The organism is Bradyrhizobium sp. 1, assembly GCF_023073315.1.
Classification (GTDB): Bacteria; Pseudomonadota; Alphaproteobacteria; order Rhizobiales; family Xanthobacteraceae; genus Bradyrhizobium.
This window is the reverse complement of record NZ_JADPJH010000028.1, coordinates 360040-402132: the sequence shown is the minus strand read 5'-3', so window position 1 is coordinate 402132 and position 42093 is coordinate 360040. Positions and strand designations below refer to the sequence as shown.

The 42093-nt window shown below is 64.9% G+C and carries 35 protein-coding genes (1 of these 35 only partly in view); 13 read left to right on the top strand and 22 right to left on the bottom strand.

What is annotated here, in order from left to right; genetic code table 11:
• Positions 1–348: 348 nt before the first annotated feature.
• Complete coding sequence (locus IVB29_RS24330) at positions 349–510, bottom strand: hypothetical protein (RefSeq protein WP_247505930.1); 162 nt, start codon at positions 508–510, stop codon at positions 349–351.
• A 124-nt stretch (positions 511–634) separates the two neighbouring features.
• Here IVB29_RS24330 and bamA point away from each other — a divergent pair, with 124 nt between their 5' ends.
• Positions 635–3148, top strand: a complete 2514-nt coding sequence (gene bamA, locus IVB29_RS24325) for an outer membrane protein assembly factor BamA (RefSeq protein ID WP_247505929.1) — start codon at positions 635–637, stop codon at positions 3146–3148.
• A gap of 171 nt (positions 3149–3319) precedes the next feature.
• Positions 3320–4252 carry an AraC family transcriptional regulator gene (locus IVB29_RS24320; RefSeq protein WP_247505928.1) on the top strand — a complete coding sequence of 311 codons (933 nt, stop codon included), beginning with the start codon at positions 3320–3322 and terminating at the stop codon, positions 4250–4252.
• Between the two features lie 15 nt (positions 4253–4267).
• Here the strand turns inward: IVB29_RS24320 and IVB29_RS24315 are convergent, their stop codons facing one another.
• The 8 genes from IVB29_RS24315 to IVB29_RS24280 all read right to left on the bottom strand — a co-directional run bounded on the left by IVB29_RS24315 (position 4268) and on the right by IVB29_RS24280 (position 12048).
• Positions 4268–5194, bottom strand: a complete 927-nt coding sequence (locus IVB29_RS24315) for a catalase family peroxidase (RefSeq protein WP_247505927.1) — start codon at positions 5192–5194, stop codon at positions 4268–4270.
• Positions 5195–5337: 143 nt separating this feature from the next.
• Positions 5338–6090 carry a phosphoribosyltransferase gene (locus IVB29_RS24310; RefSeq protein ID WP_247505926.1) on the bottom strand — a complete coding sequence of 251 codons (753 nt, stop codon included), beginning with the start codon at positions 6088–6090 and terminating at the stop codon, positions 5338–5340.
• The gene (locus IVB29_RS24305; RefSeq protein WP_247505925.1) at positions 6062–7294 is read right to left on the bottom strand and encodes a Zn-dependent hydrolase; all 1233 of its coding nucleotides are present in this window, start codon (positions 7292–7294) and stop codon (positions 6062–6064) included. The genes IVB29_RS24310 and IVB29_RS24305 overlap by 29 nt, the downstream gene beginning before the upstream one ends.
• Positions 7287–8072, bottom strand: a complete 786-nt coding sequence (locus IVB29_RS24300) for an ABC transporter ATP-binding protein (protein ID WP_247505924.1) — start codon at positions 8070–8072, stop codon at positions 7287–7289. Before IVB29_RS24300 ends, IVB29_RS24305 begins: the two co-directional genes overlap by 8 nt.
• Positions 8069–8842 carry an ABC transporter permease gene (locus tag IVB29_RS24295; RefSeq protein ID WP_247505944.1) on the bottom strand — a complete coding sequence of 258 codons (774 nt, stop codon included), beginning with the start codon at positions 8840–8842 and terminating at the stop codon, positions 8069–8071. The genes IVB29_RS24300 and IVB29_RS24295 overlap by 4 nt, the downstream gene beginning before the upstream one ends.
• Before the next feature lie 71 nt (positions 8843–8913).
• Positions 8914–9858 carry an ABC transporter substrate-binding protein gene (locus IVB29_RS24290; protein WP_247505923.1) on the bottom strand — a complete coding sequence of 315 codons (945 nt, stop codon included), beginning with the start codon at positions 9856–9858 and terminating at the stop codon, positions 8914–8916.
• 106 nt (positions 9859–9964) lie between these two features.
• Entirely contained in the window at positions 9965–10693 is a 729-nt protein-coding gene (gene hutC / locus IVB29_RS24285) for a histidine utilization repressor (RefSeq protein WP_247505922.1), read from the bottom strand.
• Positions 10690–12048 (bottom strand): formimidoylglutamate deiminase, encoded by a 1359-nt coding sequence (locus IVB29_RS24280; protein ID WP_247505921.1) that lies wholly within the window; start codon positions 12046–12048, stop codon positions 10690–10692. Before IVB29_RS24280 ends, hutC begins: the two co-directional genes overlap by 4 nt.
• A gap of 85 nt (positions 12049–12133) precedes the next feature.
• Here IVB29_RS24280 and hutI point away from each other — a divergent pair, with 85 nt between their 5' ends.
• The 3 genes from hutI to hutU are packed head-to-tail and all read left to right on the top strand — an operon-like array spanning position 12134 to position 16587.
• Positions 12134–13348: an imidazolonepropionase gene (gene hutI / locus IVB29_RS24275; RefSeq protein ID WP_247505920.1), complete on the top strand. Its 1215-nt coding sequence runs from the start codon at positions 12134–12136 to the stop codon at positions 13346–13348.
• On the top strand, positions 13345–14904 hold the full coding sequence (hutH, locus tag IVB29_RS24270; RefSeq protein WP_247505919.1) for a histidine ammonia-lyase: 1560 nt from the start codon (positions 13345–13347) through the stop codon (positions 14902–14904). The genes hutI and hutH overlap by 4 nt, the downstream gene beginning before the upstream one ends.
• A 12-nt stretch (positions 14905–14916) precedes the next feature.
• On the top strand, positions 14917–16587 hold the full coding sequence (gene hutU / locus IVB29_RS24265) for a urocanate hydratase (protein ID WP_247505918.1): 1671 nt from the start codon (positions 14917–14919) through the stop codon (positions 16585–16587).
• Here the strand turns inward: hutU and IVB29_RS24260 are convergent, their stop codons facing one another.
• A complete protein-coding gene (locus IVB29_RS24260; protein WP_247505917.1) occupies positions 16588–17208 on the bottom strand; it encodes a TetR/AcrR family transcriptional regulator in 621 nt (206 codons plus the stop codon).
• Between the two features lie 257 nt (positions 17209–17465).
• Here IVB29_RS24260 and IVB29_RS24255 point away from each other — a divergent pair, with 257 nt between their 5' ends.
• The 8 genes from IVB29_RS24255 to IVB29_RS24220 are packed head-to-tail and all read left to right on the top strand — an operon-like array spanning position 17466 to position 25828.
• Complete coding sequence (locus tag IVB29_RS24255) at positions 17466–18326, top strand: xanthine dehydrogenase family protein subunit M (RefSeq protein WP_247505943.1); 861 nt, start codon at positions 17466–17468, stop codon at positions 18324–18326.
• Entirely contained in the window at positions 18323–18847 is a 525-nt protein-coding gene (locus IVB29_RS24250) for a (2Fe-2S)-binding protein (RefSeq protein ID WP_247505916.1), read from the top strand. The genes IVB29_RS24255 and IVB29_RS24250 overlap by 4 nt, the downstream gene beginning before the upstream one ends.
• The gene (locus IVB29_RS24245) at positions 18844–21219 is read left to right on the top strand and encodes a xanthine dehydrogenase family protein molybdopterin-binding subunit (RefSeq protein ID WP_247505915.1); all 2376 of its coding nucleotides are present in this window, start codon (positions 18844–18846) and stop codon (positions 21217–21219) included. The genes IVB29_RS24250 and IVB29_RS24245 overlap by 4 nt, the downstream gene beginning before the upstream one ends.
• A gap of 23 nt (positions 21220–21242) precedes the next feature.
• Entirely contained in the window at positions 21243–22484 is a 1242-nt protein-coding gene (locus IVB29_RS24240; protein WP_247505914.1) for an ABC transporter substrate-binding protein, read from the top strand.
• 9 nt (positions 22485–22493) lie between these two features.
• Complete coding sequence (locus tag IVB29_RS24235) at positions 22494–23369, top strand: branched-chain amino acid ABC transporter permease (RefSeq protein WP_247505913.1); 876 nt, start codon at positions 22494–22496, stop codon at positions 23367–23369.
• The gene (locus tag IVB29_RS24230; protein WP_247505912.1) at positions 23366–24364 is read left to right on the top strand and encodes a branched-chain amino acid ABC transporter permease; all 999 of its coding nucleotides are present in this window, start codon (positions 23366–23368) and stop codon (positions 24362–24364) included. Before IVB29_RS24235 ends, IVB29_RS24230 begins: the two co-directional genes overlap by 4 nt.
• Complete coding sequence (locus IVB29_RS24225) at positions 24361–25116, top strand: ABC transporter ATP-binding protein (protein ID WP_247505911.1); 756 nt, start codon at positions 24361–24363, stop codon at positions 25114–25116. Before IVB29_RS24230 ends, IVB29_RS24225 begins: the two co-directional genes overlap by 4 nt.
• On the top strand, positions 25109–25828 hold the full coding sequence (locus tag IVB29_RS24220) for an ABC transporter ATP-binding protein (RefSeq protein ID WP_247505910.1): 720 nt from the start codon (positions 25109–25111) through the stop codon (positions 25826–25828). The genes IVB29_RS24225 and IVB29_RS24220 overlap by 8 nt, the downstream gene beginning before the upstream one ends.
• Before the next feature lie 33 nt (positions 25829–25861).
• Here IVB29_RS24220 and IVB29_RS24215 read toward each other — a convergent pair whose 3' ends face one another.
• The 12 genes in view from IVB29_RS24215 to IVB29_RS24160 are tightly spaced (at most 21 nt apart) and all read right to left on the bottom strand, a layout consistent with a single transcriptional unit that may run on beyond the window.
• A complete protein-coding gene (locus tag IVB29_RS24215) occupies positions 25862–26383 on the bottom strand; it encodes a hypothetical protein (protein WP_247505909.1) in 522 nt (173 codons plus the stop codon).
• A 17-nt stretch (positions 26384–26400) separates the two neighbouring features.
• Positions 26401–29583, bottom strand: coding sequence for a DUF6519 domain-containing protein (locus tag IVB29_RS24210; protein WP_247505908.1), 3183 nt, complete (start codon positions 29581–29583; stop codon positions 26401–26403).
• Positions 29584–29604: 21 nt separating this feature from the next.
• The gene (locus IVB29_RS24205; RefSeq protein ID WP_247505907.1) at positions 29605–31737 is read right to left on the bottom strand and encodes a YmfQ family protein; all 2133 of its coding nucleotides are present in this window, start codon (positions 31735–31737) and stop codon (positions 29605–29607) included.
• Complete coding sequence (locus IVB29_RS24200) at positions 31734–34349, bottom strand: putative baseplate assembly protein (protein WP_247505906.1); 2616 nt, start codon at positions 34347–34349, stop codon at positions 31734–31736. The genes IVB29_RS24205 and IVB29_RS24200 overlap by 4 nt, the downstream gene beginning before the upstream one ends.
• On the bottom strand, positions 34346–36892 hold the full coding sequence (locus IVB29_RS24195; RefSeq protein ID WP_247505905.1) for a putative baseplate assembly protein: 2547 nt from the start codon (positions 36890–36892) through the stop codon (positions 34346–34348). The genes IVB29_RS24200 and IVB29_RS24195 overlap by 4 nt, the downstream gene beginning before the upstream one ends.
• A complete protein-coding gene (locus IVB29_RS24190; protein ID WP_247505904.1) occupies positions 36889–37260 on the bottom strand; it encodes a GPW/gp25 family protein in 372 nt (123 codons plus the stop codon). The genes IVB29_RS24195 and IVB29_RS24190 overlap by 4 nt, the downstream gene beginning before the upstream one ends.
• A gap of 12 nt (positions 37261–37272) precedes the next feature.
• Positions 37273–37587 carry a hypothetical protein gene (locus tag IVB29_RS24185; RefSeq protein ID WP_247505903.1) on the bottom strand — a complete coding sequence of 105 codons (315 nt, stop codon included), beginning with the start codon at positions 37585–37587 and terminating at the stop codon, positions 37273–37275.
• 9 nt (positions 37588–37596) lie between these two features.
• On the bottom strand, positions 37597–38109 hold the full coding sequence (locus IVB29_RS24180; RefSeq protein ID WP_247505902.1) for a phage baseplate assembly protein V: 513 nt from the start codon (positions 38107–38109) through the stop codon (positions 37597–37599).
• The gene (locus IVB29_RS24175; RefSeq protein WP_247505901.1) at positions 38106–39236 is read right to left on the bottom strand and encodes a hypothetical protein; all 1131 of its coding nucleotides are present in this window, start codon (positions 39234–39236) and stop codon (positions 38106–38108) included. Before IVB29_RS24175 ends, IVB29_RS24180 begins: the two co-directional genes overlap by 4 nt.
• Before the next feature lie 14 nt (positions 39237–39250).
• Positions 39251–39601, bottom strand: coding sequence for a Base plate wedge protein 53 (locus tag IVB29_RS24170; protein ID WP_247505900.1), 351 nt, complete (start codon positions 39599–39601; stop codon positions 39251–39253).
• A gap of 11 nt (positions 39602–39612) precedes the next feature.
• Complete coding sequence (locus IVB29_RS24165) at positions 39613–40278, bottom strand: hypothetical protein (RefSeq protein WP_247505899.1); 666 nt, start codon at positions 40276–40278, stop codon at positions 39613–39615.
• A 1-nt stretch (position 40279) separates the two neighbouring features.
• Positions 40280–42093, bottom strand: the 3' portion of a protein-coding gene (locus IVB29_RS24160; RefSeq protein ID WP_247505898.1) for a DUF4157 domain-containing protein. The gene runs 544 nt beyond the window's last position; the window shows 1814 of its 2358 coding nt (coding positions 545–2358); its start codon lies off the right edge, out of view — the gene reads right to left on this strand; its stop codon occupies positions 40280–40282.

Sequence of the window (42093 nt, the reverse complement as noted above, 5' to 3'; positions counted from 1 at the left end):
CGGACCGCGGGTGCGAGGTCAGCACCCGGCCTTCCCTGCGCCCTCTTGGATTTGAGGGTGGAGTGACCAGGCAAAGCTCGGGCCAATTGCGCCGCGAGAATGCGAAGGTGCGTCCGCGAAGCCGTAGGATGGGTGGAGCCCTTGCGAAACCCATCGCGTTTCCGCGTAGGCAAAGCATGATGGGTTTCGCTTCGCTCTACCCATCCTACGGGCTACGAGCTGCCGTCTCATACTCCGTCATTGCGAGCGCTCGCAATGACGAGGAGGAGAGTGTGTGCCGCACACTCCGCTCTCGTGCCCCGGACGTAGCGCAGCGTCCTTTTCGAACGGTGCGCGATCGCCAATTGTCTACCGACGAAATGTTGCTGAATGCGACGAATTGTTGCCGATCATCTCGTGCGTCGAGACGATGTTCAGAACGGTCGTGACCAGCGCGTTCATCGGCGAACGCTCCATGCGGGCTCCTGATGCCGTCGCCTCTCGTGCGATCACCAGGGTGATCACGACCATGCCCCGCGATGCGATCGGCCGTCTAAATGAGATTCAACGCGCAGAAACATGCGGTAACTTCAAAGCCACACCGCGGCCACAGCTCTCTCGTTTGAGAACAAGCTGGGTACTTTCGAGGTGTGGAATGTCGTTGTTGCGGGCCTGGCTGGTTGTGGCGGTGCTGAGTGGCGTGTCGATTGCGAGCTCGTTTCCCTTTGCGCTATCGCCGCAGTCGGCGTCCGCCCAAGCAGTGGAGACGATCGTCGTCGAGGGTAATCGCCGCGTCGAGGCCGAGACGGTCCGCTCTTATTTCAAGCCCGGTCCCGGGGGACGTCTCGACCAGCCCGCGATCGACGATGGCCTCAAGGCCTTGATCGAGACCGGTCTGTTCCAGGACGTGAAGATCAACCGGGCCGGCGGCCGCATCGTGGTCTCGGTGGTCGAAAACGCCGTGATCGGCCGCATCGCATTGGAAGGCAACAAGAAGATCAAGGACGAGCAGCTCACGGCGGAAATCCAGTCCAAGGCGCGGGGGACCTTTTCGCGGGCGCTGGTGCAGTCCGACACGCTGCGCATTGCCGAGATCTACCGGCGCTCGGGCCGCTACGACGTGCGAGTCACGCCCGAAATCATCGAGCAGCCGAGCAACCGCGTCGATCTCGTCTTCACGGTCGAGGAGGGGACCAAGACCGCGGTCAAGTCGGTCGAGTTCATCGGCAACAGTGCCTATTCGGCTGCGCGCCTGCGCGACGTGATCAAGACCCATGAGAGCAATTTGCTCAGCTTCCTCGCCAGCAACGACATCTACGATCCCGACCGTGTCGAGGCCGATCGCGACCTGATCCGCCGCTTCTATCTCAAGAACGGGTTCGCGGACGTCCAGGTCGTCGCCGCGCTCACTGAATACGATCCGGACAAGAAGGGCTTCAACGTCACCTTCAAGATCGAGGAGGGCCAGCAATATCGCGTCGGCTCGGTCGACTTCCGCTCCGGCATTGCCAATTTCGATGCGAGCTCGATGCGCTCCTATTCGCGTGTCGGGGTCGGTTCGCTCTACAACGTTGAAGCGGTCGAGAAGTCGACAGAGGAGATGCAGATCGAGGCCTCGCGCCGCGGCTACGCCTTCGCCGTGGTCCGTCCCGGTGGCGACCGCAACTTCGAGGCGCACACTGTCTCCGTCGTGTTCAACATCGACGAGGGCCCGCGCACCTATATCGAGCGCATCACTTTGCGCGGCAACACCCGTACCCGCGATTACGTAATCCGGCGCGAGTTCGACCTCTCGGAAGGCGATGCCTACAACCGCGCGCTGGTCGACCGTGCCGAGCGGCGGCTGAAGAATCTCGATTACTTCAAGAGCGTCAAGATCGTCACGGAGCCGGGCTCCTCCAGCGACCGCGTCATCCTGATCGTCGATATGGAAGAGAAGTCGACCGGCGATTTCTCGATTTCGGGCGGCTACTCCACGTCGGACGGCGCACTGGCGGAAGTCTCGGTCTCCGAGCGCAATTTGCTCGGCAAGGGGCTCTACGCCAAGGCTTCCGTCAGCTACGGCCAGTATTCGCGCGGCATATCGCTGTCGTTCGTCGAGCCCTACCTGCTCGACTACCGGCTGGCCCTCGGCTTCGACACCTATTGGCGCCAGCAATTGTCGAACAGCTATACGAGCTATGGCGTGACGACGCTGGGCTTCTCTCCCCGCCTCGGCTTTGCGCTGCGTGAGGATCTCTCGCTCCAGCTGCGCTACTCGCTCTACCAGCAGAACATCACGCTCGCCAGCGCCTACAATAACTGCAACAACAACGCGTCCAACACGTCGCTCGCCTTCAACCCGACGCCGGCCTACATCAAGAACGTCCTCGGCGGCGTGGATCCGACCAACGCCACGGATTCGGGCGTCTATGGCTATGGCTGCTACGGCGACGGCGAATCGAGCCTGCCGGTCCGCAAGGAACTGGCGAACGGTGCGAGCTGGACCTCGGCGATCGGCTACACGCTGAACTACAACACGCTCGACAACAACAAGAACCCCACCGGCGGTTTGCTGGTCGACTTCAAGCAGGATTTCGCCGGCGTCGGCGGCAGCGTCACCTATTTGAAGACGGCGCTGGACACCAAATACTACACGCCGCTGGTGTCCGACATCGTCAACGTGATCCACCTCCAGGGCGGCATCCTCAACAAGATCGGCAACAACGATCTACGCATGCTCGATCATTTCCAGATGGGGCCGAACCTCGTGCGTGGCTTCGCCTCCAACGGCATCGGCCCGCGTGACATCACCTATTACAATTACGGTTCTAACGGCGATGCGCTCGGCGGCACGAAATATTGGGGCGCCTCGATGGAGCTGCAGATGCCGTTCTGGTTCCTGCCGAAGGAAGTCGGCCTCAAGGGCGCGGTCTATGCCGATGCCGGCTCGCTCTGGGGTTACCAGGGGCCGACGTCGTGGACGGCGACGGGCGAGGTCAACACCAAGGCTTGTCCGACCTGCGGGCTGCAATATGACGACGGCAACACGGTACGTTCCTCCGTCGGTGTCGGCCTGATCTGGGCCTCGCCGTTCGGACCGCTGCGCTTCGATTACGCGATACCGATCACGAAGGGCAAATATGACATCGTGCAGGAATTCCGGTTCGGAGGCGGCACCTCGTTCTAGCAAGCGGCGTAGCCACGGGACGTGGCGGCATTCGTCGTGCATTTGTGAAAATCTGTGATGAGCTTGCAGTGCACGAGCGTGGACAGCCATTGGCGAATGTCCGATAATAATGCTTGCGAATTGCAGGGCAGTGTAACCTGCACTTGAGCTTCCACAGAAGGACTAATCGCGATGACACAGGCAGGCGCCTATGGGCAGAGGCTTGGCCAGTTCCTGCGTTTGAAGGATGCGCCGCCCGCCCTGGTCGCGCGCTCGCTGCGGAGCGCCGAGCTTGCGGTCACCGAGACCCGGAATGACCATCCCGTCCCCGGCCTCTCCGGCTCGCTGGCCGCAGAGGATGCGTTTCTGGTCAGTCTGAAGCTGCACGATTACCCGGATTGCGAGGTCTGGGAGCGTGGCAAATCCATCATGAAGGCGGACGTCCGCGCCGGCACCACCTATCTCTATGATCTCAAGCGCGATCCGCGCTACGTGATCGACAAGCCGTTCCACTCGCTGTTCTTCTATATTCCGCGCTCGGCGCTCGACGGTATCGCCGAACAAAGCAGTGCACCGCGGATCGACGAGCTCGACTGTCAGGTCGGCGTCGGCCATGACGATGGAATCATCCGCCACATCGGCGCCTCGCTCCAGGAAGGGCTGCGCAAGCCGGATGAGGCCAACCAGCTCTTCATTGACCATATGATGCTCGGCTTGACCGCCCATGTCGCGCAGACCTATGGCGGGCTCCAGCGCACGTCCGCGCCCGCGCGCGGCGGTCTCGCGCCCTGGCAGGCGAAGCGCGCCTGCGAGAGGCTCGAGTCGGACCTCGGCGGCAAGCTCTCGCTGCAGAAGGTCGCAGCCGAGCTCGATCTCTCGGTCAGTCATTTCTCGCGGGCGTTCCGGATCTCCATCGGCCTGCCGCCGCACCAGTGGCTGCTGCATCAGCGTGTAAAGGCCGCCAAGCAGTTGATGAGCGTCCGCGACCTGCCGCTGACGGAGATCGCGATGTCGGCCGGCTTCGCCAACCAGAGTCATTTTACGCGGGTGTTCTCATCGATCGCCGGCGTCAGCCCGGCGGTGTGGCGCCGCGGGGCGCTCGGGGCTTCCAGCTGCGAGGCTTGATGGCGGGCGCGAGCGTCAGCGGCGCCCGGCGAGAGAGATGGTGTAGGCGGCGCGCCGGGCCGCAAAAATCTCATCCGGCGGGTGACCGATGCCATCGGCGAGATTGGCCGGATTGAAGATTGAGGCGTCGCAGGCCTGATCGGGCTCGAAGCCGGTGATCACGATGGTGCCGAGGCGCACCTCCTCGCGGCTGTCTTCATCCGGCCAGCGCATCGTCACGTCCATGGTGGGATCGCCGGGGCGGCCGAGCAGCGCCATCACGTTGAAGCGAACAGTGCCCGCAGCGATCCGCTTGCCCAGATCGTCGCGCAGGAAGCCGGCGGGCTTCGTTCTCGCGTCGTCCTCGCTCAGCGTGATCTCGCCGCCGGCCGGGACGATCTTGAACTTGATGAAGCGGGTCTCGCCCTGCTCGTTCGTTGCCGGAAAGGCATGCACGCCCCAATAGGTCGTGCCGGCAAAGCTTCCGGGCAGCGCACGCGCGGCGACGTAGTTCGCCTGATTGAGCGTCTCAGGGTTGGCCGCCGAGAAGGCCTTGACCTTCGCCATATCAGGCTTGCCATCCGGCCCCGGGATGCGGGCCTCGAGGAAGGCCAGCATCTGGTCGAGCGTTCGCGCAAAATGCACGGGCGCGCTCTCCACGAGGATGTCGGAGCGATGATCGTCGTCGCCGAGCTTGAAGCTGAAGCCGCGCAGCACCAGATTGTTGGTGTCGGCGACGTTGGGATTGCCGCCGCCGACCGAGAAGCGAGCCAGCACGCGCGATGGCCTGGTGAAGCTCTGTGACCGCGTGATATCCCCCGCGCGGTCCGACGGGGTGTAGGTGCCCCGAACGCACCAGCCCTTGGCAAAGCTCGCGCGGACCTTTGGCGGATTGCCGGCAACGGCCTTCAGCGTATCGACGATGGAGGCGGGCGTTGCGGCACCGTTCGGGCGCTCGGACATGGCAGGAACTGATCTCTCGCGTGTGCGAGCCGAATTCTAGCCGCGCTCTGGATCCATAGTCTTGCCCAAAGCGAGCAGGTATTGCCCAATCCTGCTCAAGATGTGCGCCTCGCACTGGCCGGTGCTCGCAATCGCCTCACCCATCAGGGAATGTCGGGCTGCGTCTCCGTCAGCGGTATCCAACCGCCCTCGCCACGCTCGAAGAGCGGGCAGCCGTAGACCGCGCGAACCGGAAGCGGCGCCGTCGCAGCCTGCCAGCGATTGGTCTGCTTCATCGCGACGACCATGCCGGCAATGTCGGCGCCAATCGTCTGCAACAGGCGGACCGCGGCGAGCGCGGTCGCGCCGGTCGAGATCGCATCATCGACCAGTACCACCCGGCGGCCTTCGATCAGGGGCAGCAAATTCGGATCCAGCCGGAGCTTCTTGCCGGCCTCAGGGCTCGTGATTGAACTGACGGGCTCCGACAGCGCGTCGTCGTACCAGAATTTGCGTGAATAGCCGAGCGGGACATAGCGCGGCTGCCCGAGCCGTTCGGCAACCTCTGATGCGAAGGCAAGACCAAGGGTCGGCAGTCCCACGATGATCTCGGCATCGAATGCGCGCGCCTGCGTCGCCATATGGTTCGCGAGCGCCGCGACCACGAGGTGTGAGGCCTGGTTGGCAATTAGAGATGCGACGGCACGGTCTCCGCCGGGCAATTGGCGCAGCGGCAGGACGAGGATGCGGCCGCAGGGCAGGGTGGCGGGATAGCCGAAGCGATAGGGCGGCGTTGCCGAGAAGCGTGCAGGGACCTCCGGCATCAGCTCCTGCCAATAGCCGGTGGTCGCTTCGGTATAAGTCTCGCTCACGCTCATGATGCCGGCATCAGCCGCCGAGGATTCGCCGGCAGGCATCGACGAAGACCTGCGCGCCGGTGACGATATCGGCGTCGGCGGTGTTCTCGGTCCAGTGATGGCTGATGCCGCCGATCGACGGCACGAACAGCATGCCCGCGGGCATGATGGTTGCGAGCGTCTGCGCGTCATGGCCGGCGCCGCTGGGTATGCGGATGGATCGTCCGCCGGCGACGGCCTTGCTCGCGGATTCGATCGCGTCCTGGAAGCCGGCGTTCATCATGGCGGGCGCGCCGGTGCGGAGCTTCTCCACGGAGGCGGTGCAGGGGCCCTTCGCGGTGACCTCGTCCGCCATCGTGCGCAGCAGTTCCTCGAGCCGCGCGATGACGGCCGGGTTGTCGTCGCGGATCTGGAACAGCATTTCGGCGCCACCCGGAATGATGCTCGGCGCGCCCGGATCGAGCGTGATGCGGCCGGTGGTCCAGACGGTGCGTGGCCCGCATGCGGCCGGGAAACGCTCGTCAATGGCGACGCAGAATTTGGCCAGCGCCAACCCCGCATCCTTGCGTGCAACCATGCGCGTGGTGCCGGCGTGATTCTGTTCGCCGACGAAATTGATCTGGTATTGCCAGATGCCGACGATCGAGGTCACGACGCCGATCGCGAGCTTGCCGCTTTCGAGCGTGTCGCCCTGCTCGATATGCGCCTCGAGATATCCGATATGGCGACCCGGCTCGGCGGCGACGCGCGGGCGCTTGGAGAGCCCCATGTCAGCGAGCGCATCGCGCATGGTGCGGCCGCTGGTGCGGTCGCTGGCAGCGTCGATGTCGGCTTCCGTCACCTGACCGACATAGGAGCGCGAGCCGAGGAAATGTCCAAAATGTCCTTCCTCGTCGCACCAGGCGGCGACTTCGACGGCGCCCTTGAGCGAGGGATCGGCATTGAGCACGCGCGCGGCTTCGAGCGCATAGACGACGCCGAGCGGGCCATCGAGCCAGCCGGCGTAGTTCTGGCTCTCCAGATGCGAGCCGGCCAGCAGCTTCGGTCCTGCCTTCGTGCTCGTCCCCAACACATTGCCGATGCCGTCGATCGCGGCCGCAAGGCCGGCTTCGGGCAGCTTCTGCATCAGCCAGTCCAGCGATTGCCTGTGCGGCTCGGAGAAGGTCGGCTTGTGCACGCCGGTCTTGTAGGCGCCGATGGCGCGGAGCGCATTGAGGTCGGCGAGAACCCGCTCACCGTTTGCGCGCGGAAAAGTGTCAGGCATGTTCGGCAACCTTCAGCGCCTCGGTGCGGATCTCCTCGACCAGCCGTTCCTTCAGCTGGACGAATTCGGGCGTCGTCTTGATCTTGTAGGAGCGCGGATGCGGCAGGTCTATGGCAATCTCGGCCTTGATGCGGCCGGGGCGCGCGCTCATGACGATGACGCGGCTGCCGAGGAAGATTGCCTCCTCGATGTCGTGGGTCACGAACAGAACGGTCTTCTGGTCGCGCTCCCAGATGCCGAGCAGCATCTCCTGCATCAGGGCGCGGGTTTGGTTGTCCAGCGCGCCGAAGGGTTCGTCGAGCAGCAGGATCTTTGGATCGTTGGCGAGCGCGCGTGCGATCGCGGTGCGCTGCTGCATGCCGCCGGAGAGTTGCTTCGGCCAGTGGTTCGCGAAGCCGGACAAGCCGACCTGGCGGATGAATGCGTCCGCGATCTTGTGGCGCTCCGCCTCTGACACGCCGCGCTCGCGCAGGCCGAAGGCGATGTTCTCGCGCACGGTCAGCCAAGGGAACAACGTGTAGGACTGGAACACCATGCCGCGATCGGCGCCCGGGCCGGTGACCTCGCGCCCGTCGAGCGTGACGCGGCCGGTGGTCGGACGGTCGAGGCCGGCGACGATCCGAAGCAGCGTGGACTTGCCGCAGCCGGACGGGCCGAGAATGGTGACGAAGTCATTGTTGCCGATGGTGAGATCGGTCGGCTCCAGCGCCCTGGTCGGCGCATTGCCGTGGCGTGCGGGAAAGGTGCGCGAGACCTGCTCGATCTTCAGCGTGGTCATGCGAGCCTCCACGGAAACAGCCAAGCGTTGAACGCCTTGAACATGAAGTCCGAGAGGAGGCCGATCAATCCGATCACGATGATGCCGAAGATGATCTGGCCGGTGTTGAGCAGCGCCTGGCTGTCGGTGATCATGTGGCCGATGCCGGAGGACGAGCCGATCAGCTCGGCGACGATGACGTAGGTCCAGGCCCAGCCCAGCACCAGCCGCAGGATTTCGGCAATCTCCGGCGCGGAGGAGGGCAGCAGCACGCGGTGGATGACGCCGCGGTCGCTGGCGCCCAACGTATAAGCCGCCTCGACCAGATCACGTCGCGTCGTGCCGACGGTCACGGCGATCATCAGGATGATCTGGAACACCGAGCCGATGAAGATGACGAGCAGCTTCTGCAATTCGCCGATGCCGGCCCACAGGATCAACAGCGGGATGAAGGCGGAGGCGGGCAGATAGCGCGCAAAGGAGACGAAGGGTTCGAGAAACGCCTCGACCGGCTTGTAGGCGCCCATCATCACGCCGAGCGGCACAGCGATGAGTGCGGCCAGCGCAAATCCGCCGACGACGCGCCAGATCGTCATTCCGATATCGTATGCAAACCCCTGCTTCGCCAGCAGGTCATAACCTTCCAGCACCATGGTCAGCGGGTTGGCGAGGAACACTTTCGACACATGGCCGCCGAAGGTCGCCCACGACCAGAGGGCAACGAACACCACGAAGAACGCAAGGCCATAGGCCACGCGTTGCCTCGATGTCACGGGATCCAGGGGGCGCATCAAACTGTCTATCCGATTGGTCGATCAGGCGCCGGTCCCGCCTCGCGGCGAGACCGGCAGCTCGTTGAAGCCTACTTGATGAAGCTCGAATCGTAGAGGTCCTCGACCTTCGGCGCGGCCTTGATGATGCCGATCTCGAGCAGGAGCTCGGCGGCATCCTTGTTGAAGGTCAGGAAATCGCCGGCGAAGAACTTCTGGTTCGCGGCCTTGTCCTGCCAGCGCAGATACTTCGCCGAGTTGCCGAACGCCTCGCCGGTCTGCTTCACGTCCGCACCCATGATCTCATAGGCCTTGGCCTGGTCCTTGCCGATCATCTCGAGCGACTCGAAATAGCTGTTGGCGAGCGCCTGCGCGGCCTTCGGGTTCTCGGCGAGGAATTTCGGCGTGCAGCCGAACGTGTCCATCACGATCGGGTAGTCCAGCGTCGTCGCGATGATCTTGCCCTTGTCGGGCGCGGCGCGCACGGTCGACAGATACGGCTCGTAGGTCATCGCGGCATCGTTCTGGCCGGAGACGAAGGCTTGCGCGGCTGCGGCCGGCTCGAGGTTCACGATGGTCACGTCCTTCGTGGTGAGGCCGTTCTTCTTGAGCATCCAGGCCAGCGCGAAATAGGGCGACGTGCCGGGCGCGGACGCCGCAACCGTCTTGCCCTTCAGATCCTTGATCGCGGCGACGTCGTTGCGCACGGCCATCCCGTCGGCGCCAAAGCTCTTGTCGAGCTGGAAGATCTGCTTGGTGGCGACGCCGTTGGCGTTCCAGGAGATCCAGGTCTCGACCGTGGTGGCCGCGCACTGGATGTCGCCGGAGGCAATCGCGAGGTGGCGGTCCTTCTGCGGGATCTTCTTGATGGTGACGTCGAGGCCGTTCTTCTTGAAGATGCCGGCCTCCTTCGCCAGGGTCAGCGGCGCGAAGCCGGTCCATCCGGAGATGCCGACGCCGACCTTGACGTCGTCGGCGAGTGCGGGAGTGGAAACCGCGAGAGCAATGATTGTCGCAAAAACTTTCGATTTACGCATGATTGTCGTCCTCTTGCCGATCGATGGATTGACGTCCTGTTGATCCCTGTTGGTCCATACGGACCGTTGCCCGAAGCGTTGCACGAACTGTGCCGACATTGCTCTCTCAGCCTCCCTTGAATCGGGCGACAAGGCGGTGAGAGTCACCGGGATAAAGCAGACGCACCGCGGTGATCGTGCGCGCGCTGCGCCAGGTATAGCGGTCGATCACGAGGCAGGGCGCGCCGACGGCGATGTCGAGCGCTTTGGCCGCGCGATCATCCGCAACGATGGCGCTGATCGTGTGCTCGGCCTCTGTCCATGGGACATGGTGAAGCAGCCATGAGCCGGGCGGCTCGCGCGAGAAATCGGCTGTGGCCGCATCCGGCACGGATGACAGATCGATCAGTCGGTCCTCGACCGCGAAGGGCACGTTGTCGGCGCTGTGGCGGCAGGCGATCGCGACCACCTTGCCGGCTTTCTTCACCCCGAGACGATCGCAGTCGGCAACGGTCGCCGTGCGTAGCTTGCGATGGATCAGCTCATACCCGTAAGTGCGGCCGAGCGCGGTGATCTCGGCGCGGATGTCGGCGATCTTGAGCACGGCCGAGTGATGCTGCGGCCGTCGTACGAACGAGCCGGCGCGGCGCCGCCGCTCGATCAAATCGGCCTGCGCCAGTTCCGACAGTGCCTTGTTCACGGTCATGCGCGAACAGCCGTAGCGCGCGACCAGTTCGTGCTCGAACGGAATGCGGTGGCCCGGCGGCCACTCGCCCGTCAGGATGCGTTTTTCAATGTCGGCGCGGATGCGCTTGTACAGCGTCGGCTGGTCGGCGCTGTCCGTAGCGAGGCTCATGCGAGGAGCCTCCGCACTGATGCATTGAAGCGTTCGCGCGCGGCCTGGCGCAGCCGGTGCCGCCCGCCTTCGACCACCTTGTCACCACCGGCCCAGACGCAGTCGATCGCGCCGCTGCCGGCCGCAAAGATCCAGCCGTCGATGAGTGCGTCGTGCCTGCGTCCTGCCAGCGACGGATGCGCGGCGTCGAGCGTGACGATATCGGCACGTGCGCCGGGCACGAGACCGACGGTCGCTTGCGCCAGTGCCTGCGCGCCGCCGGCGAGCGCATCGTCGAACAGCGTGCGCCCTGTCGACGTACCGACGTGGCCTGAGAGTACGTTGCGCTGGCGATGCTTGAGCCGCTGGCCGTATTCGAGCTGGCGCAACTCGTCGGCGACGCCGACCAGCACGTTGGAATCTGTGCCGACACCGAACCGGCCGCCGGCATCGAGGAATTCGCGGGCTGGAAAAATGCCGTCGCCGAGGCTGGCTTCAGTGATGGGGCAGAGGCCCGCCACCGCGCCGGTTTTCGCAAACGCGGTGACTTCCTCGTTCGTCGTGTGGGTTGCGTGGATGAGGCACCAGCGCTGATCGACGGGCGCGTGCTCCAGCAGCCATTGCACCGGCCGTCGGCCCGACCAAGCCAGGCAATCCTCGACCTCTTTCACCTGCTCGGCGGCATGAATGTGCACCGGACCGCCATCCGCGAGCGGAATGATCGCCGCGAGCTCGTCCGGCGCGACGGCGCGCAAGCTGTGCGGTGAGATGCCAATATTCGCGCCTGGCAATTTGCCGATGGCCTTGCGCGACGCAGCCATCAATGCCGCGAATCGATCGACCGAGCAGATGAAGCGGCGCTGGCCGTCATGCGGCGCGGCGCCTCCAAATGAGCCATGCGCATAGAAACTCGGCAGCAGCGTCAGCGCGATGCCGGAGGCCCCGGCTGCCTGTGCAATGCGCGCGGCCATCTCGGCGATGTCAGCGTAGGGTGAACCGTCGCGATCATGATGAAGGTAGTGGAATTCGCCGACGCGGGTAAAACCCTGCTCCAGCATCTCGACATAAAGCAGAGTCGCGACGGCGGCGACGTCGTCCGGCGTCATGGCGAGGGCGAAGCGATACATCGTCTCACGCCAGGTCCAGAAGGTGTCGGTACTGTCGCCGCGCAGCTCGGCCAGCCCCGCCATGCCGCGCTGGAAGGCGTGGCTGTGCAGGCTTGCAAGCCCGGGAAGTGCGATCCTGTGGCGCTCGTCGCCGGCGTCCGGCGCCACGCCCGGCGTCACGTGCGCGATCGCGCCGGCGGTGACGACCACCTGCACGTCATTGGCCCAGCCCGAAGGCAGGAGCGCGGAAGCGAAATGCAGTCGTGTCATGTTTCCATGCCGGCTGGACAGAACGGGCTCACGATTATATGTCTAGACATATAAGTCAAGCATCCGACGGCGAATGGACATCCGCATGGCAGAGCGCTTCGACCGGATCTGGCATAATGCCCACCTCGCCACGATGCGGGCTGACCGCCCCGATCTCGGCGAGATCGAGCGCGGCCTGATCGCTGCGCGTGGCGGCCACATCGTCTATGCGGGCGCGGAGGCGGATTTTCCCGTTGATGCGGACGCGATCAAACGGATCGATTGCGAGGGGCGCTGGATCACGCCGGGCCTCGTCGACTGTCACACCCATCTCGTCTATGGCGGCAACCGCGCGCACGAATTCGAGCTGCGGCTGAAGGGCGCGAGCTACGAAGAAATCGCGCGCGCCGGCGGCGGCATCGTCTCGACGGTGGCCGCGACGCGCAAGGCGAGCGAGGCCGAGCTCGTCGCAAGTGCGCTACCGCGCCTTGATACGCTGATCGGCGAGGGGGCAACCACTGTCGAGATCAAATCCGGCTATGGCCTCGACACCGAGACCGAGATGCGCCAGCTCACAGCCGCGCGCAGCCTCGGTCGTCAGCGGCCGGTCACGATCCGCACCTCCTTCCTCGGCGCGCACGCGCTGCCGGTGGAAGCGGACGGCGACAAGGATCGCTACGTCGATCTGGTGTGCAAGGAGATGCTGCCTGCCGTTGCAAAGGCCGGTCTTGCCGATGCGGTCGATGCTTTCATGGAGGGCATTGCGTTTTCGGCTGAGCAGACGGCGCGGGTGTTCGAGACGGCGAAGGGGCTTGGGCTCCCGGTCAAGCTTCATGCCGACCAGCTCTCGAATCTCGGCGGCGCTGCGCTTGCCGCAAAATTCTCCGCGCTGTCAGCCGATCATCTCGAGCATACCGACGATGCTGGCGCTGCCGCGATGGCGAAAGCAGGTACGGTGGCAGTGCTGCTGCCCGGTGCCTTCTACTTCATCCGCGAGACGCAGAAGCCGCCGGTCGAGGCGTTCCGAAAGCACGGCGTTCCCATGGCGCTGGCGACCGATTGCAATCCCGGCAGCTCGCCGCTGACTTCGCTTCTGCTCGCGATGAACATGAGCGCGACGCTGTTCCGGATGAACGTTGCCGAATGCCTCGTCGGCGTCACCCGTGAAGGCGCGCGTGCGCTCGGCGTGCTGGATGAGACCGGCACGCTGGAGGCCGGCAAATGGTGCGATCTCGCGATCTGGGACATCGAGCGTCCGGCCGAACTCGTCTATCGCATCGGTTTCAATCCGCTGTATCGGCGGGTGTGGAGGGGGCAGTGACGGAGCAGGGCGCAGTGATCGTCGTCAGGCCGGGAGAGGTCAGCCTCGACGATCTCGTGCGCGTGCTCGAAGGTGCTCCTGTCGCTCTTGATCCCTCGTTCTGGCCGCGCGTCGAAGCGGCCGCGGAGATCGTTGAAAAGGCGGCGCGAGCCGATATCCCCGTCTATGGCATCAACACCGGCTTCGGAAAGCTCGCGTCAAAACGCATTCCGCCGGACCAGACCGCGCTGCTCCAGCGCAATCTCATCGTCTCGCATTGCTGCGGCGTCGGCCCGGTGACACCCGAACCGGTCGTGCGGTTGATGATGGTGCTGAAAATCATCTCGCTCGGGCGTGGCGCCTCCGGCGTGCGGCGCGAGGTGATCGAGCAGCTGCAAGGGATGCTGGCGCAGAACGTTTATCCGCTGGTGCCGCAGCAGGGGTCGGTCGGTGCCTCTGGCGATCTCGCACCGCTCGCGCATATGACGGCGGTGATGATCGGCGAAGGGCAAGCGATTGTTGACGGCAAAACCGTGTCCGGCGCTGAGGCGCTCGCCGCCGTCGACCTTGCGCCGCTGACGCTTGGCCCCAAGGAGGGGCTCGCGCTGATCAACGGCACGCAGTTCTCGACGGCATACGCCATCTCCGGCGTGCTGCGGGCATTTCGTCTCGCACGCGCCGCGCTTGTCACCGGCGCGCTGTCGGTCGATGCGGCGATGGCATCGACGGCGCCATTCCGGCCTGAAATCCAGGCGCTGCGCGGTCATCCCGGGCAGATCGCCGCGGCCGCGACGCTGACCGCGCTGCTCGACGGCAGCGACATCCGCCTGTCGCATCTGGAAGGCGACGAGCGTGTGCAGGACCCCTATTGCCTGCGCTGCCAGCCGCAGGTCGCGGGCGCGGCGCTGGACCTGATCATGCAGGCTGCGCGAACGCTGATCGTCGAGGCCAATGCGGTCACCGATAACCCGCTGGTGCTGGTCGAGACCGGCGAGATCGTGTCCGGCGGCAACTTTCACGCCGAGCCGGTGGCCTTTGCGGCCGACGCAATGGCGCTGGCCTTGTCGGAGATCGGCGCGATCAGTGAGCGGCGTATCGCCACACTGGTCGATCCCGCGCTCAATTTTGGCCTGCCGCCGTTCCTGACGCCCGATCCCGGCATTAATTCCGGCTTCATGATCGCCGAGGTGACGGCGGCCGCGCTCTATGCCGAGAACAAGCAGCGTGCTGCTGCCTGCTCGATCGACTCGACGCCGACCAGCGCCAATCAGGAAGACCATGTCTCGATGGCCGCGCATGCCGCGCGGCGTCTCTCCGACATGGCCGACAATCTCGCCTCGATCCTCGGCATCGAGCTTCTGGTCGCCGCCCAAGGCATCACGCTGCGCGCACCGCATGCGACCAGCGCACCGCTTGTGGCCGTCATAGCCGCGCTTCGCGAGCAGGTCCCCGCGCTCGACGCCGACCGGTACATGGCCGGTGATCTCGCCAAGGCTGCGGGGCTGATTGAAGCCGATGCGCTGCCGGCCGTGGCGATCGCTACGCTTCCAACCGATCCATTCCCGCGACTTGACTAAAGAGGTTGCCGCATGAACCGCCGACTGGACAATGACCGCACCATCCGCGCCCCCCGCGGCAGCGAGATCAGCGCCAAGAGCTGGCTGACGGAAGCGCCCTTGCGCATGCTGATGAACAATCTCGATCCTGATGTCGCGGAGCGCCCGAGCGAGCTCGTCGTTTATGGCGGCATCGGCCGCGCCGCGCGCGACTGGGAGAGCTTTGACCGGATCACGGCTGCCTTGCGCAAGCTCGAAGCGGACGAGACCTTGCTGGTCCAGTCCGGCAAGCCGGTCGGCGTATTCCGAACCCATGCCGACGCCCCACGCGTGCTGATCGCGAACTCCAACATCGTGCCGCATTGGGCCACGCTCGATCATTTCAACGAGCTCGATCGCCTGGGCCTGATGATGTACGGCCAGATGACGGCCGGGTCCTGGATCTATATCGGAAGCCAGGGCATCGTGCAGGGCACTTACGAAACCTTCGTCGAAATCGGCCGTCGCCATTATGGCGGCAGCCTCGTCGGCAAATGGATCCTCACCGCCGGCCTCGGTGGTATGGGCGGCGCGCAGCCGCTGGCGGCGACCATGGCCGGCGCGTCGATGCTCGCGGTCGAATGCCAGCCGAGCCGCATCGAGATGCGGTTGCGCACGGGCTATCTCGATCGGCAGGCCGCAACGCTCGACGAAGCGCTCTCGATCATGGCGGAGGCTGCGACAACGAAGAAGGCGGTCTCGGTGGGCTTGCTCGGCAATGCCGCCGAGATTTTCCCCGAACTGGTGCGCCGCGGCGTCAAGCCCGACATTGTCACCGACCAGACCAGTGCGCATGATCCGATCAATGGGTACTTGCCGAGGGGCTGGACGCTGGACGATTGGGAGACGAAGCGCGCGTCCGATCCGAAGGCGGTCGAGCGCGCCTCGAAGACGTCCATGGTCGAGCACGTGCAGGCCATGCTGGATTTCCATGCGCAGGGAATCCCGACGCTCGACTACGGCAACAACATTCGCCAGATGGCGCAGGATATGGGCCTGAAGAACGCCTTCGATTTCCCCGGCTTCGTGCCCGCCTATATCCGTCCCCTGTTCTGCCGCGGCGTCGGGCCGTTCCGTTGGGCCGCGTTGTCGGGCGATCCCGAGGACATCTTCAAGACCGACGCCAAGGTGAAGGAGCTGATGCCTGACGACAAGCATCTGCACAATTGGCTCGACATGGCCAAGGAACGCATCAAGTTCCAGGGGCTTCCGGCACGGATCTGCTGGGTCGGCCTCGGCGATCGTGATCGCCTCGGCCTTGCCTTCAACGAGATGGTGGCGCGCGGCGAATTGACAGCGCCGATCGTGATTGGCCGCGATCATCTCGACAGCGGTTCGGTCGCGAGCCCCAACCGCGAGACCGAGGCGATGAAGGACGGATCCGACGCGGTGTCCGACTGGCCCTTGCTCAACGCTCTGCTCAATTGCGCGAGCGGCGCGACCTGGGTCTCGCTGCACCATGGCGGCGGCGTCGGCATCGGCTATTCGCAACACGCCGGCATGGTGATCGTCGCCGACGGCACGCCGGAAGCGGCCAAGCGGATCGAGCGTGTGCTCTGGAACGATCCCGCCAGCGGCGTCATGCGCCATGCGGATGCGGGCTACGAGACCGCGATCGACTGCGCCCGTGACAAGGGGCTCGATCTGCCGAGCCTGGCGAAGTAGCTAGCCGCCGACCAGCAGCCTTGGCATCGTCGTCTTCGCGCCGTCCATAAAAGTCTGGACGGCGTCGCGGACGATCGCGTCGAGATCGGACGGGATCGGCGTCTCGTAGATGAACTTGCGGATGGCGAGATAGAAGATGCGGCCGTGCAGGCCCCAGAGCAGCTCGGTCTCGCGTTCGCCGAGCGGATGGGCCTTCACATCGGGCAGCTTCAGGTCGTGGCGCAGCTCGGCCGCCGCCGGCTCGACGATCTCGCGCCTGACAATGTCGAGATAGCGGCCGGTGATGCCGAACGACTTCATGCCGGAAAAAACGAAGATCCGCACCCAATTGTACTCGAACACGCGTTCGACATAGTCGAGATAGAAACGCGTCAGCCGCGCCTCCAGCGGCAGCGAGCGGTCGCGGATCATCGGACCCCAATCGGGCGACCAGCGGCTGAGATAGACCTCCTGATAAACCCGCTCGATCAGCGCCTCCTTGCTGGGGAAGTGGCGATAGATCGCCGAATGCGTGATGCCCAAGCGTTTTGCCAATTCGCGCGTCTGGCCCTCGAAGCCGCGCTCGGCAAAGAAGCGGATCGCCTCGTCCACGATCGCGCGCTCGCGATCGGCCGCACGCATGTTGCGGCGCTTTGGCGCGGACTTGCTGCCTGTCCCGGTCCGCTTTCGGACCGGTCGCTTCGCCGATTTCTGCGCTTTTCGGGCCATTTCGTCGCTGAATCGCAATCTCAAGATGCCTTCTTAGCCTAAAGATGCATTTGTGACCAAATGGTCATTTCCTGTTGACCGCCTCTTGGCGGCGTGTCAGGATTTTGAGACCAGATGGTTACAAATCTGGCATCCCGGCTGATGAGCCGATGGATATCGAGGAAACGGCAGTGAAGGCGAGGGCTTTCAGCTATTTTCGTGCGGCTACGATCGACCAGGCGCTGGATGCTCACGCACGCGCCGGGGACGATGCACGTTTCATTGCCGGGGGCCAGAGTCTCGTACCGGCACTGTCATTGCGGCTGCAGGCGCCGCGGCTCTTGATCGATATCACTCATATTGACGAACTGCGCGGTGTCAGGCGCGAGGGTGGTTATTTGCGCATCGGTGCGCTGACCCGTCACTGCGAGATGCTGAGTGAGCCGCTGATCGCCGAGTTCGCGCCGCTGCTGCGTGCCGCGGCGCCCTTCGTCGCCCATCCTGCCATCCGCAATCGCGGCACGTTCGGCGGCAGCGTCGCGCTGGCCGATCCCGCGTCTGAATTTCCGGCGATGACGCTGGCGCTCGATGCCGAGATCGAGATCGCGGGCGCCACGGGCACCCGGCGGGTGAAAGCCGACGATTTCTTCATCGACCTGTTCGAGACGGCATTGCAGCCCGGCGAGTTGATCACCGCGGTCTACGTCCCGCTGTTCAAGGCCGATCAGCGCTTTGCGTTCGACGAACTGGCGCGGCGGCGTGGCGACTACGCGATGGTCGGTTGCGGCATGCTTGCGACCTGTACCGGCAAGCGTATCGATGACATCCGAATCTCCTTTTTTTCCGTCGGCAATACGCCGACGCGAGTGAAGGGCGCCGAGGCTACCTTGATCGGCTCAGGCCTGGATGCGGAACGGATCGCCGCCGCGCAAGCCGCGCTCGAAGGCGATCTCGCCCCGCCCGACAGCGACGAGGTGCCGCCGGCGATGCGACTGCACCTCGCCCGCGTGCTGCTGGGACGCCTGCTCGGACGTCTGGGTGAGGGCGCATGAGCGGTTTTGACGAAACCAAGTTGGATGACGCGGATGAGACCGTGCGCGTCCGCTTCGTCGTCAACGGCCGCAAGGTCGCTTGTGAAGTCGCGCCGCGCGAGACGCTGGTCGATTGCCTGCGCAATACGCTCGAGCTGACCGGCACGCACGCCGGCTGCGAGATGGGCGCCTGTGGTGCCTGCCTCGTGCAGCTGGACGGCCGCGCCGTCCATTCCTGCCTGATGTTCGCGGTACAGGCCGATGGTGCCAATATCAGCACGATCGAAGGCCTCACCGAGAGTGGCGTGATCGCGGACCTCCAGGCCGAATTCCATCGCCGCAACGCACTGCAATGCGGCTTCTGCACGCCGGGCATGCTGGTCAACGCGCAGGAACTGCTTTCGCAGGTAGCGCAGCCGAGCCGCGGCGAGATCCGCGACGCGCTATCGGGGAATTACTGCCGTTGCACCGGGTATGAGGCGATCGTCGATGCGATCGACGCGGTGGCCAAAGCGCGCAGCGAAGGCGGAGGCACGACATGAGTGCGCCGCTGACCTCGCTCGATCGCCCGAACTCCTATATCGGCCGCTCGGTGCCTCGGCCGAACGCCAAGCGGCTGTTGGCTGGGCGCGGGCGATATATCAGCGATCTCCGGCTGCCGCGCATGCTCTATGCTGCGTTCCTGCGCAGTCCGCATGCGCATGCCAAAATCGTTTCGATCAATGCCGATGAGGCGCGCACGCTCGAAGGCGTGCACCTCGTCGCGATCGGCACTGACCTCGCAAAGATCTGCACGCCCTGGATCGGCACGCTCGACCATTTCAAAGGCATGACGTCTGCGCCGCAACTGCCGCTGCCGCTCGATCGTGTGGTCTGGGCCGGGCAGGCGGTGGTCGCCGTCGTTGCCGAGAGCCGTGCGATCGCGGAAGACGCGCTGGAGCTGATCGAGGTCGACTACGAGGACCTTCCCGTCGTTGTCGACATCGACAGCGCGCGCGACGCCGGCGGGCCGGTGATCAACCCAGGCAGCGCCAACAACACCTGCTTCCGCGCCCTACTCGACAATGGCACCGTTGACCACGCCTTTGCGCATGCCGCCCACGTGGTGGAAGAGGAATTCTCCTTCGGCCGCCATACTGCGGTGACGCTGGAGCCGCGCGCCATCGTCGCGGATTATGATCCCGCCGCCGGCGCGCTTACGGTGCATCACGCGACGCAGACGCCCTACCAGTTCCAGGATCTCTATTCGCGCCATTACGGCATCCCCGAGGCCCGTGTTCGTGTGATCGCGACCGACATCGGTGGCTCCTTCGGGATGAAGCTGCACGTCTATCACGAGGACATGGCAGTGGTCGGCCTCTCGATCCTGCTCGGCCGTCCGGTCAAATATGTCGCCGATCGCATCGAGTCCTTCGTCTCCGACATCCACGCCCGCGACCATCGGGTGCACGCACGAATGGCGCTGGATGCCAAGGGTGAGATTCTTGCGATGGATGTCCTGGACCTGACCGCGATCGGCGCTTTCTCGACATATCCGCGCACCAGCGTGGTCGAGGGCAATCAGGTCATTCGCCTGATGGGCGCGCCCTATCGCTTCAAGAATTATCGCGCCACGCTGGAGGTGATTTTTCAAAACAAGGTGCAGACCAGCCAGTATCGGGCCGTCGGCCACCCCATTGCCTGCGCGGTCACCGAGCGGCTGGTCGATATGGCCGCAGCCAAAGTCGGGCTCGATCCCTTCGCCATCCGCGCGCAGAACGTGATCGCCGACGATGCCTATCCGCAGACCTCACCGACCGGCTACCGCTTCGAGGCGCTGTCGCATCAGGCCTGCTTGAAGCGTCTGCACGAGATGATGGACTATGATGCGCTTCGTGCCGAGCAGGCGGACTTGCGCAAGCGCGGCGTCTATCGCGGCATCGGCATCGCGGCCTTTGTCGAGATCACAAATCCGAGCCCGGCCTTCTACGGCGTCGGCGGTGCGCGCATCTCCTCGCAGGATGGCGCGATCCTCAGCCTGACGCCATCGGGCGAGGTGCGCTGCCTGATCTCGGTCACTGAGCAGGGGCAGGGCACCGAGGCGATCATCAGCCAGATCGTCGCCGATCAGCTCGGCATCGCGCAGGAGCACGTCAAAATCATCACCGGCGATACCGAGGTCACGCCACATGGCGGCGCCACCTGGGCCTGCCGCGGCGCCGGCATCGGCGGCGAGACCGCGCTCCGGGCAACCCGCGTGCTCAAGCGCAACATCCTGGAGATCGCCGCGCTCATCCTTCAGGAGCGGCCGTCGGCGCTCGACATCGTCAACGGTGAGGTCGTAGACGCCGGTACGCGGAACCAGCGGATGCCGATCTCCGAGATCGCGCGCATCGCCTATTTCCGCTCCGACACGCTGCCGCCGGGCACGCAGGCGCAGCTCACCGTCAGCCATCATTTCGCGCCGCAGGGTTATCCCTTCGCCTTCACCAACGGCATCCAGGGCTGCTCGCTGGAGGTTGATGTCGAGACTGGCTTCATCAAGCTGTTGAAGCACTTTATCGTCGAGGATTGTGGCCGCGTCATCAATCCGATGCTGGTGGACGAGCAGCTTCGCGGCGGCATCGTGCAGGGGCTGGGCGCGGCCCTGTTCGAGGAATGCCGCTACAGCGAGACCGGCCAGCTCGTGAACGGCTCGCTCGCCGAGTATCTTGTCCCGATGCCGATGGAGATGCCCGACATCGTCATCGCCCATGTCGAGACGCCGACCGCCGACACCGTGCTCGGCGCCAAGGGGGTCGGCGAGGCCGGCACGGCGGCAGCGTCCGCTTGCGTGCTCAACGCCGTTAATGATGCGCTGTCGCCGTTCGATGCCACGATCAATTCGATCCCGATCACGCCCACAAAAGTCCTGAAAACCCTGAAGCGTTTCTAGAAAAAAGACAGTTGGAGGAAATCATGCCAAAATCCGGTTCGACCCCGAAAATAAGCCGCCGCGCCGCGCTCGCCGGCCTCTCGGCAAGTGCGGCCCTGCTCGCCATGCCCCGGCTCGGCCGCGCCGCCGATGAGACGATCCGTATCGGCTTTCCGACGCCGCTCACGGGACCGTTCGCCGCTGAGGCGCGCGATCAAGTCAAATGTGCTGAGCTCGCCGTAAAGCTGGTTAACGACAAGGGCGGCATCGGCGGCCGCAAGGTCGAGCTCTTGGTGCGCGACGACAAGCTCAATGCCGGCGAAGCCGCGACCCGCACGCTGGAGCTGATCGAGAAGGACAAGGTTCATGCCGTCGTCGGCGCACTCTCCAGCGCCGTGCAGCTCGCGGTCAACGAGGTCACCCGCGCCCGCGGCGTGATCTACGTGTCGATCAGCCAGTCCGACACCATCAACGAGGCCAAGGATTTCAGCAAATACACTTTTCACGAGGCTCTCAACCCGCACATGACCACGGCCGCCGTGGCGCGCCAGACCTTGAAGAAAGGCATGAAGGTCGCCCATCTCGTCGCCGACTACGCCTACGGCCACGAGATGCTGCGCGGCTTCAAGCGTGCGCAGACCGCGATCGGCGCCGACAATGTCGGTGAAATCCTGCATCCGTTCGGCGCGGCCGATTATTCCACCTTCATGCCGCGCTTGATGTCGATGCGGCCGGACGTGCTCTGCATCTCGAATTTCGGCCGCGACCAGGCCAACGCAATCAAGCAAGCCGTGGATTTCGGCGTCAAGCAGCAGATGAAGATCGTGGTGCCTGTGATCCTGCACAACCAGCGGCTCGCGGTCGGCCCCGATGTGTTCGAGGGTGTGGTCGGCGGCGCCAATTATTATTGGGGCCTGGAGACGCAAGGCAAGTCGGCGGCCGCCTTCAACACGGCGTTCAAGGCCGCCAATGGCGGCGCGATCCCGACCGATTACGGCGCCTATGGCTATTCCGGCGTCGGCTCCCTGCTGGCAGCCATGCAGACCGCCGGCGGTACCGACACCGACAAGGTCGTCGATGCCCTGGAGAAGCTGCAATACGATTTGACCAAGGGCCCGCAGCATTACCGCAAATGCGATCATCAATCGGTGCAGTCGGTGCTGGTGCTGGAGTCCAAGAAGAAGTCCGCCATGGCCAACGACAACGATCTGTTCGCCATTCTCGCCAACGACACCGGCTCTGACGACATGCTGCGGACTTGCAGCGAACTCGGCCACGCGACCTAAGACGTAGCAATGGACCTGTCGCTGATCATCATGCAGCTTCTCTCCGGGATCGCCCTTGGGGCGGTCCTGGTGATCACTGCGCTTGGACTGACGATCGTGTTCGGCATGCTCGGGGTGGTCAATTTCGCCCATGGCGCGCTGTTCATGATCGGGGCCTATGCGGGGCTGTATCTTGCGTCTCTCACTGGAAGCTTCTGGTGGGGATTGCTGCTCGCGCCCGTCCTGATCGGCGCCTTCGGCATGTTGATCGAGTTCGTCCTGATCCGCAGGCTCTATGGCCGCTCGATCGACGATCCGCTGCTGCTCACCTTCGGCCTCAGCTATATCCTGGTCGAGGCCGTGCGCATCGTGTTCGGCAGCGACGGCATTCCCTTTCCGACACCGCCGCAGCTGATCGGCGTGCTCGATCTTGGCGTCGGCTTCTTCCCGCGTTATCGGCTCTTCGTCATCGCGCTGGTGGCGGTGGTGCTGGTGGTGCTCTGGCTGGCCCTGGAGAAGACCCGCATCGGCCTGATCGTGCGCGCTGGAGCGCGCGACCCCACCATCATGCAGGTGCTGGGTGTCGACATCGGGCGGGTGTGGCTTGCGATCTTCGGTCTTGGCGTCGGTCTTGCCGCGCTCGGTGGCGTGCTCGCGGGGCCCATGCGCAGCGTCAATCCGGAAATGGGTTCGTTGGTGCTGGCTGAAGCCTTCGTGGTGACCGTGATCGGCGGCCTCGGCTCGATCGTGGGCGCGGTCGTTGCCGGCCTCATGGTTGGCATCTCCATCAGTCTTGTCGCGCTGTTCGCGCCTGAGATGGCGACCATCGTCATGTTTGCGCTGATGGCGGTGGTGCTGCTGATCCGCCCGGAGGGGCTGTTCGGCGTGAGAGGGAGGACCGCGTGACGTCACCATCAAGCGGCGAAGCGGTCGCCAAATCTTCGTCCGGCGGGCTTGGCTGGCTTCTCGAGCAACGCGTGCTGCTGTCCATTGCCGTGCTGGCCGTGTTGCCCTGGCTGCTGCCGTCGCAGGCGCTGGCCGTCAACGTCCTGATCTACGGCGTCGTGGTGATGGGCTACAATCTGCTGTTCGGCTACACCGGGCTGCTGTCGTTTGGTCAGGCCGCGTTCTTCGGCGCCGGCGCCTACTTCACCGGCATAGCAATCGGCCGCTACGGCGTGCCGTGGTTTGCCGCGGTGCCGATCGCCGTCCTCCTCAGCACCTGCCTTGCCGCGGCAATCGGCATCGTCTCGACGCGCACCCGCGGCATCTATTTCTCCATGGTGACGCTCGCGCTGGCCCAGCTGGTCTATTACGTGGCGCTCCAGGCCTCGTCTGTCACCGGCGGCGAGAATGGCCTGCGCGGCTTCACCGTCGATCGCATCAATCTGTTCGGCTTCCCCGTCAACTTCCTCGACCCCGTCAACAAATACTACGTGCTGATGGCCTTCGCGGCGCTGGCGATGTGGTTCCAGTCGCGGATCCTGAACTCACCGTTCGGCGCCGTCATCGAGGCCATCCGCGAGAACGAGCAGCGGGCGCGGGCCTGCGGTTATGACGTCGAGCGCAGCAAGCTGATCGTGTTCATGCTCTCAGGGGCGATCTCATCTCTTGGCGGCTGCATGCTGGCGCTGCATCTGTCGATCGTGCCGCTGGACCTTCTACATTACCAGACTTCGGGCATGATCGTGATGATGGTGCTGCTCGGCGGCGCCCGCAGCTTCTTCGGGCCGTTCGTCGGCGCGGCGAGCTTCCTGATCCTGGAGGACGTTATCTCGGTCTGGACCCCACACTGGCAGCTCTTCGTCGGCGCGATCTTCGTGCTGTTCGTGCTGTTCCTGCCCAAAGGCATCTGGGGCACGTTGCTGGACACGCTTCGAGTTGGAAAGGCGCGGCCATGAGCGGCGAACTGCTTCGCGTCGAGGGAATCGGCAAGCATTTTGGCGGCTTCGTCGCGCTCGAAGGCATCAGCGTGTCGTTTGCGGCGGGACAGCTCACCTCGATCATCGGGCCGAACGGCGCAGGCAAGAGCACCTTCTTCAACATCCTCTCCGGCGCGCTGACGCCGACGTCGGGCAAGCTGCACTTCAGGGGACGCGAGCTGAACGGCCTGCCGCAGCATCGCTTCGTGCATCAGGGCATCTCGCGCTCCTACCAGATCACGAACATTTTTCCGGACCTCTCCGTCCATGAGAACGTGCGCGTCGCGGCGCAGGCGCTGACCGTGAGCTACGATATCTGGCGCGATCGTGCCCGGCTGACCGAGCTGAATGCGCGCGCCGATACGGCGTTAGAGGCAGTCGGGCTGCTCGCCAAGCGCGGCGAGCTGGCAAAGTTCCTGTCGCACGGTCAGCAGCGCGCGCTGGAGATTGCGATTGCGCTGGTCTCGGAACCGCAGTTGCTGCTGCTGGACGAACCGACTGCAGGCATGGGACCGGAAGAAACCAAGGACATGGTCGCGCTGCTCGAACGCCTCGCCGAGAAGCGCACCGTGCTGCTGGTGGAACACAAGATGAAGATGGTGCTGGGCCTGTCCAAGCGCGTCGTGGTGCTGCATCACGGCCGCCTGCTGGCGGACGGCGCGCCCGATGAGATCAGGAGCAACCCGGAAGTCCGCCGGGTTTATCTCGGACAGAGTGAAGGCTATGGTTGAGACTGCGCTGCTTGAAATCGACGACCTTCACGCCTGGTATGACGCAAGCCACATCCTCCACGGCATCTCGCTGCACGTGAACCCTGGCGAGGTGGTCGCACTCGTCGGCCGCAACGGCGCCGGCAAGACCACGACTTTGCGGGCGATGATGGGGCTGATGCCGAAGGCGACTGGCCGCGCGCGCTTTGCGGGTCAGGAGTTGTTGCCGATGCGTGCGCATCAGCGGTTTCATCTGGGTCTTGCTTACGTGCCGGAGGAGCGCCGCATCGTCCCCGGTCTCTCCGTGCGTGAGAATTTGCGACTCGGCCTCGTCGCGGCCGGAAGCGTGATCGAGGAGCGGGCCGCCATCGACGAAATCGCCGAGACGTTTCCGCGTCTGAAGGAGCGGCTCGATCAGGAGGGTGTGACGCTTTCGGGTGGCGAGCAGCAGATGCTGGCGATTGCGCGTGCGCTGATCGCCAAGCCAAAAATGATCCTGCTCGACGAGCCGTCGGAAGGCATCATGCCGGTTCTGGTCGAGGAGATGGGCGTGCTGTTCCGTCGCCTGCGCGACGAAGGTAAGACGCTGCTGCTGGTCGAACAGAACGTCGAATGGGCGCTGCGGCTTGCCGACCGCGCCGTGATCATCGACCAGGGCGAGGTGGTGCATCAAAGCAGCGCCGCGGCGCTGCTGGCGGACAAGGACATCCAGGAACGTTACTGCGCGGTCTGACGGCCCACGTATCGGCGGCCTCGCGCGAGCAGCTCATCCAAGAGTCTTGCCGAGCTCGTTGAGCTTTGCGATCGCAGCCTTGCCGACATCGGTGATGTTCTTCTCCGCACGTGCGGCCAGCTCGCGATCGGCCTCAAAGCCCTTCCTGACGGCATTGACGCTCTCGCGGATCTGGGGGCCGATAGTGGGGTCGCTGATTGCTTTCTTGACCGCGCCGTCGTCGAACGCTTTCACCGTCTGGTCCTGATCTGCGAGGCGTGCGCTGTTGCCGGCCGAGGTCTCTTCGAGCGCGAGGCGAAGCGCCTGATCCAGGAGTTCCTGCAAGGCCGCGAGCGGGCCGCCGGTCGCCGAGCTGGTTGTGCTGACCTTGAAGCCCGGTGCATCCGGTACGAACAACACGGTGCCACGCGTGAGCTTGTTGAGGTCGGCGTGCGGATTGGCCTCCTGCAACGCCTTCAGCGCGGCCTCGCTTCGGACCTGGCTCAAATTGGCGAGCAGCAGCTTCTCGCTGAGGGTCTTGAGTTTCGTCTCTTCCCCGACAATAAAAGTGCGCATGGAAATACCTCCTGAAATTAGCCGATCACGTTGAGTGGCGCCCACGGCGTATTGGCGATGCCGCCGGGAATGCTGATGCCGCCGTTGGTGATATTGCCAATCACAACGACCGACCGTGCGCCGGTGAGCCTGATCGAACCCTCGCCGCTGCGCACCCTGTTGGTGCTGATGATCGCCACGGCACTCTCCAGCAACACGCCGCCAGCCTTGCTGCCGGCTTCCACGCGATTGTCGTTGAACAGGCATTCTTGGCCCACCACCAGGAGCACGGCGGGCGCAGGGCCGCGTCCGGTTAAAATGTTACCGATGATGCCGGCGCGCGCACCCTCGGTGTCGTTGCCGACGAGGCTGGCCCTGACGAACGCATAGTCTGCGCCGAGCGCCAGGACGCGTCCGTCGCCGAGCCGGATTGCGACCTTCTCGCCTGCTTGTCCGAATGGCACTTTGGGATTGACCTCGGCCGTGGTCAGCGCGAACCAGTTGCCGGTTGAATCGTCGGGGGCCGGCGTGAGGTCGCGCTGCACGCTGTTGTGGTTGACCTCGATCTGGGTCTGGGGCCCGCGCAGCATGATGCCGGCGCTGGTGCCGACAAACCCCTTCGCAGGCGCGACCTCGACGATCTCGTTGCCGCTCACGCGCGGGCGGTTGACGCCGAAGGTGAGGACGCCGGCACGCAGCGCGGATTTCACCGCCGTAAGGCCGATGGCGCGAACCAGATTGCCGGCGATCGAGGCGCTGTCGGCGCGGATCACCTCGATGCCGACCACGGTGCCGTTGTCGCTCTCGGTTGCCGGTCCGATGTTGCGGATATGGTTGTTCTCGATCGATACTGCAGCCGCGTCGGTCGCGCCGCCGAGCATGATGCCAGCGCCGCAGCTGTCGATCGCGTTGAGCTTGATGATCAGGTCCTGCGATGCGGCGATCACCTTGATGCCGGCGGTGCCGAAGCCGTGGATCTGGTTGGCGAGGATCTGCGCGGTCGCGGTGCTGCGGCGGTCGAGCCCGGGGATCAGCCTGATCCCGACATGGTCGCCGGGCGACCAGTTCCGCAGCTGATTGCGCTCGATCCAGAGCCCGGCCGCGGCACAAGCGATGCCGTTGGCGGTAAGGTTGCAACTGTTGCGGTCGATCGCAAGTGAAGCGCCGGGAAGCGCCAGGCCCTGTGCGGCGATGGCCAGGTCGGTGCAGCCGATAATCTCGTTGTGCGCAATTCGCGTGGCGAGCAGATGCAGCACCTCGTCGGCGAAGGCGATGGCGCCGCGCTGGCACAGGAGCACATTCTCCTCGATCGTCACCGCGGCCGTCAGCAGGAAGCCGGCGCCGCCCTCCACGCCCTTCAGCGCGCCGCCCGCAATCGCAACCGGTGCGAAGATCGCGTTCTCGGCTAGCTTCGCGCCGCCAATCACGCCGCGTAGCATCACCGCCGGGAGCTGCGCATTCTCGGCGCCGAGCGCCGCGATGGCGAGCCGCGTCAGGCCAAGGCCGATGCAGGTCGAGACGTCGATCGTGGGATCGCGCGCGAGCGAAATGATCGCGAGGTCTTCGATGGTGATCGCAAAGGAGTCCTGGATCGCGAAGGCACCGGTCGGCGCCACCAGCAGCGTCGCCGGGCCCTTGCCGACGATGCGAACCGATTTCGCCTGGTTGATCGTCACGGCTGCCTTCAGGACGTAGTGACCGGGGCCGAGGCAGATGGTGCCGCCGGTCTCACGCACCTTGTTGACGGCATCCTGGATGGTGAAGCTGCCGCTCTCGTGCTGCTCGACCGTGACGCAGGCCGTGCAGGCGCAGTCGTGGCCGCCGCCTTCCGGCGGCCATGGATGGCGGCAGTCGGTGACGCTCTGGGCGTCGATATCCCAGATACCGAGCCGCGCAAAATGGTGATGGACGCCGCTCGGCGGGGCGCGGTCGAGCTTTTCGACGCTGGCATCCGCCGTACGCGCGGCAAAAGCCCACCAGTCGCCGGCGCGAAAGCCCGCAGCCCCGGTCGAATCGAAGCTCACGGTGATGCCGTCCTCGAGCAGGATGGTCGTGCCCGCGGCGGGTACCTTGATCACGCCGGTCGATCCGGCGGCACCTAGATTGTCGATCTGCACCAACGTGCCGCCGGAATCGGTCCGGAACACCAGCCCGTTATGATCCCAGCGGCGCACGCGCAAATTGGTCTGCCTCGGCTGGTCACTGTTGGGAAAAGTCGCCGGCAACATCAGGGGCGGCAGCGCCGGTGTGAAGGTGATGCGGCGGGTCGCCTCGGTGACGGTGATGCGGCGCATCTCGCCGGCCTTTTGAGAAAACTCGCTGGCGTCGTCGATGATCTCGACCCAGTCGTTGGATTTGAAGCGCAGCACATCGTCCCGCCCGAGGCTATCCAGCTTGAGCTCGGTCGAGGATATGACGCTGGCGACGCGTGAGCCGACGCTGGCATTCTCGCGTGACCATTTGAAGGTTGCGGTGCCGCCGGGCTGGCCTGGGTCCTGGATCTCGACCCGGTAGAGCTGGTTCTCGAGGCCGCGGAAGCCGCCGGTCGGCGGCAGCTCGCAAGGATCGTCCGTTGGCGTCGCGTCGAACGTGTCTGTCGTGAGCACGCCGGTCGACGGTGCAATCACGGCGTCCCAGCCGGGCATGTCCTCGTCGGGCGTTGCGCAATCGGTGTTGTCGCCGGCATCGGCGTCGAGCACGCGCGCCTGCCACACCGTCTGGAGCCGCGAGCTGGTCTCGACGCCGACGGCGATCTCGACCAGCTCCGGTCTCTCGAGATAAGTCAGCTCGCGCTCCCAGACGTCGAGATAGACGAGATGGCGGCCGGCGGTCGGCAGCGGCGGCCGCACCGCGGCGGGTAGATAGGGCTGGGTGTCATAGGTCAGCTTGTCGGTGAAGACAGTCTCGGCCATGAGTTCGTCGAACAGGCGCTTGTCGGGATCGGCAAGGCCGTGGTTCTCCGCGAGCAGGCCATCGACATAGAGCCGACCTTTGCCGATCTCGAGCGTATTGCCGGCAACGCCGAGCTTGAATGCATCCGGCGTGGTCGATGAGACCGTGGCCCGGCCGAGAATGTCGCTGGCGAGTGCCCGCAGCCTGCGATCGAGGATCGCCATCAACTCGTTGGCGTCGCCGTCCAGCAGCACCGCGCCCTGTTTCAGCTCCAGGCCGGCGAAGTCGAGCAGGGGGTCGAGACGAACGCGTGAAAAGTCGGCACCCATGATAACCTCCGATACTCTCGGTCAACTCGCGAAAAACAGGCCCGCGTGCAGGCCGAAACGTAGATATTCGTCCAGCCGCAGCCTGAGATTGGCCTCGCGCTGCGGCTGAAAGAGAGCGTTGAGCACGCCGATCTCACTGTCGTTGTCGCCGCCCGCGCGGATTGCGAGGCTGGTGGTGCGCCGAAGCTGCGCATAGCCCGGATCGCCGTAGCGCAGCGAAGTGAACAGCGGCAGCACCGAAGGTGCCGCATCATCAGGCACGCAATGGAATCTACGCGGCGTGATCGAGCCGGGCGGCACGTAGCAGAAGCGGACGCAGCCTTCCTGGCGGCGCTGGACCAGCACCGGCGCCATCCACGGGTTTGCAGGCTTCGTGTCGAGCTTTGCGTGGAAGATGGTGTTGGAGGCGAGCTTCAGCAGTTTGGTGTGGACCTTGCCGATGATAGTGCATTGAGCGACGGTCAGTTCGGCGCCGGCGCCCCCCGCATCATCAGCGGCAAAGGCGACGTTCTCCGGCGCCCCGGCATCGATGATGCAGTCGGTCAGCGTTACCTCGGCATCGGCAACCGCCTGGATCGGACCGACGATGCAGCGCTCCAGCGTGACCTTGGCAAAGCGGTGTTTGATGATAAGGCTCGGCGGACTCGGCAGCGCCATCGGACTTCCGTTGCCCTTGAGCGTGAGCCCGGGCACCAAGGTGCAGTCGCGCAGCACCAGCTCTCGCAGCTCGACATCGGCGGGATCCGCGAGCTGCAATGTGCCACCGGAAATCACGAGCCCATCGAGTGTGAGCCGGCCGCGTGCGCCGATGTCGAGCGTGATCTTGCCACTTGCCGCCAGCAGCGGCCGGGTCTGGTCATGTGCGGCAACGACAACATGGTGCGGCGTCGCGTTGCCGAGAACATCGTCCACCCTGAACGTCGGCGTCTCCTTGTAGGTCAGACTGTCGCCGATGATGAGGCGGCCACCGGTCCTGATCAGGTCGAGCTTGGCCTGCCACGCACCGCCGGCATTGACAGTTTGCTCGTTGCCGATGTCGCCCTCGGGAGGGATGCGTGGATATTCGCCACCGCCGATCTGCCGCGCGGTGCCGTAGTGGAAGGTCGCCAGCAGCGGTCCGTCGGCGGCTGCGCCAAGCAGCACGCGCCCGCGCTCGGGATCGAAGCCGATGGTGCCCGCCTTGACCTGCGCCTCATGCGCCCAGCCGATCACGTTGCCGCTACCATCCAGGATGTCGCGGAGATCGCAGACGCGTACCTTGGCTGTGGGGACCTGGGGTGGCTGGTTGCCTGGCTTGAGGAACACAAGGCTCTCGCCGTCACCGTAATCGTCGTCGTGTTGTGCGTCCGGCTGCGCGGTTTTCTGCGCCGTTTGCACCGCCATGGCCATCAGACGTACCGACAGCGGCTCCGGCACGTTGATGGGTTCGGCGAGATGGGAGATGTCGGTCTCTGCCTGCGCGAAGCGGAACAGCTGCATGTCGGCGCCGAGCGGATTGAGGCGGAATTTGCGGCCGCTTGCGTCGCCTGCGTCCGGCGTCAGCGGCACGGCCGTGAGAGACAGCGACAACAGCCGCCACAGGAAGATACCGATATTGGGGACGTTGTAGCGCCCGGCGCCGGTCTCCGGCCGCCGCATCTCGGCGGTGTGCGCAATGCTGTTGAAGGCGCCATCGCGCCGGAATAGCGCGGCCGTGTTGCGCAGGTTGCAGGTGGCCGGCGCATACAGCCTGATGTGCTTCATGTATTGCGTGGTGGCGAGCTGCTCAAAATGTTCGACCGCATGGGCCGGCCAGCCGGTCACGTCATGCGCGAGCTCCTCCAGCATCAGCGCGGTGCCCTTGCGGCGGCGGAACGCGATGGTGTCGGCGACTTCGGCACGCGGTGAGGTCAGCTCGCCGCCGAGCCCGCGCAGCGGCCGGTAGCCGATGAGGTCGCCGATGTAAGGCGTGACCCATTCGGCGCAGGTTTCAATGAACTGGTCGTCGTAGAGCTGGTCGACGGACTCTTCCAGCGTGGCGAATTCACGGGCAAAAGCCGCCAGCAGAGCCTGAAGCGGGCCAGCCGTCGCGGGATCGCCTGCCAGCGCGGCATCGCGCAGCCGATGCAGCGCCGGCATCAGGCCATAGAGCCGTTCAGGGGTGAGGCTGTTCATGCCATCTCCTCCAGCAGGTCGAACGGCGCGGGATTCAATGTCAGCAGCTCGCTCGGCTTCGCCACTCCCTGGTCGACATGCATGCGTGACGCGAGCAGGCGGGCCTGGTGCGACGGAATGGTCTGGGCGTAGGGCGTGGTGCCGCCATAGAGCTTGACGAGGTCAACGGCGACAACGCCGGGCGTCGCTTGCGCCGCCGCGATCGCGTCGGATTGCTGCACCGCCTGGCCGAGCTCGCGTGCGTCGAAGGCGAAGTGCGCGCGCAGGGCTGCTTCGACCGCGGCCAGCACGGTCTTGGCGTCGAAGTCAGGATCGCGCTTGACCTTCAATCCGATCCGGAAGGTGCCGGGCTGGTAGGGCAGCAGCGCCACCGCGACATGCGGATCGCCGCCGGCCTTCAGCGCCGCGAGCAAATTAGTCCACAGCGGACTTGCTGAATTGACGGGCGCGCCGGGCGGCCCCGCGATCGTGATGGCGATGGTCTTTCCGCGCGGCAATTGCAGAACTTCCGCGTGTGCCTTGGCGATACCGGTGAAGGCGCGAGCAAAGTCCTCATAGTCGAGCACCGAAACCACGCGGCCGAGCGTGCGGGCGCCGAGTGGAATGCTCCGCCGCGCAGCATCGGCCGGCTCCGGATCATTGCCGCCTTCGGCGGCAAGCGGGTTGCTGACGCCCTTCAGCCCGAGCGGACGCGACAGCAGCTGGCTCAAGGTCTCGGCGCGGACATTGCCGGCGATACCAATGCCTTTGCGATAAGTGGCGCGGACGTTGTTCAGCCCGCTCGGCAGCCGCGCGCCGCTGGCGCCGTCGCCGAATTTCACGAGATTGCGGCCCTGCTCGTCGACATCGAGCGCAAAGGCGTGATCTGTCGCGGCTGCACCGTACAGTGTCGTGCGCTCATGCCACTTGATTTCGCCGATCCGCAGCGTCAATTCGCTCGCGGCACCGCTCTCGTTCGCAGCGGCGCGATAGGTCAGCGGCACCTGCTTCAATTCGAACCGCTGGAACGGCTGTGCCGCATCGCCGGAGCCAAGGATCTGCGTCGCCGTCTCGCCATGCGAGGCCGGCACGATGTTGCCGTGAACGACGACGCTGCCGCGGTCAAGACTGCCGGCAAGCGGCGGGTCGATCTGGAGCTTGCAGCGGTTGGCATCCGCGACCTGGACAGACACCAGCTTTGCCTGCACGACCACGGACTGGCCGTCGGAGACGCGATTGCCGCGCACGATCAGCCGCCGCCCGGCGACGAGGCCATCGGCGCCGATTGCAACAGGGATACTGTCGCCTGTAACCGCATCGTCGACGGCATAGGGTGCGAGCGTCAGCTGCTCTGACTGCACGAAAGCGGTGCAGAGGCGGACTTCGTCCTTGTAGGCATCGTAATTGGCACCGCGCAACGACAGCCGCGTCACCTTGCCAGCTAAGGCGAATTGGGCACGGGAGATGTCGGTTAAGTTGGACACCTGATAGAGATCGATGGAGGAGGACAGCTCGATAACGTTGACGTCGATTTTGCTGGAAGCGTTGCTTTTGGCTAGCGCGGGAATGGTGAGCACGGCGTAATCACCGACACGCACCTCCGGGTAGATCGTATCGAGGTCGATGCTGCCCCCGGCCGTCGAGATCGAATAGTCCGGCCACTCGTCATTCACGGATGTTCCGGGATAGTTCGCTTGGAACTCGTTCGACATCGACTTCCACATCGGCGCGTTGTGGCCGAAGGAGGCGGCGCGCTTGCGCAGTGCGTACACCTTGGAGCCCTGTGTCGCCTCAACATTGGTAAGGCCGACACGCCAGGTGATCTTGGTGCGATCGAAATCCGATTGCAACTCGACACTGTCGATGAAGCGGAAGTCCCAATTGGCGTCATTTTTGCCCGGATCGAAGGCGTCGCCAACGATCAGCAACGCATCACCCGGCTTTAGGTTGTTGCGCTGGCCGGCAAGGTACATGACGGTGTCGCCCTTGCCCGGCCGCCGCGTCTCCGCCATCCACGGCCGGATCGCGTTCCAGGCGGGCCGTGCGGCGTCCAGCCGTTCGACGGTCTCGAAGGTCTGCGGCTTCTCGCCCGGCCCCGGCACGCTCTGCACCTTGGTGCCGATCTCGATCGACACTTGCGCGGGAACGCCGGTGACGAAGCTGCCCGGCTCGGGCGACAGTCTTGGCGGTGGCACTGGCGGCGTTTCCAGCGTGAAGGCGAGCCACGTCTCGGCGGCGACACCCGGCCGCAGGCGGTAGCCGATCAGCCGGCCCATCTCCTGGAGCGAGACGCGCTCCAGCGCGGTGCGAAGATAGGATTCGTTGGCGATGCGCTCCTGGTAGAAGGTGAGCACGTCGGCGGCGCAGGCGAAAGCATCGATCAGGCCGATGGTGAAATCATCGTCGGTCCGGCTTTGCAGCTTGCCGAGCGGTGCGAACGCGGCAGATGACAGCGCGGCATGCAGGCTGTCGCGGAATTGCGCGTAGTCGCCGATCCGGTAGGCGATGCTTGAGAGGCCGTAGCGGTTCGAAATGCCTTGGGGCGTGTCGGCTTCGACGCCGGCGCAGCAGCCGCAGCTTTCGCTGCCGGCAGGCAAAGCGGGCGGCTTGATGACCGGGACTGGTATCGTCATTTGCCGCCTCCCGCTTCGATGATGAGCCGGCCGCGCTCGCGGAAACTCGGATTGTTGGCGAGCTGCGCGATCTCGAGGCTGCCGATCGGGATGACCTCGTCATCCAGCGAGGTCGCGATCGGCGAAATGAACCGCTGGAATTTTTCCGCCTGCACCGCCTCGACGCCCTCGACCGCCTGTGCGGCTGCGATGATGCGGCTGAGATAGACGGGATCGCCGAACGAGAAATTATCGGGATGGAACAGGCCGAGCGTGCCGTCGGGCAGCACCGTGCTCGACAGCACCGCACGCACGGCCTGCGCGACCTCGGCGCGGAAATAGTCCGGCTTGACGCAGACGTGCAGCGTGACGTCGAGCGGCACGTAGCGCGGCGGCCGCACATCGAGATCGTAACCGGCCATCCTGAACCGCTCGAGATGGTTGCGCAGCTGTGTGGCGAAGGGAGCGTCGACCACGCCGCCGCCGAAGCGGTCGGGCGTCACGAACACGGTGTACCAGCTGCCGGTCCAGCGGAATGTCGCAGCCGCGCGCTGCACGTCGACACGCCGTTCGGTTGCAGCAGCGTAATCGGCCGCTGTCACGGCGCGCTCCTGGGTGCGGAAGGCCTGCGGCGCATCGCGTCGCGCCGCCTCGATGTCCTCGGGCTCGACGCCGCCGGATGCCGGAAGCGGATTGCGGACGGCGACGAACGCACCATTCGTCTTGCGGACGATATGCGCGATCGCCTCGGCGCCGACATTGCCTGCCGTGCCGTTGCCGATCCGGTAGGTCGTGGTGAACGCGGTATCCTCTGCAGGCCGCTTGCCGAGCAGGCCGTCGCCGAACCGCAGCAGAGCACGGCTGTGATTGTCGATCTCGACCACGACGTGCGGGGCGTTACCTGCGCTGCCCGTGAGGTCGCGCTGCGGCAGCCATTGCTCGGTGATGCCGGCAACCTGCCCCGTGAGATCGACGATGGCAGGCGTGGCGTCGCGCGGCGACAGGAGACCGAATGCGCTGGCCGGCCACCACGGCTTGTCGTTGCTGAAGGTAACGGCGAGCAGCGCGCCAAGATCGAAGCACTGCGTCAATGGGCTGTTCGCGAGCACCGGGCGGAAGCGCGGCGGCAGCATCACCTCCGGGGCCGACGTGCAGCAATTCCCCGGCGGAGACAATGCCTGCTTTAACCTGGCGCGCGGCATCGTGCCGAGTTGCTCGGACGGCAGGGTACGGCCGTGATCGACCAGCACGATGTTGCCGCGGGCAACGCTGATCGCGAGTTCGGGGCGGTCTTCCACGGTCAGGCACAGCGGGAAGGGCAGCGCATCGGCCTCGCTCCAGACGATCTCGGTGACGTCGATGGGGCTGTCGACCGGCGGCTCGTCGAAGAGCCCGCCGGATGGATCGCTCGCGAGCACGATTTCGGTCAGCCGCACCGCCCAGCGATGCCCGGGATCGGCATCATCAGCAGACAGCGTGGTCGGGCTGATGACCTCTTCGAAGATCAGGATGTCGCTGATGGCGAGTGTGTCGATATGCCCGCGCAACGTCGCGCGCGTGGTGCCGCGCGGCAGGCAGCAGCCGTTGTTGCCCCAGGCGTAGAAGGCGAGGCTGTTCTGCTGCTGGTCGAGCACGGCGGGCGCGACGGTCTCAAAGATCTCGGCGCCGCCATCGATCGCATCGGTCAATTCATGCGAGCCCGGCGTCAGCACCAGTTCGAGCCCGGGGACGCGGGTGAGCAATTGCGTGCCCTTGTCCAGCGCGATGGCCTGCCCGTTCACGTCGAAATGCACGAAGGCACGCGCGTTGCAGCCCTCGTGCAGACGATAGTCGACCAACCGGGCATGGCGCCGCACCGAGATGCGTTGCCGCGCGGTCGCGAGATAGGCCTCGTTGGCGATCGCGTCCTGGCGGTAGGCGAGATTATCGGCGGCGTAGGCGAGCAGCTCGACCAGGGTCACGCCGAGATCGGCTGCGGAGCGCTCCTGCCAGCCGGGAACGAGTAGGCTGAGCCGGTCAAGCATAAGTCGGCGAAAACCCTGATAGTCGCGCGCGAGATAGTCGATCTCCGGCTTCGGGCGCGGGACCGGGGGGCAGGCTGCGGTCGCGCCGCAATCATAGTCCGATGGGCACTCGATCTTGAAGGTGAAGTCGATCGCCGACAGCTTCGGATCGTAGCCGGCCGGCGGCAGGGTTGAGCCAGAATTGGCGAAGATGCCGAAGCTGTAGATCGAATAATCGCCGCTGTTGTCGGTGCGGACCACCAGCGTGCGCGGGAGATCGTCGACGGTGTCGACCAGCCCCGGCTCGGCTTGCGCCGGCAGCGCATTGGCCGGCGCGCACCAGACCACACCGACGGTCGCAATACGTTCACCGCCGGTGATGCGCAGATTGTCCGAGGAGAGCGTGAAGCCGGAGTGCAGCAGCCGAACCAGCAGGGTCTGTTGCCGTGGCGCGCCGGGCGGGGAGACGAGGTCGAGCACCTCGGTGAATTCGATGGCGTTGGCGCTGCCCTTGGCCTTGAGCACTTCGAGCCGGCGCGGATCGCAGCAATGTTGCTTCATGCCGCGCCCCCCGGTACCGCAAAGCTCGCGAGGTGGCCGGTGCGGTCGGCGAGCACCACGTAGCGTATCTCGACGCGCAGCACGGCATCGTCATTGATCACCTCGACCGAATTCACGGCGATCAGGTGGGCGAGATGCTGGTGCAGCGCGGCCTGGGCCAGCATCTGCGTGGTCGCCGCGAGCGTCACCGAATTGGGCTCAAACACCAGCGCCAGCAGTCCGGCACCGAAATCCGGCCGCATCACCCGCTCGCCCTGCGCCGTGAACAGCACCTGCTCGATCAGGTCGCGGATGTGATCAGGGCGATCGGTCGTGGCCGTGCGGCCGCGATCGTCGAAATGATAAGGGAAATCGAGCTCGTTGCTCACCTCATCCTCCCCTCAAGTGGCCAGCACGCGCATCTGCGCGACCACAGGCAGCAACGGCGTGCCCGTCGGCGTACAGACCGATTGCCCCATCATGGTCGCGGCCGGCACGCCGCCGATCATCACCCGCGCCGCGCCTACCACCATCTGCGCGGTCACGCAGGGCGGCGCCGAGCCGGTCAGCGAGCAGCCTGCAATCGCGTACGGGCTGGAGAGATTGACCGCAGGCTGGCCGGACAGCATCACGCGCGGGAACGGCGACATCGGCATCGCCTGTCCGGCATGGCTGCACAGCACGGTGGCGCCAAGATGCAGGACGGGAGCAGGCATGTGTTCCTCCTAGATCACGGTGAGCGCGCCGAGGTTCACGTCGACGCTCGGCCCGGTCATGGTGATGATCGCGCCCTTGCCGTTGGAAATGGTGATGCCGACATCGCTGACCGAGATCATCGCGCCGGTGGTGGTCTGCATCAGGATGCCGCCGGTCGGCCCCGGCACGTCGCTGATGGTGAGGCCGTTCTTCAGCGGGGTTTGCAGGGTGATGCCGGGCACGCCGGGCGGCACCGCATGCGCCAGCACCGGCACTTCGGCCGCGCTGCCCCAGTAGCATCCGACCCAGATCGGATAGTCGGAGTCGCCGCGCTCGAACTCGATCCAGACGCCGGCACCGATGACGGGTACTGCGAAGAAGCCGGCATTGATGCCTGCGGTCGGTACGCACGGCATCGCCCAACTCGTCGGGATGACGGCGCCGACATCGGGCACCATCACCTGGATGCGACCGATCTGGAGCGGATCGATGTTGTTGATCACCACCGCGCGATATTTCCCGAAAAGAGGCGCATCGCTCATGTCGGCACCTGCGGCACGGTCGAGATCAGGGCGTTGCGCGCAAGCGAGAACGACTGCTTGTAGGAGCCGCGCTCGATCTCGTGGGTGACATTCTTGACGTAATAGAGCCCGTCATACGGCAGGCCCGCGCCGCGCACGCCGACCAGTTGCCGCGACTTCAGCAGGCGGCCGTATCTGGCAACATCGAGTTTGCCGTTGCCGAACACGCTGTCGCTGTGCTGGCTCGCATAGGCAAGTCCTGCCATCAGCGCCTGCGGCGCGGACAGATGCGCGGTGTTGGCCAGCTTCTCGATCTTCGGCGGCAGCGGCGGCACCGCGCCGAGTGGCGGACTCATCGGCGTGATGTCGGGGATCGGCACCGGGATCGGCGCCTTGCTGTTGCTCTCCTGGAAGAACACGATCGGCATGATCTTGCGTTCCTTGTCGAAGTTGAACGAGATTTCCTCGACATTGGTGAGCGCATCCATGTTGGTGGTGAGCGCTGCTTGCGGCGCGCCGAAGCGGATCTCCGGTCCCCAATAGGCCTTCGAAGCACCGGGCGCCGGGCCGGCCTCGAGATAGAAGACATAGCCGGCCTCGCCCGCGAGCTTCTTGACGTAGGCGTAGTCGCTGCCCTTCTGCTGCGGGATCTGCTGCACCGGTATCGGGGGGATGTCGAGCACGCTCGGGATCACCATCGGGATTACGCCGAGGGCGGCATATTTGGCGAGGATCGCGAGCACCCGCACCGAGGGCGGCATCGCCGGGAAGGGCAGGCCGGGCAGCTCGATGATGTCCATCAGCGCCGACATGTCCTTGCCCTTGATCACCAGCTTGCCGACGCCGCCGCTGCCGGGCTGGGTCTCGACGTTGGTGACCATGCCGTCGATGATGGATTCGGCCGTGCCGTTGATGGTGACGATCAGCACCACGCGGAGCAGCGGCGGAAGTGCGCCGCCGCCGGCGAGCAGGAAGATGGTGCGCAATGGCGAGCGCACCGGCAGGTCGAAGGTCAGCTCAAAGCCGCTCTGCGCATCGCCCGATCCGATCTCGATCTTGGCGTGGGTCAGCGTCTCCAGCACCTCGCGCGGCGCCGGTACCGGCGAGGGGCCGATCTGGAGCGAGAGCTGGACGCCGCCTTGCATCATCGGGACTGGTCTCCTTACAGCCCGTTCGGACGTGGGATCTGCACGCGCTCGCCGGGCGTGTCGGTGAGATCGAACGGGTCGGTCACGACATTGGCGTCGGCGACCCGCCAATACAGTTCGGGATCGCCGAGCGTTGCCGAGGCGAGTGTGTCGGGCCGCTCGCCGGCATTGACGATGTGTTCGCCGGCGATGCCGATGTCGCGGCCTTGCGGGATGAAGCGGCGCAGCACATAGGCCACGCCGGGATCGTCGGCGCTGCGCTTCAATCGTCCGATGGCCGTGCCGTGGTAGCGGCTATTCGGCGCGAATGTATTGTCCGGAAACGCGCCGGCATCGATCAGCATCTGGACGGGATCCGAGGACATCTTGTGCTCCGTCAGGGCAGGCTGGAAAGGCCAAGCGAGGCGAGTGACGCGCCGCCGGTCAGGCCGGCGAGCGTCTCGCGGTTGCGCAGATAATTAAGGAAGATGGTGCCGCCACGATGGGTGAAGCCGAGATCGTCGGTGCTCATCACGTGAAGGCCGAGTGAGACCTTTGCGCGGATCGGATTGAGCGCGGGGTCGAAGGCTTCCTCGACGATGGAGAACTCAGCGACGCGCACCGGCGCGACCCGGTTCTTGCTCCAGACGAACAGGGTGAGCGGTGCCTCCGGGGGGAGGATCTCGAGCGTGCCGCCATTGGCTTGGCTCGCGACGTTCAGCAGATCGTCGACGCTGGGGTTGACGAGCGCCTCGAGCACCGCGAGCTGCGGCGCGATGCCGAAGGCGACAGCGTTGGCATGGGCATCGGGATCGGAGAGTTGGTCCGTCGCATCGATCTCGGCATCGAGTTTGATGGTCTCGATCGCCGGGCCCTTCAGCCGGAACGGCTGTGCCCGCCCGCCGGCCGAACCGTCGCCGCCCGTGCCCTGCACCTGGTAGCTGCGGCTCAGCGTATCCGGATTGTACTGAAGCGCGATCTGCCTGCGCACTGTGCCGCGTCCCGGCGCGAGCACGACCAGGCCGCCCTTGATGAGTTTCGGTGATGACGTGAGGCCGGTCATGTCAGCCTCCGATCTTCGCGACGTCGCCCTTGAAGTAGGCGGCATAGAGATTGCGGATGCCGACGACGTTGACGAGCTTCACGGCCTCGGGATAGGAGGCGTAGCGTCGCTGCGAGGCCGGCTGCACCACGATGGGTTCGAGCTTGGCGATCTCCGGCCCCTCGACCGCCTCGCGCAATTCGCGCTCCTTGACCCGCGGCGCGACATGCTCCCACACGATCTCGTCGAGCAGCGAATCGACACCCTCGATCAACGTGTTGTACTCGTTGGACTGGCGGCCGAACGTCTTGGCGAACTCGCCGTATTTGTCGGCACGCAGCGTGTGAATGTATTCGTGGATCAGCGTCTGGAACATGTCCCAGAGGAATTCGCGATCCTCCTTCGGCGTGGCCTTCTTGAATATCTGCAGTCTGACCTCGCCGCCGCTGGCCGAGGCGACCCAACCGCGCTCGATATGGTTCAGCGTCTCGACATTCTTGCCGGCGAACTCGTCGGCGAGCTTGTCGGTGATCGTGGCTTCGTCATTGAGAGGTTTCTCGGTCTTGTCGAACTCCGGCGAGGCATTGAACTTGCGGTTGATGCCGCGGATCTGGCGGTTGGCCTGGAAGAAGTAGCGCATCATGCGTTGCGCCTTGGCGAGCCTGTTCGCTTTCTTTTCCCTTTCATCCTTTCCCTTGGCAAGCTCGGCCTCGGTATCGGCGAACTGGTCGTGGATCTGGCCGCGCGTCTTGGCGGTATCGGGCGTCAGTTCCGGATGCGGCTTGTCGTAATAGTCGCCGAAAACCTTGTCGGTTTCCTTTTTGCTCGCCTTGCCGATTCGCCCGAATTCGCCGAGTTTGTGCGTCTTGCCTGGGTTATCGTGTACGGTAGGGCCGTGGTCCTTGACCGTGAGGTCCCAATAACGCTGGATCATCGTCGGGAGCCAGTCGCGCAGCGCATCCTCGTACTTCTTCTTGCCGGCATCTGACTTGTCGAACGACAGCGCGACACCACCGGAATCGACGTTGACGTCGGGCTTCAGCGCCTTCTTGATCTCGTCTTTGTGTGCGGCGTCCGGCGCCACCGTCTTGGAGAGATCCTTGCCGCTGGTCGTGAGCGCCAGATCGCGGGAGACCTGCTGGAGTACGCGGTCGTAGTTGTCCAGCGTCTTCTTCGTGCCATCGACCTGAAGCGTCAGATCGATCTTCGTGTCCTGGTCGGTCGCGGCGCCGAGCTGCTCGTTCAGTTCGACGAGCTTGCGTCCGAGCTCGGTGCGATGCTGGCCGAGCTCCTGCATCGCCTTGTCCCGCAGCGTCGGTTCGAGCGCGAATATCTCGGCGCCAATGCTGTCGACCTGGTCGGGTTCGGACGCCGCGTCGAGCCGCAGTTTGACGTCGGCTGCGTCGTAGGCGAAGAGCGGCGCTCCCTTGCCTGGCTCTCCCTGCGGCTCGACGTCACCTTTGGCGACGGCGTCGCGGCCGCCACGGAAGCGGGCGGCGAAAAAGCGCTTCAGACTCTTGTACTCGTCGCCGTCGATATCGGATTCGAGGTCGGAGACGCTGAGATCGCCTGAACCGAACATGATCTGCAGTGCGGCGATGTCGCTCAGTTCGAGCAGGTCGAGAATGGCTTGCTCGTCGTCATCGAGCGTCGGGCCGTCCTGCATCTCCTGGATCAGCAGCGCCTTCTGGATCGGAGTGAGCTTGAACTTGCCCTCGCCCGCCTTCCACCGGCGAACGATGGCGCGCGCTTTGTTGTCGCTGTCGAAGCTGCCTTGGTGCTTGTTGTCTCGGGTGATCTTGTCGAGATAGCTGAGCAATTCCTCCTCGCCGAAAT

What these genes read in the sequence shown, in the direction of transcription:
- IVB29_RS24330 (WP_247505930.1), bottom strand. Translation starts at nt 510, where the DNA reads ATGGTCGTGATCACCCTGGTGATCGCACGAGAGGCGACGGCATCAGGA.
- bamA (WP_247505929.1), top strand. Translation starts at nt 635, where the DNA reads ATGTCGTTGTTGCGGGCCTGGCTGGTTGTGGCGGTGCTGAGTGGCGTG.
- IVB29_RS24320 (WP_247505928.1), top strand. Translation starts at nt 3,320, where the DNA reads ATGACACAGGCAGGCGCCTATGGGCAGAGGCTTGGCCAGTTCCTGCGT.
- IVB29_RS24315 (WP_247505927.1), bottom strand. Translation starts at nt 5,194, where the DNA reads ATGTCCGAGCGCCCGAACGGTGCCGCAACGCCCGCCTCCATCGTCGAT.
- IVB29_RS24310 (WP_247505926.1), bottom strand. Translation starts at nt 6,090, where the DNA reads ATGCCTGCCGGCGAATCCTCGGCGGCTGATGCCGGCATCATGAGCGTG.
- IVB29_RS24305 (WP_247505925.1), bottom strand. Translation starts at nt 7,294, where the DNA reads ATGCCTGACACTTTTCCGCGCGCAAACGGTGAGCGGGTTCTCGCCGAC.
- IVB29_RS24300 (WP_247505924.1), bottom strand. Translation starts at nt 8,072, where the DNA reads ATGACCACGCTGAAGATCGAGCAGGTCTCGCGCACCTTTCCCGCACGC.
- IVB29_RS24295 (WP_247505944.1), bottom strand. Translation starts at nt 8,842, where the DNA reads ATGCGCCCCCTGGATCCCGTGACATCGAGGCAACGCGTGGCCTATGGC.
- IVB29_RS24290 (WP_247505923.1), bottom strand. Translation starts at nt 9,858, where the DNA reads ATGCGTAAATCGAAAGTTTTTGCGACAATCATTGCTCTCGCGGTTTCC.
- hutC (WP_247505922.1), bottom strand. Translation starts at nt 10,693, where the DNA reads ATGAGCCTCGCTACGGACAGCGCCGACCAGCCGACGCTGTACAAGCGC.
- IVB29_RS24280 (WP_247505921.1), bottom strand. Translation starts at nt 12,048, where the DNA reads ATGACACGACTGCATTTCGCTTCCGCGCTCCTGCCTTCGGGCTGGGCC.
- hutI (WP_247505920.1), top strand. Translation starts at nt 12,134, where the DNA reads ATGGCAGAGCGCTTCGACCGGATCTGGCATAATGCCCACCTCGCCACG.
- hutU (WP_247505918.1), top strand. Translation starts at nt 14,917, where the DNA reads ATGAACCGCCGACTGGACAATGACCGCACCATCCGCGCCCCCCGCGGC.
- IVB29_RS24260 (WP_247505917.1), bottom strand. Translation starts at nt 17,208, where the DNA reads ATGCGTGCGGCCGATCGCGAGCGCGCGATCGTGGACGAGGCGATCCGC.
- IVB29_RS24250 (WP_247505916.1), top strand. Translation starts at nt 18,323, where the DNA reads ATGAGCGGTTTTGACGAAACCAAGTTGGATGACGCGGATGAGACCGTG.
- IVB29_RS24245 (WP_247505915.1), top strand. Translation starts at nt 18,844, where the DNA reads ATGAGTGCGCCGCTGACCTCGCTCGATCGCCCGAACTCCTATATCGGC.
- IVB29_RS24240 (WP_247505914.1), top strand. Translation starts at nt 21,243, where the DNA reads ATGCCAAAATCCGGTTCGACCCCGAAAATAAGCCGCCGCGCCGCGCTC.
- IVB29_RS24235 (WP_247505913.1), top strand. Translation starts at nt 22,494, where the DNA reads ATGGACCTGTCGCTGATCATCATGCAGCTTCTCTCCGGGATCGCCCTT.
- IVB29_RS24225 (WP_247505911.1), top strand. Translation starts at nt 24,361, where the DNA reads ATGAGCGGCGAACTGCTTCGCGTCGAGGGAATCGGCAAGCATTTTGGC.
- IVB29_RS24220 (WP_247505910.1), top strand. Translation starts at nt 25,109, where the DNA reads ATGGTTGAGACTGCGCTGCTTGAAATCGACGACCTTCACGCCTGGTAT.
- IVB29_RS24215 (WP_247505909.1), bottom strand. Translation starts at nt 26,383, where the DNA reads ATGCGCACTTTTATTGTCGGGGAAGAGACGAAACTCAAGACCCTCAGC.
- IVB29_RS24210 (WP_247505908.1), bottom strand. Translation starts at nt 29,583, where the DNA reads ATGGGTGCCGACTTTTCACGCGTTCGTCTCGACCCCCTGCTCGACTTC.
- IVB29_RS24205 (WP_247505907.1), bottom strand. Translation starts at nt 31,737, where the DNA reads ATGAACAGCCTCACCCCTGAACGGCTCTATGGCCTGATGCCGGCGCTG.
- IVB29_RS24200 (WP_247505906.1), bottom strand. Translation starts at nt 34,349, where the DNA reads ATGACGATACCAGTCCCGGTCATCAAGCCGCCCGCTTTGCCTGCCGGC.
- IVB29_RS24195 (WP_247505905.1), bottom strand. Translation starts at nt 36,892, where the DNA reads ATGAAGCAACATTGCTGCGATCCGCGCCGGCTCGAAGTGCTCAAGGCC.
- IVB29_RS24185 (WP_247505903.1), bottom strand. Translation starts at nt 37,587, where the DNA reads ATGCCTGCTCCCGTCCTGCATCTTGGCGCCACCGTGCTGTGCAGCCAT.
- IVB29_RS24180 (WP_247505902.1), bottom strand. Translation starts at nt 38,109, where the DNA reads ATGAGCGATGCGCCTCTTTTCGGGAAATATCGCGCGGTGGTGATCAAC.
- IVB29_RS24175 (WP_247505901.1), bottom strand. Translation starts at nt 39,236, where the DNA reads ATGATGCAAGGCGGCGTCCAGCTCTCGCTCCAGATCGGCCCCTCGCCG.
- IVB29_RS24170 (WP_247505900.1), bottom strand. Translation starts at nt 39,601, where the DNA reads ATGTCCTCGGATCCCGTCCAGATGCTGATCGATGCCGGCGCGTTTCCG.
- IVB29_RS24165 (WP_247505899.1), bottom strand. Translation starts at nt 40,278, where the DNA reads ATGACCGGCCTCACGTCATCACCGAAACTCATCAAGGGCGGCCTGGTC.